Genomic DNA, 57,671 nt, shown 5'->3' on the forward strand with positions numbered 1-57,671 from the left:
CCTCTCTTTGAAAAGTTGAATAAAATGCACTTTCTATTCAACCTTTCTAGAAATATAATGAAACGGAAAGGAGGCAATAAGAATGAAGCATGATTCTATGCACCAAGGGCATAAAGAGCATAATAAACGGGTAGCGGAGTTTCACAAAAAACACGCTGCTCAAGTAGCTAATGGAGAAAACGGAACCGGTTGGTTAGCCAAGCTCGAAACCTCTTTTTTTCATAAAGTACTTGTTCCTCTTAAAATTGTGAAATAACATCTTTTTTTCTGCTTCTGCTCTTTGAGGAGCAGTTTTTTTGATTTTATATAAATACTTTATGATTCAGTATGTGTCAACTCTGCGATAAATCTTTATGAACTAAAGGGGCAGGTTAGTTCATAAAGGAAGTCTATATTAGCCTTAATTTCAAAGTTAAACTGTTATGATTATAAAATTGACTTTATGACTAAGAAATAAATACTGACTATTATAATTGAAGGTATCCTAAAATGTGTACCTTATTCAACTACTTCTTCTTATAGACCCGCATAAAATAATATACTGCAAGGGAAGTTAATCCAACATTCGTATATATATAAAATATACCGGCATACCATATATTTTTTTCAGCAAGTGGGTCGAAAATATAATGTAAAAAATGATTTATTGCCACATACAATATGCAAACATACCAGAATACCTGCTCTTTTCCTGAAATGAATTTTTTAACAAGTTGAAGAATAACAAACCAAAGCACGAGTATACATAATGTGCCAATAAAATTGAAGGGATAAGGTACAAAATAAAAAATGTATCCACTATAAAAAAACCCAATAAGGGATAACAAAAGCATTAATAGTGATTTTCTGGATTCTTTTCGTGTAATAAAAATATATAAACCGACTAAAATACCAACACAAGAATAAATGTAGTGAAATAAATTTCCCAATTCAAAACCTCAAATTCAGCAACGGATTTTTTCCAATAAATAGCGACATTCTTATCCTATTATAGGTTAAACTGCTCGGAAATAAAGGCCTTTCAACAATCACTTTACTGTTGAGATATCTCTACGATGTTTAACAAAACCTAAAATATGTTCCCAATTCAGATAATTGTCGAGGTTTTGTAGCCATACCATTAAATCGTTGCATCCACCCTTTCAACTGCTTTACATTTTAAAAAAATAATTTCTAATATTTTAGGCTGGTGAAGTAGTGCTACTGAAGTTTAGCGCTGCAAACAGGCAGGTTAGTTAAGAAGGTAATATTTGGGTTGATATGGATATAAGTAGAAAAGATAATTTTTGGAGAGGATATGAGGGATGTAACGGAATGGTTATTGGGGTTAAGAACCATGGAGGCTTATTCAGAGTGTCAAGGCATTAATATTGGCGATGATTTATTTTACTACGTTTTTAATGTTATTATTGATATATGCCAAGTTAGCAGTACACTAATAAAGTAATAAGGTTTAGTTCAGTAAAATAAGGTATATTATATTTGTTGAATAGATTCTCTTTACAGACAAGAAAAGTAGGTGAATAAAGTGGGAAAATATCAATTGGATTACAAAAGTCAGGTAGCTGTGACAAAGTTTCATGAAAAACAGAAGCCTGCCAAATTTGATAAAAAGCAACAAATTGAAAAAATACGTGCGGAGTATTTGAAAAAGAAGCAAAAACAAACAGATCAATAATAGGAATGAAAACATAGGAAGACTAAAATCTCCCTATGTTTTTTTATTTTTTTAAGTATTATTTGATCATTCATTTCCAAGTACAAGATTGGAGCTCATACAATCAATGATTCGTGTTGCGTCAGGAATCCGATAAGAAAAGCCCAATTTAAAGAAATTGGGCTTTTCAGAATGTGGACAAATTCTATTGTCTTGGCAGCCAATATGGCCGAGTAAATTCATTGATAAAAATGAGGAAATGTGATAAATTTATATAGTTACTGCACGAATTTATTTTTTTGTATATATTATCCCTTATTTTAATTATACAACATAAAATCCTATCCGGTCAACCACTTTTTTTAAAGGGAACGGGCGGACAGTGTAATGGGTTGATCAGTTGAAGAATTTTTGTAATTTGATCCGTCTTGGTATAGAGCGAAAAATGGGAGGGAAAGAAATGAAACCATATGTACTGGAGTTTCGGGAAATCGATAAAACGCAGCTTTTGCTCACTGGGGGAAAAGGGGCGAATTTAGGGGAACTATTGAAGATTGATGGAATTCAAGTGCCAGAAGGGTTTTGTGTTACGACCGAAGCTTATCAAAAAGCCCTCGAACAAAACGAAGCTTTCTCCGCCTTGTTGGATCGACTAGCAATGCTAAAAGTAGGGGATCGAGGTCAAATTGGTGAAATCAGCAGGGAAATCCGACAAGTCATTATGGATAGGGAGATTCCTTCCGATGTTGTGGAAGCTGTTGCTCACCATCTCTCCCGGTTTGGCGATGAACATACGTATGCAGTGCGTTCCAGTGCAACTGCTGAAGATTTGCCACACGCCTCTTTTGCCGGTCAACAAGATACCTATCTAAATATCATCGGCGTCGATTCGATCTTACAGCATATAAGTAAATGCTGGGCCTCCTTGTTTACGGATCGTGCTGTGATTTATCGAATCCAAAACGGATTTGAGCATCACTTGGTTCATTTATCCGTTATCGTTCAAAGAATGGTTTTTCCACAGGCTTCAGGGGTTTTATTTACCGCGGACCCGATTACTTTTAACCGAAAGCTGCTATCGATCAATGCCAGTTTTGGACTTGGAGAAGCACTGGTCTCTGGCACGGTCTCTCCCGATTGTTATAAAGTCCAGGAAGGGAAAATCGTGGATAAGAGGATAGAAACCAAGAAATGGGAGGTCTTTGGACGAAAAGAAGGCGGAACGGAGACACGGCAGATCGATCCTGATCAGCAAAAGGCCCAAACGCTCACTGAACAGCAAATGTTACAACTGGCACGCATCGGCAGACGGATCGAAGCTTATTTTGGCTGTCCGCAAGATATCGAATGGTGTTTGGTTGATGATACATTTTATATGGTTCAGAGTCGGCCAATCACTACATTGTACCCGATTCCTGAAGCGAATGATCAAGACAATCACGTCTATGTCTCTGTCGGTCATCAACAAATGATGACAGATGCCATGAAACCGCTCGGATTGTCTTTTTTCCTGTTAACGACAATGGCACCCATGCATAAAGCTGGTGGTAGGTTATTTGTGGATATCACACGTAATTTGGCTTCGCCTGACAGCAGGAAAATGTTATTGGATGCCATGGGGCAACATGATCTGCTCATGAAAGACGCGCTTATGACCATAATCGAGCGAGGAGATTTCATAAAAACTTCACCAAAAGCTAAGCAAGAACAGAGTTCCGGTAAAAGCAATAAAAGTGTACCGCCTGCTAATTCTAGGGCACCAATCGAAAACGATCCGACAATCGTTTCTGAATTGATTAAGAGTAGTCAAACATCGATAGAAGAGTTGAAACAAAACATCGAAACCGAAAGAGGGTCGGATTTATTTGATTTCATTCTGGAAGATATCCAGATACTGAAGAAGATTTTGTTTGACCCAACAAGTACAGCTGTGTTTATGTCTGCTATGGATGCTTCAGCTTGGATCAATGAAAATATGAAGGAGTGGTTAGGTGAAATAAACGCAGCCGACACCCTTTCCCAATCTGTACCAAACAATATTACTTCGGAAATGGGTCTGGCGCTATTGGAGGTCGCAGATGTGATTCGGCCTTATCCGGAAGTCATTGATTATTTACAACATGTAAAAAATGATACCTTTTTGGAAGAACTGGTCAAGTTTGATGGTGGACAGGAAACACAAGATGCCATCCGTGATTATCTCAGCAAATATGGAATGCGATGTACGGGAGAAATCGATATGACTAAAACTCGCTGGAGCGAAAAACCAACGACACTTGTCCCCGTGATTCTTGGCAATATCAGAAACTTTGAGCCTAATGCCAGCAATCGGAAATTTGAGCAAGGAAGACAGGAAGCCTTGAAAAAAGAACAAGCGTTATTGGATCGATTGAAGCAATTACCCGATGGCGAACAAAAAGCCAAGGAAACAAAACGAATGATCGACCTAATCCGGAATTTTAGCGGGTATCGCGAATATCCGAAATACGGCATGATTAGTCGCTACTTCGTCTATAAGCAGGCCATGCTGAAAGAAGCCGAGCAACTCGTACGAGCGGGCGTCATTCATGATAAGGAGGATATATACTATCTAACTTTTGAAGAACTTCACGAAGTCGTACGCACAAATGAACTGGATTACCAGATCATCAGCAAACGGAAAGATGAGTACAGATTATATGAAAAACTAACTCCGCCGCGTGTTATCACGTCTGATGGCGAAATCATTACCGGTGAGTACAAACGAGATAAACTCACAGCCGAAGCTATTGCAGGTCTGCCGGTTTCTTCCGGAGTCATAGAGGGCAGGGCACGCGTGATCTTAAACATGGAGAATGCAAATCTGGAGGATGGAGATATACTGGTTACAACCTTCACCGATCCTAGCTGGACACCATTGTTTGTATCCATAAAAGGTCTTGTCACCGAAGTTGGCGGACTGATGACCCATGGCGCAGTCATCGCACGTGAATATGGCTTGCCAGCCGTTGTCGGTGTTGAAAAGGCCACCAAGCTGATAAAAGATGGGCAACGCATTCGAGTGAATGGAACAGAAGGTTATATAGAAATACTCTAATTCATCATGTTGATGAATAACGATATTCATGTCTTTGAAAAGGGGTTGGGAATTTAAAAATTCCGAACCCCTTTTTGAGATTCTGCCTTATCGATTACATGTATTTCAATAATTTATATGCCAAAATAGCTAAGTATAACTTTATGCCATTATCATAATGGTCTAGGTCCAATCCGGTTTTTTTCTGTATCTGATCTAGCCTATATTTCAGTGTATGGCGATGAATATATAGCTCACTTGCCGTTTTTTTGATGCTTTGATTGAAAAAAAGATAAGCTTCAAGTGTTGTAATGAGGTCTACCCCTTTTGCATCAAATAGATTTCCAAGATATTTTTGGTGAAATTCCTCTAAATCCACCCCTGATTCTTTCATTTCCATCAGTAATTGATATACCCCAAAATCATTGTAATGGGCGATCGATTTTGGTTTAAATAGAACTTGGGAAAAACGTGCGGCTTGCTCGGATTCAGCAGCACGTTTATGTAATTCATGAATGTTGGCAGCTGTTATACCAATCCCTATGGCTATCGGTTCATTTAACGATGTTGAATTCCAACTATTTAAGAGGCTCTCCGCTAAGCCTATACTATTCGATCCAGGTTTTGCTTCCGCCATAATCATCACACTATCGGATTTCGTCCGCATAAGGTAGGGGATTTTCGACTTTCCCATAGTGTGTTGAATCATTTCGGTTAATTGATTGTATTTTTCATCAAGGTTCTCCTCATTCAATGATGGAAAATAAATGAATAAGATACTTTGTGGGTTTGAAAGGTCTACGCCTAATTTACGTCCTCTCTCGATCATATCTTGATTATTGGGGATTATGGGATTCAATATTTCATCAAGGAAGTCACTGGTAAGCCGCAATTGGGTCTCCTCTATTGCTCTTCTTCGCAAAAATTCAATGGCATATACAGTCGTCGCATGCTCGATTGCGATTGAATCCAATTCTTCCGATAACCTTTTTTCCTTTATGATGAGTACATTTCCGTAGGTATGTTTATTGGCGATAATAGGTTGACTGATCATTTTGTAGTTATCCATTTGTTTTTCATATAGATTTGTTAAATTGTCGATATCAATAAAGTCATGTTTTAGGCAGGAGCTTATTATTTCATCTTGTGCCATAAGGATGATACTTGCATCCAGTATGTCATGAAGGGTTTTCGTAATCGGATCGAATCCGTGCCCTTCCAATACAAGCCGTGTAAACTCCTTATGGATACGCAGCGAATACTCCAATGTTTGGCTTTGTTTGTTCACAATTTGTACGAGTAGTTCTTTTGTGATCATCGAAAAATTTATGTCTTGAGGAATTTCAATTAAGGGCAGGGCAAATTCGTCGGCGATGGCGATAAATGATTTTGGAATTTCCTTTAGATAAAAACCGGTATATATGGCTATTCCAGATAGTTTTCCGCTGGATAAAAGCTTTTCGAATACCTTGCGTTTCTCCGTATTTTCTCCTAATCCGAATCCTGTTGTAATCAAAAACTCTCCATCTTGTAAACGATGGATATCTTCAATTACCTCCACAATGGTTACCCATTTGAGCCAATTTTGTAAGCCCTTTTTGCCAGCCATTAATTTGGTTTGTTGCATAATCGGCAGTTGCAACGCTTCATACATTCGAATCGCCATAGATAGCCCCCCAGTGAGTAAACATCGATTAGTCTATCATCCATTATACACAGTGTACAATGGAACCCCGATTTTTTCATCCGTTTGTCAAATTGTGGTTTGTCGGAAAATTTAATAAAGTTTTAGTATACTCTTATAATCCGAGGGAGCTGTAAAGGATGAAGGAACGAGATTATTTAATTAAACCGATATTAGGTAAGCGATATCCAATGGCAGCATCGGCAAAAGGCATATATATATATGATCAGGATGGAAAGAAATATATCGATGGGTCTTCGGGAGCTGTAACAGTAAGTATAGGACACGGTGTACAGGAGGTTATCAACGAAACTCTTGCACAGGCAGAAAAGATTTCATTTTCCTATCGATCGCAATTTACCAATGAACCAGCTGAAAAACTAGCGGAAAAATTGAGTCAATTGGCTCCTGGAGATCTTAATTGGTCATTCTTTGTCAATAGCGGTTCGGAAGCGACCGAGACAGCAATGAAGATTGCGATCCAATATTGGCAAGAAAAGGGGAAACTGAAAAAAGACCGCATTATATCCAGATGGTCGAGCTATCACGGAATTACAATGGGAGCATTATCCATGTCAGGGCATGTGCTGAGAAGACAGAGATTTTCATCGTTGTTAGCTGCTTATCCTTCCGTATCTGCCCCATACACGTATCGTCGGCCGGAGCACGTAACGGAAGAGGAGTGGGGTTTTCTTTGTGCACAAGAACTAGAAACGGAGATTAGGCGCATTGGGGCAGAACGTGTTGCTGCATTTATTGCCGAGCCGATTATAGGCGCTTCTGGTGGGGCCATCACGCCACCAGCTAATTATTATCAGAAAATCAAAGAAATTTGTGAGCGTTATGACGTCCTATTTATCGCAGATGAGGTAATGACCGGAATTGGCCGTACCGGGAAAATGTTTGCCATCGAGCATTGGAATGTTACGCCGGACCTTATGACCCTAGGAAAAGGAATGAGTTCAGGGTATACCCCCATGGCAGCCACCCTAGTCAGCGATAAAGTCATGGAACCCATATTGAACGGATCCAAGACCATTATGGGAGGCCATACTTATAGTGCCAATCCGCAATCTGCAGCAGTTGCCCTAAAAGTCATTGAATACGTGGAGAAACATCAATTGGTAGAAAAAGCAGAAGAACAAGGTAACTATCTGATGAGTAAATTGAAAGCGCTCCTATCGTCGTATGAAATGATTGGGGACATAAGGGGAAAGGGTCTTTTGATTGGAATGGAGTTTGTCGCAAACCGGGAGAATAAAAACCCTTATCCACCTGAATCAGATGTAACGAACCGGGTAATTGAACATGCTTTTGATAAAGGGTTACTTGTTTATCCAGCTTCAGGAGCCATTAATGGGAAAGGGGATGCCATTATCATTTCGCCACCCTTGGTTATTACAAAAGGTGAAGTGGATCGTTTAGTAGATATTTTAGAAGAGGCCATTTCCGAGGTGCAATGTGAACTCCGTCTGGAGGGGAAGGCAGATCCTACTGTCCAATTTTAAACAAGGATGAGCCAGGATGGAGCCTTTTCGATATACGACGTGGGCGGCCATCCTGAGGAGTTTATAGAAAAAAAACGCCCGGAGAAGTAGCTGGTGCAGCACTTCTGCGGGATTTAAGTTAAGGAGGATACATGATGTCTATTCAAAATCTGCCTTTTTTCACTCGAATCGAGACGGGGGAAAGTTTTACGATGGAACTCTATCTTGATCATGCAAATCAACGATTGCGCATTGATGATTATCGGGGAAATATCAAAACAGTGATAACTCGATCACTCGTCATCACTCAGGAGCATGGCTTTACAAAATTGATCCTTAAAGCCAGACAAGAAGATTTATCTGCGACATTGGCTCGTGGGTTTGTGCTCGAAGGAATATTGAGGAAGTATTTTAATGGGAATGATGCTTATTGCATGGCCTTGTATTTTACTGATGAAAGGCGGACAAGTGACGATTGGATGAGGGAAGACAAAATTATCCAGGATGTCATCGATATTCCTAGAGTGATAGAAAAGCGGCAACTGCCTGAAGATTATTCCCTTCGATTTGCTGAAGTCGAAGATGCACATGAGCTGGCTAAGTTATATGGTGAAATTTTTGAAACCTATCCAACACCAATGAATGATGCGGGCTATATCAAAAAAGTGATGGAGGAAGGTACGATCTTTAGTGTTATCCAATATGAAGGATCGATTGTCAGTGCTGCCTCCGCGGAAGTATGTGAAATGTATCATAATGCTGAAATGACAGACTGTGCTACGATTCCTCATCATCGGAAACATGGTTTTATGAAGGTGCTTATCTCGTCATTGGAGCAAGAACTTATCAGGAAAAATATTTATTGTTCCTACTCTTTGGCACGGTCTTTGTCGATGGGGATGAACGCCGTCTTTCACCAGCTTGGGTATGAATATGGAGGAAGATTAACGAAGAATTGCAATATTTGGGATAAGTATGAGGACATGAATATCTGGGGGAAAGATTTATCTTCAGGTGATGGAGACTTTAAATAGGCATATGTTTCAGATGAAGAAACTGGAAGCTTCAGTTGAGAGGTAGGAGGAACCACATATGAAGCAGGTCATTTCTAAAAAAAACAAAATTGTGACTCTGGAAGAAGCAATCGAGTATATAAAGGATGGATGTACGCTCATGTATGGCGGGTTTGGGGGAGTGGGGACGCCGCCAACGCTCATACAGGGCATCCTGGACAAGGGGGTCAAGGATTTAACTTTGATTGGCAATGATACAGGATTCCCCGATATCGGAATTGGCAGGCTAGTAACCCTTGAAAGGGCCAAAAAGGTCATCGCCTCTCATATCGGATCTAATCCTAATGCCGGTCGGCTCATGACGGAAGGGAAGCTGCAGGTGGAATTTTCCCCGCAAGGGACATTAGCTGAAAGGGTTCGTGCCGGGGGAGTGGGCTTGGGTGGGATATTTGTTGATGTCGGGATTGGAACGATAGCCGAAGAAGGCAAGGACAAAATTGTCATCGATGGCAAGGAGTACTTGACCGAAACCGCTTTGACCTCGGAAGTGAGCATCGTCTATGCCAAAAAGGCTGATCCGTTGGGGAATTTGGTATATGACAAAAGTGCCCGAAACTTCAATCCGCTGGTAGCGATGGCAGGAGCCCTTACGATAGCCGAGGTAGAAGAGATCGTTCCGGCCGGCGAATTGGATCCGGAATGTATTGCCACGCCAGGCATTTATGTAGATATGGTGATTCCAACAAAAGGGGTGAATTGGAAATGGGCATGGGAGTAGATGTACGGAATCGCATCGCGAAACGCGCTGCCAAGGAAATCCATGACGGATTGATCGTTAATTTAGGGATTGGCATCCCTACCTTAGTGGCCGATCATTTACCAAAAGATATCCATGTTCTGTTTCATGCCGAAAACGGTGTTCTTGGAACAGGCCCCAGTCCAAATCAGGGGGAAGAGGATCCTGCTCTCTGTAACGCAGGAGGGGTACCGATCACGACTGTAATGGGGGCTTCTTACTTTGATAGTGCTGCGGCATTTGGCATGATTCGCCGAGGGTACATCGACATTACCATCCTCGGGGCATTGGAAGTTAGTGAAACGGGGGATTTGGCGAATTGGATTGTCCCAGGCAAACGGGTACCGGGGATGGGCGGAGCAATGGAGCTTGCCCAAAAAGCGAAAAAGGTGATTGTCTTGATGAATCATGTGAACAAACAGGGTGAATCGAAAATTTTAAAGAAATGCACACTGCCTTTAACAGCAAGACAAAGTGTAGATATGATCATTACCGAAATGGCTGTCATTGAAGTGACAGAAGAGGGATTGGCATTGAAGGAAGTCATGGCGCCTTATACAGTGGCCGATGTGATTGCGAATACAGAGGCAACGCTGAAAATCGGGGCTGCTGTCAACAGCATCGAATAGGCAAGAGGCGTGCAGGATTGACAGTCACATTGATGCATGGAATATAGACTTCACAGTTTAAGTACGGAATGGTCACGCTATGTATGGCTGGTGAAATGGGAGTTTCAGTGATCTATGAGAATATGCGCATATAAGGAGGATGAAAGTGGCGAATTTTAAAAAACGAATCAACCAATGGATCAAGGATCATCGGGAAGAAGGAACGGACTTATTGCAAAGATTGGTGCAAGCCCCGAGTACCCAAGGAAATGAAGCGGGGGCGCAGGCCATCGTTGCCCAAAAAATACGGGAAATGGGCCTGCAGGTCGATATTTGGGAGCCTGACGGCGGGGAACTGAAAAAACATCCCTATTTCTATTCTCCCCGCAGCGAATTTTCCAATAGCCAAAATGTGGTAGGGATTATGAAGGGGACCGGAGGAGGCCGTTCCATCATCCTGAACGGACACATCGACGTGGTTCCGGATGGTGATCGAAATCAGTGGGATGACGATCCATATAGCGGAGCCATTAAGGATGGGAAAATGTTTGGACGTGGCGTAACAGATATGAAGGGGGGCAATGTATCCCTTATCCTTGCCATCCAGGCATTAAAGGAAAATGGCATCCAGTTAAAAGGAGATGTCATATTTCAAAGTGTGATTGAAGAAGAAAGCGGTGGTGCCGGAACGTTGGCAGCCGTCCTGAGGGGATACAAAGCCGATGCTGCTCTTATCCCTGAACCAACGAATATGAGGATCTTCCCTAAACAGCAGGGGTCGATGTGGTTCCGGGTTCTAGTAAAAGGTCGCTCGGCTCACGGCGGAACAAGGTATGAAGGCGTTAGTGCCATTGAAAAGAGCATGACCGTAATAAATCACATTCGTGCTCTGGAAGAAAAGCGAAATGCACGTATCAGTGATCCGCTCTATCGGAACACGCCCATCCCGATACCAATCAATTTAGGGGTCATTGAAGGCGGTAATTGGCCATCCTCCGTTCCTGATCTCGTGAAAATGGAAGGTAGAATGGGTGTTGCGCCAGAGGAAACGATGGAGCAAGCGAAAAACGAAATGGCCGAGTGGCTATTAAAGATCAAGGAAGTAGATGAATGGTTCAAGAATCACCCGCCCGTTTTAGAATGGTTCGGGGCACGCTGGGTCCCAGGGGCAATTGATGTGGAACATGAACTCATGAATACACTCGTCAATCAATTTAGGGAAGTTGCTGGACAAGAGCCGGTCATTGAAGCCTCTCCATGGGGGACTGATGGAGGATTGCTGACTCATGTCGGTGAAACGCCTTCCATCGTTTTTGGTCCTGGCGTAACGGAGGTCGCTCATTATCCCAATGAATACATCTTACTGGACCATGTATTCACGACGGCGGAAATCATTGCCCTCGCTTTAATTCAATGGTGTGGAATGGAACCATTGCAGGATGAGCATTATGCGGTCCTGGCAAGTAACGAAGACAAATGAAGCGTAATTTGATATCTATTGAAATGAACGCTTAAAACAATTCATTTTGATTTTTGCCAGTAAAGTGAAGCGGCAATTGGGGTAGGAACCTTGCTATTGAACGGACAAGGTTCTTGCCTTCAGTCAGTAAGGGTAAATACATCTCTAGCAATATTTCTTAAAGCTTTGGGCAGTAGTTTTTAGTGTAGTGCTAACTTACGGTCCATGATGAGATAAATAGAATTTTTTAGATTATGGCAAACTTCACCCCTTGGTGAGCTTGCTTTTTTTTGTGCCCAAACGGCCGATTTCAATAAAAACATGGTACCAATCGTGCAGTCACCCCTTATGAGGAACCTCCTATCCACTTCCTTGCTTTGACCGAAGAAAATGATAACAATCCATTCAGCGTCTCCTCATCTATGCAAATACCTCATTAAATCAAAGGAGGTAATTAGATTGTATTTTTTTACAATTTTATCCCGGCTCGTTACAAATTCCCATTATTGATAAACATTATTTAGGATAACTTCATTTATTGTGGATAACTTAGAAATGAAATCTTAAAAGAAAGGATACATATATGAAAATAAAATGGGTTTTATTGGCTATTCTTTCTACCTTAGTTAATGTGCTTTTTGGATGTGAACGATTAGCGGTTTTAGATCCTAAAGGACCTCAGGCCCAAACGCAAGCCAATGTGATATGGCTATCCATTGCGATCATGGCGGTTATCGTCATTATTGTTTGTGCTTTTTTAGTTTATGTGTTAGCGAAATACCGTGACGCTAAACTGCCTAAAGAGTATGAACCACCTTACATTGAAGGGAACCATGTCGTTGAATCGATAATTGTTGGGGTGCCGATATTAATCGTCATTTTCTTCTCCGTTGTTTCCGTCATTTCCAACAATAAAGTGGAAGCCACTCCGGAAGAGTACAAAGGTCAAGATCCATTGGTGATTTACGCTTCGACATCTGACTGGAAGTGGCATTTCAGTTATCCAGAAAACGATATCGAGACCGTGAACTATTTGTATATCCCGACAAATCGACCACTCGAATTCAAACTCTATTCATTCGGGCCTATCACGAGTTTCTGGGTTCCGCAACTTGGCGGACAAAAATATGCCATGTCCAACATGGTGACCACCTTGCATTTGGCAGCGGACGAATCAGGGGAAATGATGGGACGAAATGCGAACTTCAGCGGGAAGGGATTCGCTCAGAATATGTTCCATGTCGAAGCGGTGTCTCAAGATAAGTTTGATGAATGGGTCAAGGAAGTAAAAGCAACTGCAAAACCCATCACGGAAGAAAAATTCAATCAATTATTAAAACCGGGTTACGCAGGGCAGTTGACCTTTACTGGAACTCACTTGGGCTTCTCACCAGCACCGGAGGGTGAAAATGCTGGACATCATCATGGCTCTAGTAATTCTGATGCGAATTCAAAAGGCGACCATATGGAACATGATCATAAAACAAATGATGGTAATGAAAAGTCAGAACACAATCATGAATGATTTCCTGGTCCCTCTCATGAAAAATATGGTTAGAAAGGAAACATAACAGTATGGGGTTCTTCACTAGATTTCTTATACCTAATCCTAGTCCAGTCATCTACACATCAATGGTAGCCATTGGTGTTACTGTTCTCTTGATCATTTTTGGTTTAACCCACTTTAAGAAATGGTTTTATTTATGGAGTGGCTGGCTGACGACGGTCGATCATAAAAGAATAGGCATCATGTATTTGATCGCTGCTTTGCTGATGTTATTCCGTGGTGGGGTAGATGCCGTGATGATGCGTGCGCAACTTGCCATACCGGATAACAAATTATTGGATTCACAGCACTATAATGAAATTTTTTCTACACACGGGGTCGTGATGATTCTCTTTATGGCGATGCCATACATCATGGCCTTGATGAATTTCGTCGTGCCATTACAAATTGGAGCCCGGGATGTAGCATTCCCGCGTCTGAATGCGATAAGCTTCTGGTTATTTTTTATGGGGGCAATGCTATTCAACATCTCATTTGTAATCGGCGGCTCCCCCGATGCGGGGTGGTCATCTTATTTCCCGCTTGCAGGCAATGAGTTCAGTCCGCATGTTGGAACGAATTATTATATGATTGCCATTCAAATTGCCGGAATTGGGACGTTAATGACGGGGATCAACTTTTTGACGACCATCCTTAAAATGAGGGCACCCGGCATGACATTAATGAGATTGCCGATGTTTACTTGGTCTTCTTTAGTCACAAGCGTCATCATCATTTTCGCCTTCCCTGTATTAACAGTGGCGCTGATCATGGGGACGATGGACCGACTATTCGCCACCAAGTTTTTCACGATGACCGACGGCGGAATGGATATGCTTTGGGCTAACTTGTTCTGGGTTTGGGGACATCCTGAAGTATACATCCTGATCTTGCCGGCATTTGGTCTATTCAGTGAGATTATCCCAACTTTTTCACGTCGTAACCTTTATGGGTATCGATCAATGGTGGCTTCGATGGTGTTTATCTCGATCTATTCATTTTTCGTTTGGACGCACCATTTCTTTACAATGGGGCAAGCAGCCTATGTCAATAGCATTTTCTCGATCACGACGATGGTGATTGCCATTCCGACTGGGATCAAGATATTCAACTGGTTGCTCACGATGTGGAGAGGTAGAATCAGATTTACCGTACCGATGCTTTATTCGATCGGCTTCATCCCGCTTTTCACGATCGGTGGTGTTACCGGGGTCATGCTGGCGATGTCAGCCGCGGATTACCAATATCATAATACGATGTTTTTAGTGGCTCACTTCCACAATGTCATCATTCCGGGAGTAGTATTCGCCGTGCTTGGTGCCGCCACTTACTACTGGCCGAAAATGTTCGGTTTCTTGCTGAATGAGAGGCTGGGGAAATGGGCATTCTGGTTTTTGACCATCGGTTTTTGCTTGGCATTCTTCCCGATGTATATCACGGGGTTGGATGGTCAAGCACGCCGGATATACACATACTCTGAATCGACTGGTTTCGGACCATGGAATATGGTTACGTTTATCGGTACAGTACTTATGGCCATCAGCTTCTTTTTAATCGTTTATACGGTTTACTATAGCATTCGCCATGCGCCAAAGGATGTCGGTGATGATCCGTGGGATGCACGTTCCCTTGAATGGGCCACTCATAATCCAGTCCCGGAATATAACTTTGCGATCATTCCGCAAGTCAACTCAAGGGAAGCGTTTTGGGATGCCAAATATAAAGGTGTTGAATTATTCAAGGGTGACTATGAAAAAATCCATATGCCAAATAACAGCGGCGGACCGTTCATCCTATCCTGTATCTTCTTTGTCTTTGGATTTTCGTTAATATTCAGCATCTGGTTTCTTGCGATCATTGGGTTAATCGGCATCTTTGTTTGCATGGCCCTTCGTTCATTCGAAATAGATCATGGCCATTACATTTCTGTAGAAGAAATTAAAGAGACGGAAGCAAAATACGGGGGTGTCAATAAATGAAGATCGATCACTCGCAGCCTCTTGAATATAGCACGGAACAAAATCGGCTGAATATTTTAGGCTTCTGGATTTTCCTAGGTGCCGAAATCATGCTTTTTGCAACACTCTTCGCCTCTTATTTTACATTGGTGGATCGTACCGGTAACGGCCCGGCTGGAGCGAAAATTTTTGAAATCACTCCAGTCCTTGCTGAAACATTCCTGCTCTTGACAAGCAGTTTTGTCATCGGTCTTGGCATTCACGCCATGCGTCTTGGCCACAAGAAAGCCATGTTGACTTTCTTCGTAATCACTCTCCTTCTTGGACTAGGGTTCCTGGGGTTTGAAATCACGGAGTTCATTACTTATTATCACGAAGGAGCTACGCTGCAAACCAGTGCCTTCACATCGGTGCTCTTTACAACATTAGGGACACATGGAGCGCATGTCACATTAGGACTTTTCTGGGGTTCATTTATTATCCTGCAAGTGAAAAAACGCGGATTGACACCGGAAACAGCCAATAAATCCTTCATTTTCTCTCTTTACTGGCATTTCTTGGACATCGTTTGGATTTTCATCTTCACGTTTATCTACATGAAAGGAATGACCTGAACATGAAGGAATTATTCCCGGCTAAACAAGTATGGGGTTTTGTATTTTCATTGCTCTTGACGTTTGTCGCTCTTTTGGTTTACTTCTTCAATATGTCTAAAGCGATGGGAATGACGATCTTTATATTGACAGCATTCATCCAAGCAGCTGTTCAACTAGTGGTGTTCATGCATGCTCGTGAAACGGATGATAGCAAATCGATTTTCATGACTTTGTATTGCGCTATATTCCTGGCTATCATCACTGTCGTCGGTACAATCCTATGTATGATCTGGGGTTGGACTTATTGATAGGAAACGGAAGGCGTTCGCACTGCATGTATCAGCACTGGCTACCTCGTCGGATACAAGAGGGAACGCATGCAGGTATGCAAAGCTCAGGAAAAGGTCGGAAGTTAAAAGATCAATGAAATAGGATGTGTTACCTCATTTACCAGGAGCTGATCAGCAGCTCCTTTTCTTATGGAACTAACGGGGCAGGAACGATGCATTAGTTAGGCTCTTTTTGTTTTTCGAACGAAACGATTTAAGCGGACTCCTGGAAATCGACTACCCGATCACTTGATGCATAGCAACAAAGCCATGCAAAAACAGCCATCAGTTATTAACCGCATGAAATCGGCATATGTTAACTGAAAGGAGTGAAATGAAAATGCAAAGTCCACCAAATAATGCTTATCGTGAGATATTGCCGCCTGGGCATTATGCGTATTCAAGCGGTTTTCCTACCATGATGAAAAATTTATCGCCGACATATACGATACCTACCGAACCTGTTTTTTTAGATCATTTACTTATGAATTTAGAAAAGACCATTGTCGTCGCCACGACTATGGGGGCATTAGAAGGGAAATTGACAGGAGTTGCCATTGACCACATTCAACTCACTATCGGAAATATAAATTACCATATTCGTCATCAACATATTGTCTACTACACTGGTAAGCCTTAACCGCGTCTTAGGACGCTTTTTTACGTTCGGAATGTACGTAGTCTTTTATGCATTAACAGTCAATACATACCGTTCATCGTGCTGATCGAAATTAGCAGCGGGACAGCTGGGGAAGTGGAATAAACTCATTGAAACCTCCGAGGTAAACGAGCATGATGAAGCTTTCGATAGTCCCCCCTTTTTATCCCGGATTACACATAGGTTCAAGAAGGTATCAGTGAATCTTTTGGCGAAAATATAAAGAGCTGACATTCAATGATGAGTGGAAAAAAAACGACTACTGATCACTTTAGGGGGAAATATAGTGAAACAAACATTACTGATCATCGATGCCCAACAGGATTTAATAGAAGGCAATAAAGAAGAACAAGGCGTCTACGAGAAAGAAAAGCTTGTTAATAACCTGAATGCTGTAATTGAAAAAGCGATAAATGAGGGAATTTCCGTCGTTTTTATAAGAGATATAGATGTTTCAAATGGAGAAGGACCTGGATTTCAGATACACAGGGATATTAGGGTGCCAGCAACTGCCATCATATTCGATAAAGCTGCCACAAATTGCTTTTATGGCACGCCCTTACACCAACATTTAAGTGAAAACGATGTAAACCATATTGTAATGATGGGATGTAAAACGGAACATTGCATTGATTCAGCTGTCAGAACAGCAACAATCAATCATTTTGACGTAACATTAGTTGGTGATGGACATTCTACGTCAGATTCCAAAAACCTAACTGCAAAGCAAATAATCCTTCATCATAATGAAATCCTTCACGGGCACTATAATGTAGACAATTTTTCCATTGAGAGAAATGCTGATGAAGAATTATTCAACCCTCTTCACGATCATTACCGAGAAGCATCATCTCCAACTAATGTGTGAGTAGCTGAGGACCTGAGCTGTCATCTGGCAGCTTTTTTTTATGGAATTGAAACGGCAGGAAAGTTGAGGGGTGCTTTTTAAGCTTGGGCGATATTGCGTAAGACTGGAACCAATGCCCATTTCAAACGTAAGTCATGTTAAAGACTCAAAGTTGGGAGGCATAAGTATGAAGCAGCTTTATATAAAGCAGAAGGTATTCAGTCTTAGCGGGAAATTCACAGTAAAGGATCAGCAGGAGAAGGATATTTATTACGTGGAGGGAAGTTTTATGCAAGTTCCAAAGACTTTCTCCATCATGAATACAGCAAGAGAGGAAGTCGCACTCATTACGAAAAAGGTGTTCAGCTTTTTACCAAAGTTTTTCGTTGAGGTGAATGGCCGGGAGGTAATGACGATAAAGAAGGAATTTTCCTTCTTAAAAGCACGATATACAATAGAAGCGGCAGGCATTGAAGTACAGGGCAGTTGGTGGGATATGGATTTTCAAGTTTTACAGCACGGCAAAACCGTAGGTAAAGTCGGTAAGGAGTGGTTCACATGGGGCGATAGCTACAAGGTTCAAATCATGGATGAAGAGATGGAAACCATTATGATCGCACTCGTTGTAGCAATAGATTGTGTGAAGGCAGATCAAGCAGCTGCTTCATCGGCAGCATCGAATTAAAGAAGGGCTGTCAGCTATAAACGGTATCATGAATTACCAAGGTTTTATCCACGTTCTGCAACTACCGGGCGCAAATTGAATAAGGTTCGCTTTTCTAATGAAACGAACAGGATGAAGGAGGAGCTGTCTTAGTCTTAGGGCAGCTTCTAATTTAGGCTCTTTTTGTAAAACGTGTTGTTTTAAAAACAAAACGTTTCAAGGGAAATCAACGGAGCTTGGGAGAAACGGACCTGTTATAACTGGCGAATATTAGATGAGGCAGACTGGTTAATCCCGTACACTTGGATGACTCCTTTAATAAAAGGGAATAAATTTTTTTACCCACCATATCTTTTTTAGGAGGAAAACCGTTAGTAAAGTGAAAGGTTTTTTTACACTCTATTAAAGTGAATGGAGGAAAACTATGAAGGTCCTAATATTAGGGGGTACTCGTTTTTTAGGAAAAGCATTGGTAAAAGAAGCATTGAAAAGAGGTCACGAAATTACATTATTTAATCGCGGTACCAATAAAGAGGTGTTTCCTGAGGTGGAGCAGTTAACTGGTGATAGAGACGGTGATGTTTCGCTTCTGGAAAACCGGAAATGGGATGTTGTCATCGATACCTGCGGATTAGCTCCGCATCAAATCAAAAAAATCGCGGCTGTGCTTGGGGATAACGTCGAACATTATACATATATCTCAAGCATCTCTCTTTATAAGGATTGGATTCCCCTCCATATTACGGAAGACTATCATTTACAGCCGATGCCGCCTGTTGATAAGTTGAAAGACGTTGAGGAAGGGCGAATTTCTCATGAGTATTACGGTGCGTTGAAGGTACTTTGTGAAGCAGAAGCAGAAACGCATTGGCCAGGGCGTGTGTTGCATTTAAGAGCGGGGCTGCTTGTCGGACCGTTTGACTATACGGATCGGCTCTCGTACTGGGTTCAGCGTGTGGCCCAAGGCGGAAAAGTATTGGTGCCGGGGCGTTCAGATCGTCCTGTTCAATTGATTGACGTAAAGGATGTAGCAACATGGGTATTCAATATGGCAGAAAGCAGAAAAAAAGGCACGTTCAATGTAACAGGTCCCAATGATAAATTGACAATGAAAGAGCTATTGAACACCTGTAAAGCCGTCACCAACAGCGATACCGAATTGGTGTGGGCAGAAGAACAATTCATATTAGAGCACAAAATAAAGCCGTGGACGGAAATGCCTTTTTGGATTCCTGAACACTTCCCGTTAGAAGGAGAAACAGAACCGTGGAAAGGATCTTTTTCCATCAATATCGCAAAATCCATTAACGCTGGTCTTACCTTCCGTCCTCTTGAAGATACTATTTATGATGTGTATCAATGGGAGCAAACGAGACAGGATACAGAACGAAAAACAGGGATATCACGAGAAAAAGAACAAGAACTGCTAGCGGCTTGGTTCCAAAAAGAAAAAAAGGAAACATTGTGATGGGGGGATGACCACCATGCCCATCTAATAGTGGATTATTAGCTGAGAATCGGAGCTGTCTTAGGGCAGCTTTTTCTGTTGGGAGGAACGGGGCAGGTTAATTGCATAAGGTTTAGATATTACCACAAACTTAAGTGAATAACACTTTCAGGGTTAATTTCAGTGATTAAAAAAATGAAAGTAAATACTGGTAATATAAAGAATACACTTCATCATACATCTGACAATATTGTTAGGAAAATAAAATCAACATTGTCTATTAATTGGCATTATTGATACATATCGCATACAGGAATATGAGGTCGAACAATTATTAGAGTGGTTTAAGACTGTAAAGTTTAATGAATCACTTATAATCGAAAGGTTGATTGAAGCAGCTGCAGACGTAACGGGGCCGACGGTCTTCCTTTTATTCAAATTATTTCTGTGTTTATTAAAAAGAATGGAGTATGTTTGACAATCATAAATATACTATGTAAAAATAAAGTAAAAACGTTTACATTGCTGAGGTTGGGATTATATGAAGGTTACGATTAAAGATGTAGCTCGGGAAGCTAATGTATCAATAGCTACAGTTTCTCGAGTAATAAATGGAAAAGATAAGGTGAAAAAAGAAACGAAATTAAAAATTGAAAAAGTAATTGAAGTACTTAATTTTCGGCCAGATCAAGCTGCAAGATCGATGATTATGAAAGAAACCAAGACAATTGGCTTGATCATTCCTGTGCTCGCTAACGAGTATTGGGCTGCTTTGTCAGAGGCTATTCAAGAAGCTTTATGGGAAAAAGGCTACACACTGATTATGGGTTCAGATAATATGAATCCAGATAAACAGCAAGCATTTTTTGAAGTATTTGTTGAAAGAAAAGTAGATGGAATCATTATGGGACATAATCTTTCCACTATAACAGAAAAACATATTGAGGATTTAAGGAAAAATGGTACACCAGTCGTTTCTTTATTTCCTAATTCTTCAAATATAAGTTGCGTTACGAGTGATAATTTGCAGGGGGCTATGATTGCTGTTCAACATCTTATTAAATTAGGGCATAAAAAAATTGCCTATATAGGCGCCGCATCTACTTCGGTTGAAAGAGAACTGGGATATAAAAACACTTTAATGATGAGCAATATTAAAATAGACGAATCAATCATAATAAAATCAGATGAATTGCTGCGCAATTTCAGTCAGTATGGCTATAATTCTGCCAAGCGGTTAATTGAGGGGAACAACGATTTCACTGCCGTTTTTTGTGCAAATGATTTAATAGCCATTGGAGCGATAAAGGCATTCTACGAAGCTGGGTTGAAAATCCCCGAAAATATTGCCGTTGTTGGCATCGACAATATTAGCATGGCAAGTCTGTACCAACCTTCATTGACTACTGTAGAGCAACCAATTAAAGAAATGGGGAAAACGGCAGTAGAACTCTTGTTACAATTAAAAGGTGATAACTCTCAATCTACAGGAAAGAAAATTACGTTTCCTATGAAATTAATTGTAAGGGAAAGCTGTGGAGCGAAGAATTCAATGATTAAACCATAAATAATTCTTATTCTAGTTCCATAAAAAATCAGCATCAAAGCTATTTGTGAACTTAGATGGTTAGGGCAGACTTATAAGTCTGCCCTATTTTTTTGTTTACAATATTTTAAGGGATAAAAAAATCTTAAAAAAATGTCAGCCTTTTCCCGTTTGATGTAGCATTTGTCTAAAAATATTGACTATTCCTTTATAAACATGATATAAAATAATGTAAACGTTTATATTATTTATTTTAACTATTAAATGATTATTTAGGCTGATTTTTCAGGGATATACGCTGATAAGTCTAAAATATTACCTATTTAAACGCTTATAGTTAATTGTGAATAACAATAATTGTGTAAACGTTTATATTATTGAAAATTTAAAAAACAATTGAATGAGGAGATGTTACGGATGTCCCTGCAAATTGGATTACAATTATTTTCAGCGAAAAAAAGTTTTATGAATAATCGCCTACCGACTTTAAAAAAGATAGCTGAAATTGGTTATCAGCATATTGAAGTTCCTGTAGATTTTTCAGGAGAAGACATTTTTGGAATGGGAGAACTAAAAGCATCAGATTTGAAAGACATGACAAAACAGGCTGGTTTAAATATTATAGCTACTCATGTCTTAGTTACGGACGAGTCTCAATGGGAACAAGTAATTAATTATAATAAAGAAATTGGTTGTGAAAAAGTAATTATTCCTCTTGTATTTTTTAAAGATTATGAAGCTGCAAAAACATTTAGTGAAACTTTAAACCGTTATGGAAAGCAGTTGAAAGAACATGGAATGAAACTCTATTATCACAATCATTTTCATGAGTATCAACGCTTTAATGGTGAATATGTATTAGATATCCTATTAGAAAATACAGATCCTGATCTAGTAGGAATTGAATTGGATACGTATTGGGCTTTACGGGCTGGCATTGATGTTAATGCTTATCTTAAAAAGTTAGGTAGTCGTTGTGAATTTATTCATCAAAAAGACTTGCCGGCTTCTGTTGAACAAGCTAACATTTTTGAAATGATTAATGAAAAGAGCGAAATTACATTAGAAAAGTTACAATCATTTGTTGTCGCTGAAAACTTCACGGAAACAGGGGAAGGTGTAATGGATATTGCGACTATCATCCGTACAGCAAAAAGTTCAACAAATACTCAATATATCATTGTAGAACAAGATGCAACGTTCAGAGATGAATTGGAAAGTATCGAGATTAGTTATAAAAATTTATCTGCATTGATGGAAAATGTATTGGAGGATACAGTATGAATAAACTAAGAGTCGGAATTATTGGATGTGGAGCGATTGCTGTACAAAAACATTTACCTGCTCTAAAAAAATTAAGTGATAAAGTGGAAGTAGTTGCATTTTGTGATGGAAGCGAGCAGAATGCACGTTTTGTAGCAGAAAGTTTCAACAAGAACGCAAAGGTTTATACAGATTATCATGAACTCGTGAAAGATAAAGAAATTGATGTTGTTCATATCTGTACACCTAATCTGTTTCATGCACCCATGGCTATAGCGGCGCTTAATGAAGGTAAACACGTGATGTGTGAGAAACCAATGGCTATTAATTCGCAAGAAGCAAAGAAAATGTTGGATGTAGCAAATCGCACGGGAAAGAAATTAACGATTGCTTATCAAAACCGCTATCGGAAAGATTCCTTATTACTGAAAGAAGCGTGTGAAAAAGGGGATTTAGGTGACATTTATGTAGCTAAAGCTCATGCAGTTCGTCGTCGCGGTGTTCCAACTTGGGGTGTATTCATGAATAAAGAACTTCAAGGTGGAGGTCCATTAATTGATATTGGTACGCATGCCTTAGATCTAACACTTTGGTGCATGAATAACTATGAAGTAGAGTCGGTTACAGGTGTCACTCATAACAAATTAAGACATCAAAATCAAGCAAATCCATTTGGTCCGTGGGATCCTGAAACATTTGATGTAGAAGAATCGGCATTTGCCTTCATTAAAATGAAGAATGGAGCAACGATTTATTTAGAAGCAGCGTGGGCGCTTAATACATTAGATGAGCGTGAAGCAATGACTACATTATCTGGAACAAAAGGCGGCGCAGAGATGCGTAGAAATAGGGAAACCGATACAGATGAACTAGTATTTAATGGTGAAATGTACGGAAACCTTGTTGAAACCAAATTACAGAATGCAGCTGGTATTGCGTATATCTCCCCCGAAAAAGAAACAGAAGCAGATCGTGAAATCGGTCAGTGGATTAATGCTATTTTAGAAGATAAGGATCCAGTAGTAACCCCTGAGCAAGCTTATATGGTAACAAGAATATTAGAAGCAATCTATGAATCAGCTGAAACAGGAAAAACAGTAGAATTTAAGAAAGAAGATAAAAGAACGTTTACAACGGTATAAAATAAAAACGTTTACACTATATTTGAAGAAAATTTAAGATTTAATATTATTTTATAAATACATTCACTATAAATAAAGATTTAATGTTTTATTTACTTAATGAAAACGTTTTTACTTTTTAAAAAAATACAGCTAGACAGACGAAAAGGGGACCAGAAATGAAATTAGGAGTGTTTAGTGTTTTATTTTCTGATAAGTCTTTTGAACAAATGTTGGATGAGGTCCAACGTGCCGGATTGGATACAGTAGAGATTGGGACAGGAGGTTATCCAGGGAATGGACACTGTCCACTTGATGACCTTTTAAAAAGTGAACAAAAAAGAAACGAATATATGCATGCAATTCACTCCCGCGGGCTGCAGGTAAGTGCATTAAGTTGTCATGGAAATCCTCTTTCCCCTGATAAAAATTTTTCAACCCAATCGCATGAGGCTTTTGAAAAGACAGTAAGATTAGCATCATTACTAGAAATTCCAGTAGTGAACTGTTTTTCTGGAACACCCGGAGATCATGAAGATGCTAAATTTCCGAACTGGCCGGTAGTCCCATGGCCAACTGAATATCATGATATTTTGCAATGGCAATGGGAAGAAAAGTTAGTTCCGTATTGGAAAAAATGGGGAGCATTCGCTCAAGATTTGAATGTGAAAATTGGAATAGAACTACATGGTGGTTTTCTTGTTCACTCACCCTATACGTTATTAAAGCTACGTGAGTTGACATGTGACGCAATAGGGGCGAACCTAGATCCCAGTCATCTATGGTGGCAAGGAATTGATCCGGTAGCTGCCATTAAGATTTTAGGAAAAGAACAAGCCATTCATCATTTCCATGCCAAAGATATTTCTTTAGATCAAGACAATATTAATATGTATGGATTAACCGATATGCAACCCTATACAGAATTACAGACAAGAGCATGGACGTTCCGTTCGGTGGGATGTGGACATGGATTAGAAGAATGGTCAAATATTTTAAGTGCCTTAAGACTATATGGATATGACTATACAGTAAGTATTGAACATGAGGATGGATTAATGTCTGTAGAAGAAGGCTTTATGCGGGCAGTCGATAATTTAAAATCGATTAATATTCGCCAGCAAGCAAGTGTGATGTGGTGGGCATAACAAATCCTCCTGCCTCATTTAACTTAACAAGAAGACAAGAGAGGAAGATACAAGATGAATAAAGTATTGAACGTTGGAATTGTTGGAACAGGGGAAGTAGCACAAACAGTCCATTTACCAATTTTAGCAGCAATGCCGGACAAATTCCGTATTGCTGCACTATGTGACATTTCAAAAGAATCGTTAGCTTACAATGGGAAAAAATATGAAGTGGGAAATTTATATACGGAAGCTAAAGATCTGGTGAAACAGCAAGATCTAGACGTGGTATTTGTCCTGAATAGTGATGAATACCATGCAGAAGTTGCGGTAGATGCAGCGAACGAAGGAAAACACGTGTTAATTGAAAAACCTATGGCGCTAACAATGGCTGATGCAGATGCTGTTATTGAAGCTAAAAACAGAAATAATGTCAAAATTATGGTTGGCTATATGAGACGATATGCTCCTGCTTTCGAAGCAGCCGTTAAGGAAATTGGCGGTTTAGAAAAGGTTGTCTATGCGCGAGTACGCGACATTATCGGTCCAAATGCATTCTTTGTTAATCAGTCAGGTACAAATCCACAGAGATTTACAGATTTTCCTGAAGCAGCAGGTATTGATAAGCAAGAACGTGCAAAAAAACTGATTACCGAAGCAATTGGTGAAGTGGATGAAAAAACCGCTGGCATCTATCGATTACTAGGTGGACTTGGTAGTCATGATCTTTCAGTCATGCGTGAAGCTTTAGGAATGCCTAAAGGTGTAGTGGGCGCTAGCGCAAAAGGATTATTTTTAAATGCATTGTTTGAATATGAAAATTTTAATGTAACCTATGAAACAGGAATTGACGGGCAAGGAAGGTTCGATGCCCACTTGGAGGTATATGGTGAAACAAAGTCTGTACGTGTAGAATATGATACGCCTTATATTAAAAGTTTACCCATTAAATTAATCGTAAATGAAACCCTTGGTGATGAATTTAAAGAAACGGTCATTCGTCCAACTTATAAAGATCCTTATACGATTGAATTAGAAACGTTATATCATGCACTGACAGGCGATGGTGATATTAAAACTACTCCTGAGGATTATAAAAAAGATTTATTGATTTTTCAGATGATCATGGATGCTTTGCAAACAAGTAAAGTAGCTGTACATTAACTGTTGATGTCAATAGAGATCAGTGAGCTAATCTCTATTGAACCAACTTTTTTACAGATTGAAATGAAAACGCTTAATTCATGTCTAAGTAAAATCAAAATGGGTAGGGAGTGATTAAGAATGAGTGATGTAAACTTAAACATTGTGACAGAAAAACAAAATATATTAAATAAGATAGGAATACCATCCAAACTAATTTGGGGATATATAGGCATTATCATATTCATGATTGGAGATGGGTTAGAACAAGGATGGATTTCCCCTTATGTAATTGAGAAAGGGCTCTCGATAGAAAGTGCTTCTATGATGATTTCTGTATATGGAATAGGTACAGCGATTTCAGCATGGTTATCAGGCGTCTTTGTGCAAATATTGGGACCTAAGAGAACCATGCTGATTGGCTTTTGTTTGTTTGTAATCGGTTCCATCTTATTTATTGGTTTAGGTGTCATCCCATTAAATTATCCTCTAATGCTAACCTTTTATATTATAAGAGGGTTCGGGTATCCATTATTTGCTTATGGCTTCTTAGTTTGGATTACTTATCGTTCTCCTCAAGCTAAACTAGCAGCTGCCGTAGGATGGTTCTGGTTTGTGTTCTCACTTGGAATGAGTGTAATTGGCCCCTTTTACTCTAGTTTAGTGATTCCAAAGATTGGCCATATTAACACCTTATGGACTAGTTTAATTTTCGTGACGCTGGGTGGGATTTTGGCGCTGGTTGTCAATAGAGATACGTTAGAGATAAAAAAAGTAAGCAGTGGTAACATACAAGCAGAGTTTCTAAAAGGAATTACCATTATGTTTAATAACCCAAAAGTTACACTTTGTGGAGTTATAAAAGCGATTAATGGTCTTACTTTAGTGGGATTTGCCGTGTTCTTACCGACATACCTTGAAAAGTATGGTTTTTCTACGAGTGAATGGCTTAAATTATATGGTTCTTTATTTACTGTAGCTATTATTTTCAACCTAATTATTGGAGCATTGAGTGATAAAATCGGTTGGAGAACAACGATTGCCTGGATAGGTGGTGTAGGTAGTGCGGTCGGAACATTAACCGTTTATTACACACCACAACTGTTCGGACATAATTATTTCATGATGTTACTTGCCATGGGTTTGTGTGGAGCAACAGTGGCTGGGTATGTTCCCCTCACAGCTGTTGTCACTTCATTAGCGCCACAAGATAAAGGAGCAGCTATGTCGGTTCTAAACTTAGGTGGAGGATTAGGTGGGTTTATAGCACCTGCTATTGTTGGAATCTTTATTGGTCCTTTAGGTGTAGGTGGAGTCATGTGGATTTTCGCCATTTTATTCTTAGTCGGTGCTTTTATGACTAAGTTTCTAACACTTCCAGTTGAACAAGAAAAAATGGAGGAGGGGAATAAACACGTTATTGGTATATGAATCCCTTGATCGAAGAAAAATTTCAAGCTTAGGGTATTGTACCGAATAATTTACAGTGCTTTTATTTTTCGATAAAATTAAGGTACAATTAATACGTATATAGGTTATTGATGATAAAAGATAATGAGGTAGGTAAAAAATGATAGCAAAAACAGAAGAAGATTTTAATGGTTTGAAGGAAATCGGTAAAATTATTGCCTCCATCAGAGATGAATTGGTACAAAGAACAATTCCTGGCATTACGACCAAAGAACTTGATGATATAGCTGGAGAACTTTTGGAAAAAGCAGGTGCAGTTTCAGCTCCAAAAGGTGAATATGATTTTCCTGGCTATACGTGCATCAGTGTTAATGATGAAGTGGCACATGGTATTCCTGGTCAACGGGTTATTCAGGAAGGGGATCTTGTGAATATAGATGTATCTGCTTCAAAGAACGGTTATTTCGCAGATACAGGAATCTCATTTGTAGCAGGAGAAGGAGAAGAGGTATTAACGAAATTATGCGAAGTTGCTAAAATGGCATTTGAAGCAGGTCTTAAGAAAGCAAAACCCGGTGCCAAAAAAAGCAGAATCGGAAAAGCAGTATTCGAAACAGCGAGACAGCATGGATTCACTGTGATCAAAAACCTTACAGGACATGGTGTTGGACGCAAAATACACGAAGCGCCTGCCCATATTTGTAATTATTATGATCCATGGGATAATGAAATATTAAAGGAAGGGATGGTTATCGCATTCGAACCATTTATCTCGACCTCTGAAGAAGAAGTATTTCAAAAAGAAGACGATTGGACCTATGCAACAGAAAAAAGCTATGTGGCTCAAATCGAACATACGATTATCCTTACTAAAAATGGTCCCATTATTGTCACCCTTTAATCCAAGCATGGACGGAAAAGACTCGTAAACATATAAGTAGCTCGCTTACCGTGTTGCAAACTTAAATGGAGTACCATAACGCGCATCTAATAAAAGCATAAACCCACGTAATAAAGGAGCTGCTTATGGCAGCTCCTTTCCTTATGTAGCTAACGGGGCAGGAATGGTTCATCAAGCATATTGTCTTCGTACAGTTCGCTAAAGATTTATCTATCCTGAATACCATTCACCTAGCCAGATCATTAAGATGAATAGCAACCATCAAAAAGACAGTTGCATGAAGTGAAAGTATGACAAAAAACAAAAAGTATAGGAGATAGCTCCTTACATTATGAACTGAAGTGGTCGTTGGATAAAAAAATAGTACGAGTTAGATTAATGAATGCCTCTAAAGGGGGAGTCATTCTTTTATCCTTATGCCAGGCAATTTGGGTGAAAAGGGAAGATTCGGCACCCTTCCATGGCAGTTCCTTCATTCTACCTTCTTTAATATCTTTTTTGACTACCATCTCCGGTAATAATGCTACTCCTAGACCTGCTATTACACATTGTTTGATTGCCTCGATACTGCTAAATTCTATTTTATCCAGAGGGTATACTCCCGCTGATTGAAGGAATTCTTCGAACATGATCCTATAAGAACATCCCATTTCCGTAAGCAAAAGAGTCTCGTCCTTAAGGTCATCCAGTGAGAGAAATGTTTTGGAATGGTTTGATGCGGTGACCATCCTGAATTCCTCTTTGATTAGTTGCTCCACTCGTAATGAACCCTCAGGCTTACTTATATCCATAATAAAAGCAATATCCAATAAACCCTCCATAAGGTGTTTTCTCGCCAATTCGTCAGAAATGGCAGGCTTAAACACGAGCTTAACCTTGGGAAAGGCTGCCTTGAACTCTTTAAGAATGGGAGGTAAGCGATAGGTACACTGGCTCTCCTGGGCACCTATGATTAAGGTTCCAGTTGGCTCTTCTTCGACGTTCACAGCCATAATCGCTTCGTTACTTAATCTTATCATCTTTTCTGTATATAACTTAAAATGGTGACCAGCCTCTGTTAAGATCAATCGTTTTCCTAGACGTTCAAATAAGGGTTTGCCAATTTCATCTTCAAGAGCTTTAATTTGGGCAGTTACACTTGATTGTGCAAAATTCAAGATTTTCGCAGTCTGGGTAAAGTTCAAATTTTCTGCGGCATGTTTAAAAGTAATCAATTGTTTGATATCCATGTTTACGCCTCTTTGTAATCATTTTTTTCGATTGAATCAATCGAAATAATTAGCTTTATCGATTATTAAATTAACTATAAGATATACGTAATAAAGAAACAACAAAAAAAGAACTGGGGATAGTTGAAGGGAGAAATCATAAATGAACATAGCAGTTATCTATGGCGGGACCCGTCCCGATGGCAATACGGAGATTTTGACAGAATACTTAATTGAAGGAATCACTACAGAAAAGTTTTACTTAAAAGACTATAACATCAAACCAATCATGGACATGCGTCATTCAAAGGATGGATTTCAGGACAGAAGTGATGAGTATAATTCCATAATCGAACGGATCCTGCCATGTGACATACTAATATTCGCTACTCCAATTTATTGGTATAGCATGTCAGGGACAATGAAAAACTTCATCGATCGATGGTCACAAACTTTACGGGACCCAAAGTATCCTGATTTCAAGAACCGGATGGCTTCCAAAAAAGCATTTGTGATTGCGGTTGGAGGAGACGAACCTACCATTAAAGGCCTGCCTATGATTCAGCAGTTTAATCACATATTCGATTTTATGGGAATTGAATTTGCGGGATATATTCTTGGAAATGGAAACAAGCCTGAGGAAGTAATCCAAGACAAAAATGCATTTTCCGCAGCTGCGCAAATTCGAAATACATTAACTGAAAGCAGCTGAAATTAAACAAAAAATCGGTTACTCGAAAGGTTAAAACTGATTATGACACAAAAACAGGCAAATTTACTATTAGTCACTGTTTCTATGGGGTGGGGGACATCTTATGTCTTTATGAAACTATGTGCTGACACGATCTCTCCATTCACAACTGTAGCGCTGCGATTTGGAATCGCATTTATCGTGATGGTGGCGATATTCTTCAAAAAATTGATCCATACAAATATTGCCATGTTGAAATATAGTGCCATTGTTGGAGCTTTACTGTGTGGGATCTTCATTACCCTTATGTATGGAATGAAAACGACAACCGCTTCTACAGCAGGTTTTTTGACAAGTTCAACGGTTATTCTGGTACCTATCTTGCGGACATTCCTCATACGAAAATTGCCTCATAAAAACATCATTTATGGAGTGATCATCGTTTCCGTTGGTTTAGCTCTACTTATTATTAAAGATGATTTAACTTTTTCGATGGGGTCGCTATATTGCTTGGTCGCCGCATTGCTATATGCGATATATATCATCTTAATAAACAGCTTTGTCCGTCAGGTTGATGCCCTGCTGCTTGGAATCTGCCAACTCGGATTTGCTTGCTTTTATGCAATCATCGGAAATTTCATTTTTGAAACGCCAGCTTTACCAAACGAAGTTATGGATTGGTTAGCGATTCTCGGTCTAGCACTCATTTGCACTGCTTATGGCTTTGTTATGCAGCCAATTGCCCAAAAGTACACATCACCTGAAAGTACTGGTTTTCTTTTTTCACTGGAACCGATTTTTTCAGCTGTATTTGCATTTGTTTTTCTGTATGAAAATATGGGAATGCAAGGTTATCTTGGTGCTTTGCTCATTTTAGCGGGTGTATTCTTGGCAAACTCCACATCTCAAAAACACCCTTTAATTGAAGAGGCGAAAGTTTAAAGCATTCTTATCTACTGCACGACCTTGAGGATTTTACAACGTACAATGCGGGTAAAAAGAATGATAAAAAGGGAAAAATCTCAAAGAGTATTTAAATAATCAGCTGAAAAATAAACTATCGACCATTCAGGTTGGGTCATAACGGGAAAATTTCTCAAATGGGCGGCAGGGCATGGGTTTTGCCGTTCGTAAAAAGACATGTTCAAGAACAAGAAAAAAGCCCTTCATAGAAGAAAAAAGGGCTTTTTTTTTGTCTTTACTGTTAGATAAGAACTCATTGTGGCAACTTATTCACTCGTATTTTTTTAAAACGATGGCTGCATTATGACCTCCAAAGCCAAATGAATTGGATAGACCAGTACGTATTTCCACTTTACGCGCAACACCTGGTACATAATCCAAATCGCATAATGAATCAGGATTTTCTAAGTTGATGGTTGGAGGAATGATTCCTTCCTTTAAACTTTTGGCCAAAGCAATTGCTTCCACGCCTCCAGCTGCTCCTAGCATGTGACCAAGCATGGATTTATTAGCCGTTATTGGGATCTGGTACGCGGTTGATTCAAATAGTTTTTTTATGGCCAGTGTCTCAGAGCGATCGCCCACTTCTGTACTTGTTGCATGGGCGCTGATAACATCAATCTCTTCAGGAGAAATTTTTGCATTTTTCAATGCCATTTTCATGGCAAGATAGGCTCCTTTACCTTCTGGGTGTGTAGCTACCATATGATAGGCATCAGAACTGGCACCATACCCAATCACCTCTGCATGAATGTTTGCATTTCTACGTAAAGCGTGAGACAAAGATTCCAAAATTAAAATTCCTGCTCCTTCTGACATGATAAATCCATCGCGATTTACATCAAAAGGACGGCTGGCTTTAGTTGGATCATCGTTTCTCGTTGATAAGGCTGTAGCATTACCAAAGCTAGCCAAAGATAAATCTGTAATAGCTGCTTCTGCTCCTCCTGCAAAAACGGCATCTGCTTCCCCATAGCGAATAAGTCTGAATGCTTCACCAATAGCGGTATTTCCAATTGCACAAGCGGAAACAGGTGACATGGTAGGTCCCATTGCGTTCCATCTTATACTAATTTGAGCTGCAGCTGCATTTGAAATCATGGCTGGCACCAAGGTTGGACTAACCCGTCTTGGACCTTTCGTCCGCAGAGTATCCACATTCTCGATAAATGTTTCGATGCCCCCTATCCCCGAACCAACATATACGCCAAGTCTTTCAAGATTGATCTCATCCATATTTAAATTGGAATCAGTCCAAGCTTGTTCAGCGGCTGCCAAAGCAAATTGAGAAAAGCGGTCCAGACGGCGGGCTTCATTTTTTCCTAAAGTGTCATCTGCATTGAAATCACGAACGATTCCGGCAATTTTTGCTTTATGATTGCTGACGTCAATTGTATCAATAGAGGAAATTCCCGACTTCCCTTCGGTCAGATTTCCCCAAAATTTTTCTACGTTGTTTCCAAGGGGAGAGACTACGCCCATTCCGGTAATAACGACTCTTTCCATTTTTCATCACTCCAAATGAATAGTATACCTGTATTATACTTCGTCGTTATCCTATTACAAGTGAGTGTTTATCCTGGTATAATGACTACTAGGTTAAACGCTATGATGGAGGTTATAGAAATGGATGATAAAAACAGACTTGACGCATTGTCTTCATTTTTAAAAACGAAGCGATCCCAAATAAAGCCAGAATCTATCGGTATACCTGCTGGTACACGGAGAAGAACACCTGGCTTACGAAGAGAAGAAGTTGCACATTTGGCGGGAGTTAGTACCACTTGGTATACGTGGCTGGAGCAAGGCCGGGATATAAAGGTCTCCACAAGCGTATTGGATTGTATATCTACAGCTCTGCAATTAAATAATGATGAACGAGCGTATCTATATGATTTAGCTTTAGAAGTGAAATCACCCATTATTGATCGAAAGAAGGATCAGCCAAAACTGAGCCCTTCCTTGGAAAGAATTTTAGCCGAGCTGATGTACTGTCCTACTATCATTACCGATCGACATTGTCATATTGTAGGCTGGAACAATGCTGCAGCTCATGTATTTTTAGATTTTGAACAACTTCCAGATGACCAACGAAATTTGATCCGCCTAATCTTTACAAGAAAAGAATTAAAAACATTAGCTGTGAATTGGGAGCATTTCGTTAAGGGGTTTCTTTCCATTTTCCGTGCCTATTATGGTCACTACTTAGGAGATGAATGGTATAACCTATTTATTAAAGAAATGAGCGATTCTCACCCAGAATTTCAATCTTTATGGCAAGAAAGTCAAGTGAGCAAAGCTCCGGAAATGATGATTGAATTTAGACATGCCAAAGCCGGTAAGATGCTGTTCAATTTAACTTCCCTTCAAGTCCAGGGGGACATGGACTTAAGGTGCAGTATCTATACACCAGCAGATGGAACAGCTACTGAAGATAAATTAAAACGATTAATGAAGAAAATCTCCATTGAAGGTTCATAAACGAGTTACTGTGGTGAAAAATCTAAACTAAGCCTTTTTTTCTAAGCAAAAGGTACGGAACGTATAATCGGCACTGTCTTTACGGCAGCTGTTTCCTATGGAACTAACACGACAGGATCGGTACATGTAGTGCAGTGCGATCGTTCTATGAATAAAGTTCTTTTACATTCACCATACTAAAATAAATTACTTGTGAAGGAGTGACCTGTTTGTTCGATGTGTATCCTATTCTAGCCACACTCTTAGTTGTCTTATTTTTTTTGACCGAAGGATATATTTTCTACAGGTTTATTAAAACTCCTGGCACCGGTCTTTTTTGGGCTTTAGCCACCTATGGAGCAATAGGTATATATGCCGCTGTCTTTATGATGATTTTTAATCTTACTGATTAGTCGATTTACTATATAAGGATTCGGTGAACAAAAACCTGGAGTGAACCTACTTCAGGCTTTTTTCTTTTTTGGGAAAGCTGCATGAAGTAGTGGATAATGAAAAAACTTTTCCTGAAAAAGTGAATCTTTGGATAGATGTTAATATAAAAAAATTCGATTAATATTATATGTAGAAGAATTTTCCAAGTAAGAATAAGGGAGGAGGATTAATCATGAAAAAGTTTAGAATGAGTGTCGTGGTATTGGCGGCTGCGTTGTTGTTCCCTTCTGCTACATTTGCAAGCGGCTGGGATTACTTAGGAGAACAATCTCTTTTTTCTAATGGTGCTGAGAGTGATCAGTTTGCTTCTACTGGTGGTGATTATAAGATTTGCCGGGATTCTTACGTGGGCCCAGCTGGTAAGTTAAAAGTTGAATTATGGGAGTATGATCCTGACAGTTATAATGATTATGTAGGGGTAAGATATTTAGATCGAGGCGAATGTGGTATTTTCCGTGGTATTGGCAGCTTTGTTGATGGAGGAAATGAAGCAGAATTTTTTGCGAAATCAAGGACCAACAGTGATATGCATTTAATCTTTTATGATTAATTCACTAACTGAAGGAATGCGTAAACACATGAATATTCCTGTTACTATATTAGGTGTTTTAGGCTGAAGTATTTTCACTTCAGCCTTTTTTTATGCAGAAAATCATTCAATATATAAACCTTTTACATCGTCCAGAATTAAAAATTAAGAAAGACTGCAGAAGTTAGGAAAGCTGCACTAACGGGGCAGGATAATTGAACAAGGTGATATACTGTTGAAGACAATATATCACTATATATGTGGGGAATGATAGGCGCCTATAACGAAAAATAAAAAAACTATGCGTAATTTTGTCATAAGGATCCCTCAATCCACTAGGGAAGAGGGGAAGAGGATTCTTGTTAAATTATTTCATGCAATTGAAGTAACGGGTGCATCAGCTGTAGATCATAGCTCTCTTTTCGGCCATATAATTGAATGGAAATCATATCGGATACTGGTTGATTCGGTTAAAATTGGCATGGGGTTTAGGCGGTTTTGTTTCACCTACAATATCAAGTTTTGTAATATAATCAGTGGATAGTTTTTTTTTAGCAAGGAGGAACATAATTTGATTACAGAAGGAAATGTAGCAAAAAAGGAGCAACCAGAAGAAATGGCTCAACAAAACATCCCTCATTATCTAATGAAAATGAGGGGAAAAGGAAAGAGTCCTCTGAAAGTAAATACGAAGGATGTTATAACTGGATTTTTGGGTGGGGCTATTACTATTTTTATTCTTGGATTATTGACACGCTTTACTTACACTCCATTGTTAATAGCTTCATTTGGTGCAAGTTGTGTATTAGCCTTCGGGCTTTGGAATTCCCCTTTATCACAACCTAGAAATATCATAGGCGGACACTTCATTTCAACTTTCATAGGATTACTTGTTTATCATCTAATTGGAAACGAACCATGGTCTCTGGCATTGGGAGTGGGATTAGCTATCAGTTTGATGATGTTAACCAAAACAACCCATCCACCCGCTGGGGCAGACCCAATCATTGTAATACTTGGCTCTTATACATGGGATTATTTATTTACGACAGTATTAACTGGATCCATTATTATTGTGCTGATGGCATTATTAATCAATAATTTACGAAGTAATAGAAAATATCCTGTTTTTTGGATATAAAAATATAGAATTAAAGAATAAACCACCGTTTTTCTCCATTTGTATTTTTAAAAAATAATCTGTAAAGATAAAATTCCCCACAGGTTACAGGTTTCGTAATTCATCCTTAGCGTATGAATTACGATTCTTGAAATAGTTTCACTTCTCTTCTTCACTGAAAATACCAGGACATTCGGATTCATAAGTATGCAACCCATTGTCTTCTTCAAAATACTGAGGGGTGGTTTTATTGAGCAAGTCATCTCTGCCCGTTGCTTCACTTTATCTCTACTCTTCATTGATAACATCCCATTCCACACTGTTTGTATCGGCTCTGCGATAAGTCTGATAGAACTAACGGGTACGTTAGCGCCTATGTAAAGTAAAAATACCACCAAGCTGAGTGCACTGGTGGTGTTTCCTGCTGCAAAACTAATATACGATCAGTTGCATTTCATCACTCGGGTTTAGTTGAATTGGTATTTAATCCTATTTTTTTTCTTTGTTTCAAGAACTCTTCATACTCTTTTTCATGCTTTGTCGAAACAGCAAGATTAGATAGCGCATGGTGAAATTGCTGGTGGTCCAGTTTAAATAAAAAAAGGTTCTCGAATCCACTTGCAGTAAGCACTCCAAACTCCCAAATGGCTTTATAGTCACGTGGATTAAGGGATTTAGCCATTAAAGCTAACACTTTTAAAATTTCAGTTGCCACAATTACATTTTCTTTAGCATAATGTCTGATATAACCAAAACCATGATAAAGATAATGATTAAAATCCCTTTCCTGTAAAATCACGCGCAGATTATTATTTTCATCTATTAAGTAATTAGAAAAATTGGATTTGCGTGAAATGGAAGCAAGTACCTCACCAATTTGATAGATTGCATTTGTAGCTGTTTTGGGATCATAATTACCTATGGACCTAATCGCAACTTCTACCAGTTTGTTTATACTGAATTCAATATCTTGAACTTCAGATTGCCTCCTTTTGATACTAAAAAGCGAAAGATACTTTAGTTCATCTATTTCCTTCGCGTTTTTTTTCCAATAGGATAAGATAGGCGTTGATTCAAAAACATAACTTCCAATTGTATATTCCAACCGAATAACGATGCCATCTTTTTGAGCTTCATTAACCATAGTAATATAATCCACGAGTTGAATATAACCAGATTTCCTTGCAGTAATAGTAAATTCCTTACTCTCGGATATTTGGCCCGTAATAGTACTTATATCTTTTACTTTATATGGATCTATTTCATCTTCTAACGTACTTTTTACAATGCTTAACGCTTCTTTTTTCATGTCATAAGTCATTTGGTTAACCTGCAGCCAATTGACCGCATGATGAATGAAAAAGACAAACGTTCCTATAGATAATGCGGCTATTATCGTGGCTAAAACAGGTACTGCAAAATAATATTGTGCAAGATCCTTATTTAGGAATAGATAACATAATAGCATGTAGAAAAAACTTGCTGTAAAAATCCCAAGCACACGTTGGGTGGCTTTACTTGCAATGAAATTTTTCAACATGCGTGGCGAAAACTGTCCGGAAAATGTCGTGAAAACGACCAGAACCAAGTTAAATGTAAACGTAGTTAATGTCAAAGTGGCTGCTGTAAGCGTACCGACAATGGCTTGAGTAAGACTATAATCCACCGCATAAATAGTGATCATATTTTTTCCTAACTCATATTGATAGTCTGCCGTTAATGCAGCACCTACTAATAGAAAGGAGATGAATACATATATAACAGGCGTATACCATAAATTAGATTGAATAATATGAGATAATTCCCTATTTGACATCGTTCTAAATTTCTTTATCTTATCAAAAGAATTAATTTTACCCAAATTCATATATCTCCTTTCATAAAAAAATCAAAAGCATGGAGCTAATTTTCCAACAAGTTCAAAGGAACACTATCTATGTATTACCTAATCCTCCCCATCTTTAAACAGTTTATTCCAAAATGACATTGAAACGTAATCAACCTGAAAATCCGGATTCAATACATCGCTTATTTATTGAATAAAATGGATCATCGAGACGGATATTTTTGATTCCTTCTTCATGAACTATCGGGGCAGGATAGTTGAAGAACAAATATGGGTTTTTATGGTAATATAAACCTAATTATTTTTATTAAGGAGATATTATGAATAGGATACCGTTTTATAGTTTCTGGTTTGCTAAGACAAGCATAGCCCTAGCTGATGTCATTTACATTATGGTAATTACCACATTTATATATCAAAAAACTGAGTCTGCATTAATGGCTTCATTATTTCCTTTATTCAAAGCCTTGGCTAATTTAATTGCTGGCCTTACATCACCATTACTTTATAAAAAGTTCACTTTCTCTAAATTACTTGTGAGTCTTCAAGGTTTGAAGGCTATAATACTTACTTTCTTACTTCTGGGTTTCTTGCCTATAACTAATCATATTTATGTTCTGTTATTATTTATTTTAGTTATATCTTTTATGGAAGGATGGGGAAACCCGTTACTTAATTCTGTTACACCTAAAATTGTACCGAAAGGAAATCTTGTGAAAGCTAACAGTTCTTTATCTATTACAACACAATCTGTTCAAATAGCTGGGTATAGCTTTACAGGTTTTGCTGTCATAAATTGGGGACATAATTCAACTTTGGCTTTTAATGTAGTATTGCTTTGGGTTTCTGTATTGGCTTTATATATTACATCAAAATATTTTATGGATAACGTTGAAGTTCAAATAGAAAATAAGTCTAAATGGACACTAATGAATGAAGGATGGGGTATTTTATGGCGTAATCAAACTCTTAGACTGGTTACATTAATGGATGTTATTGAGGGAATGGCAGGTTCCATTTGGATAGGAGCAATAACATTGGTGTATGTAAAAGAAGCCTTAAACCAAGGGGAACAATGGTGGGGGTTTATTAATGCAAGTTATTATATCGGTTCTATTTTTGGGGGTATAATCACCTTGTTCATAGCTAAAACCATACAGAAGCACTTAATTTTTAGTATGGCGATCGGTTCGTTATTATTTAGTATTTTCACGTTAATATATGGGCTGACGAGTAACCCTATACTGGCTCTTCTGCTTTGTGTTGCAATGGGTCCAGCCTACCAAATAAGAGATGTAGCTCAACAAACTGCATTTCAAATAAATATTCAAGCCAAACATTTACCAAAGGTGTATGCATCCCAAGGTATCCTTTTATCAACTGTTACAGGTTTATCCATTTTTCTAATGGGCTTCATTGCTGACTTTGTTGGAGTACGAGCTGTATATATATTCGGTTCAATCCTAATCTTTATTTCAGCTATATTATCTTTTACTTTAGTTAAGGCAAACAAAAAGAAATTTTCTACTGTTGATTTTAAATCATAAAAAAATGAAGATATTGTTCAACTAACGGGTGCTTTAGCTTAGGATCGGAGCTGTCTTTAAGGCAGCTTCTTCTTTATGGAACTAAAGGCGCAGGATTGTTCCATACGGACGGCTTTTCTTAATGAACATATGGCAGCCTTCTTAAACGTATGATTCTTACATCTGATCGTCTTCCTTTTGTTCACAAGTGTATAAGGGATGATGCTGGAAGTCAAAACACATCCCCTTTTCTTTTCTAATAGTAAAAATCCTAATTCGTTTATTCAATAGCGTATAACCTATTCCAAATTCAACAATTTATATGCATTCGTTTTGAACATTTTTTGCTTCACTGCATCTGATACTATACCCGTTTGTTCAAGTTGTTCAGCCAAACTAATCACAAATTTGGTTGGTGTGTACGGTGTGTCGGAAGCGTACAGCAGCTTATCCTGGTCGACTAAGTCAAGCAAGGCTGGCAGTTGTTGGGGAAGAACGATACCCGCGACGTCGAAATATTGCGAGCGCATGACAGCCATAATATCCACTTGTTCATCGGTCAAATCTGGATTCAACACTTGCGCCAGTTTCACACGACTTGCAATAATGGGGAGGACTGCGCCAGCATGTGGAATAATGAATTTAATATGGGGATAGCGGACGAAAATCCCATTTTGCAACATGTTTAATACAGTGCGTGTCGTATCAAAGAAAAATTCCATAATTGGAGTTGGAATTTGACCCGCAATTTTTGTGTCATACTTACCAGGCTCATTGGGATGCAATGCGACAATGGCATGATGTTCATTCAATGATTCCATAATGGGGTCAAGAAGCGGGTCACCCAGGTATACCCCACGGGAGTTGGTGGGTAATGTAAAACCGGTCGCATGTTGTTCGGTTAGAGCTAGCTCGATCGTCGCTAAACTAGCTTCAATATGCGGAAGCGGTAGAGAAGCCAAAAAGCCGATCTGTTTGGGGTATTTTCGCTGCTGTTCAGCCGCATAGTTATTGACCTCTGCGGCTAACTCGATCGTACTGTTCATTTCTCCCGTATTAATGTGTGGTGACGAAATTGAAATCACCGAATAATCTATGTTTGTTTTATCCATAGTTTCCAGCGTCAAATCAATTGAATATTCTGGAGTTTTTACTCCATCCCCCATATCATTGAATTGCGTTTTTAAAAAATGCTTATACCCGGGAGAAAGATAATGAGCATGGAAATCAATTTTAGAATAGTTCATCTATTTCATCCCTTTCTACGTTAAACAAATACTTCTTTTACAGTTTGAGCAAATTCCTGGGGCTTTTGTGCATAGCCTAAATGAGCGCCAGCAATGGAGTGAATAGGTAAATCAAGCTTCTCGGACAAGTCTCTGACAACATCTTGAGGGAATGAACCCACTGAATCCGTACCATTAAATAAGATGATTTTTTCTTTTTGCTCTGCCATTTTGTTTAAATCAATTTTACGACTGGTGTATTGGAGAATTTCATATTTGAACCAATCGGCCATTCCTTTAACAACGGGGTTATCTATATTTTCAAGCGAAACAGCTGGTTTAGCCATCATTTTGGCATCCATAGGAGCGATATGCAGAGCTTCGCCGAATAGTTTCATGGCTGCCGCCATTCCCTCTGTCTGGAAAGTTTCAACTATTTTTTCATTCATGGCTGCCCAATCTGTTGAATCAGCCAAAAATGTGTTGATCGGCGGTTCGTGGAAAGCGACTTTTTTTACAATCTCAGGATAGTCCTGCAAGGTTTCCATAGCGACAATTGCACCGGAACTGCTGCCCAAAATATATATCGGTTCATCAGTAAGGTGTTTTGCTAATGCAGCTACATCATTAGCGTCGGTTTCAAGACGGTAAGTGCTGTGTGGATTCTGGGCATCTTTCGGCAATGGTGTAGTTAATTCACTCTGTCCATAGCCGCGGCGGTCATAAGTTACAACCGTATACTGTTCTTGTAAAAAACCAGCTGTTTTGGCATAAATATCTCCAGTGCCATTAGCTCCTGGAATCAAGATGATAACAGGACCTTGACCAATTTTTTCATAATATAAATTGGCACCATTAACCTGTAGAATACTCATTGCAAATCGCTCCTTTAAAAATATATTTAAAACTCCTTGCTAACTCATGTCACCAACTATATACTCATGGTATGAGTTAGTCAAGCGACAAACATAAAGAAGGATGGAATTATGACAAAGCGAATTAGTTTATCAAGAGAAATTGTGCTAGAAGAAGGTTTGAAAATCAGTAGCGAAATGGGATTTAATAAACTGACCTATAATGGGTTAGCCCGTTCATTATCCATTCAGCCGCAATCGATGTATCGATATGTAAGTAATCTGGAGGATTTAAAAAGTGGAGTTGTAGCCATCTACCTAAAAGGCTTGGTCGAATTGATTTACCATGAATTATTAGCGTACTCAGGTAAAGACGCGTTACGTAAATTCGCGTTCTGCGTGATTTCATATTCACAATCCAGACTCACATTTCCAGATATGGTTGGCGGACTTGCTGAATTCAGTGATACCGATGCAGTTTCACAGCAAATGGAAAAGCTGCATAACATATTAGTTGAAATTATTAAACCCATTACAAAAGATGAATCAATGATTGAGCAAAATGTACAAATGTTTCTTAGTTACGTACTTGGACATTTGCAACTCATGAATAATGGAATTGCACCGAAAAAAGTAAATATTCAACAAAACTTTGAAGAGAACATCGAACGATTATTTTCATTATTTTAAAAGGAGAAAAAGTCAGGTAAATCGGCACAAACCCCCAAATCCGAGGGCTGCTTACGGCTATTAGGAAATATTAATAATTCAGCCGTAAAGATGATTAATTTAGGAATCTCCCTAGAGGTTCCTTTTTTAGTATCTTATACATAGTTTTCTGATAATTAATGGTAAAATAGAGATATTTCAAACTGGGGTGATTGTAAATGAGAATAATTCAATTAGTCCATTAAGAAAAAGGTGCCCTAAAAGACAGCTCAAGTATTCTTTATGCTGGATCCTTGATATTATTGGTCATCATTAAACCAAATTAAAAAAGGAGGATATGAATTGGAAAATTATCTATTATTTTTAATGATGTCTTTTTTACTTATTATAATGCCAGGTCCAAATGCAGGAGTTCTTATTCAAAACACAATCTCTCTTGGTAAAAAAGGCGGGGTCAAGACCGTTTTTGGGTCATTCTCTGGGCTAATCCTCCATATCTTGGCAGCAGTATTTGGGTTGTCAGCAATCATCCTTCAATCGGCTTATGTCTTTTCAATATTCAAGTATGCTGGTGCCGTATATTTAATCTACCTTGGTGTTAAATCTTTACTTTCCTTACGGAAGCCGAGCGAACTTAAAGTAGAAGGTCAAAAATCACAAATTAAAAGTAACTCAAAAAGAAACAGTTGCTTTTTCCAAGGTTTTATAACCTGCGTCTCCAACCCAAAAGTCGCCGTGTTTTTCTTTACATTCTTACCCCAATTTGTTAAACCAGGAGAAGGCCATTTTACTCAATTATTAGTGATGGGATGCTCCTATGCATTTTTAAACCTTATATGGTATCTAACTTGTGTTTACTTAATAAATTACCTGAAATATTGGATAAGAAAACCTTCTGTACAAAAAGTTTTACAAGGAGCCACTGGCTTTGTTTTATTAGTCTTTGGTTTTAAACTTGCTTTTGAAAAACAACCCTAAAATTATGGGCACTTTGCTTAATATATGTATTATCTAACAGATTTCCCGTACAGTTTATTAACTCTACGATAAGCCTTAATGAACTAGCGGATGCGTTAGCTGCAGATCGGAGCTGTCTTGATGACAGGTTTTTCTTTATGTAACTTATAGGGCGGGGTCTTTCCTCACATTCAAATAAATAATCCAAATAGAAATTAATTGAGAAATCGCCTTTTCCATGTTAAGCTGCAGGTCAGTTTTGTGGTGGAATATGAGTTTGTGAAGAATTGTACTTAGACTAACGAGTGCGTTAGCTGAAGGAGCTGTCTTGAAGGCAGCTTTTTTTATGGAACTAACGGGGCAGGTGTGATGAAGAAGGATTTTTTTTTTACATATCGTATTTACTTAGTAAGTATAAAAGGAGTGTGTAGAATATGAATCAATACCTGATAGGAATTCATGAAGGTGAGTTATCGAATCCTCAGCTAAGTGAATTAATGGAATATAACTCCAAAATATCAAAAAACTCAATAACCACGATATCAATTTCTTCCCCAGAAAATCTGACGTTAATGGTAGGGGTAGAAGAGTCTCAATTATCAACTGGACTTACTGACCAATATTACTTACTGACTAATGAATTAAAAAAACGGAATCAATATCAGGATAAGTTTTATTTCGTTTATGATTATAGGAATAGAAAGATAGTAAAAAACCCTACGGTAAGATGTTTTCCTTTAATAAAATTAACAATTAGTGGTACTAAGTTACAAAATCTAATTCAAACTGTTAAGGATATAAAACAAGAAGATGTATTTGCAGGCTTCAAAATGAACTTAGTAGAACCGGATTTACTTGTCGTTGAAGTTCTTCTTTCCTCTCCAATGTTAGAAATGATGAATAAGGGTGAAAAAATACCTAAATCCTCACAATGCGATAAACATTATTTATATTTAAGCGAATTAACAGAGTTACTTTCTGATCCTAGGTTATGTAACTCTGTTCAAACTAAGGCTATAACAGATTAGAGTCATTTAAAACAAAGATTGTGGAGAGTGTTCATATGATTTGGTCATTATTATCTTTAGCGGGTTTACTACTTATTGTTTTGGCTATCTTTTATTTTGTTAATGTAGCAAAAACATATAAAAATAAAACATTTAGTACCATTTCATTTGTATTTGATTTCATTTTTTCATTAGGAAGTGGCGTAATTTTGTTAGGATTCCTTCTAATAATCATCGGAATGGCTATGGCAGGTGGCTCCTAATAATTTTTGTTTTTTTCGCGTCATATTTTATCATACAGTTTCTGCTGCAAGCTTTATAGATCTAACGTATAACGAAAGGAATGTATATATTGTTTTTCTTATATGCAATTTTATTTTTCATTTTTGGATATAGCTTTATATTAACATTTATAAAAGCAATAAAAGACGAAGCATCCCAGCATCTTGCTGCAATCCTTTTTCTTGTATGGGCTTCATTAGCAATAATCGTTACTGTGAATTTAATAACATTGTAAGAACTGTTCTTATTCATCAATCAGGGAGTTGCTTCGGCAGCTCTTTTCTTATGGAACAAAAGGGGCAGGACCGTTGAAAAAGTGAAACTGAAAACGATTTATAACTAAAGGGGGAGTTTATGGTGAGATATGTGAGTTTTATAACTGCCAGCATAATGTTTTTGCTTATAGTTGGTTGTGCCGATATAGAGACTGATTCAAAAAAATTTGTTCCTTCTGATACTGATATTGTGAATAGGAATAATGGAGATATTGAAAATGAATCTAGGTTAAAAGAATTTATCAAAAATACAGAAACAGGGGATAAGGATAGTATTCGTGTGGTGGCTTACACGAAGGAAGGCGACCCAATCCTAACTGAATTAACATATAACCGAGAGCAGCTTGAAGTTACTGAGGATACCACTAGAGATGAATACGGCAGTGGAGAAATTAACACATTTGAATGCGAGAAAATTGTAGTTGAAGAAAATAAATACTCAATCATTGGTTGCCAAGGTGACAAAACACCTTATTACTTAGCAGAAGGAAATTAATGTGATATTTGATCGTGTAATTCTCAACGACCCTTTATCATGCCATGATTCTAAATCATCCTTAATCAACTAACCGGGCAGATTAGTTCACGAGCGCTGTTTGATCTTTATTCGACAATTGGGTCATATTAATGAATAAACCTCCCGAAAGTGTGAAGCTATACACTTAAATTAAATGTTAGTTCAAATAATAAAAACGTTCCTGCTGGCTACAGAAACGCACTCTTTAACTAAAAAAATAACACGGCAGCGGTTCAATATGAATATTAAAAAAACCTTAGTGAAGGAAGACTAACAATTATTATCAATATTAATTATATGCTAAGATTATTGTAAAATTAACTTTTGCTTAAGGACGATTAAATGACACTTTTATATCAATCACTAGGATTTGGGGTTTTATTTGGATTATTTATGTTATTTGTGAATTATGATAAGCCAAATAAACTTTTGATCTTTCTTAAATACTTTTTAATAGGTACAGGCGGACACTACGTATATGAATGGATTTTGGGGTGAAGTTCCCCTTTTCCAAAAGAACGTAAATTATCAGGTGCGTTAGCTGAAGATCGGAGCTGTCTTTAAGGCGGCTTTTTCTTTATGTAACTTATGGGGCAGGTTTGCTCAGCAAGCGCAGTGTATACGTACTGTGTGGTAAAAATCTTGAATAAACATATATCACTTGAACAAGTTACTAATAAAAAAGAGGTATTACCTTTGAAAAAAACATTAGTTTTATTTTTATAGATTAATTGGGGCAGTTTACAGCTTTTTTTATGGAGCTAAAGGGTCACGTTAGTTAGTAAGGAATGCTATAATAGCCCATATTTCAAAACGATTTTAAGGAGTTAAGCTCTTATGATTATAAAAATTGTTTTTGGTAACGATTTTATTCAGTACATTTCTTGTTCAACAAAAGTAGGCAGGAAGATGACCAGTATTCAGGAGGGCTTTCTAAATTGGATTTTTGACGAGGAAAAGAATACAGAATATTGGGCTTTAGAAAATGGGAAAAGAGCTTACCCTAATTATGATGCAAAAGCAATTGTTGAATGGTTAAACAATGTAAGATTTAAGCGAGGAAAAGCGAAAGCTAAATTAATCACAAATCCTCAACTATGTGTTAAAAAGAAATTATATTTTTAGAGTGTTCCTAAATGTTTAATGTTGAAACCATAAGATTGTAAAAAAGGTACTTAAACTAACAGGTGCGTTTCTGATTAACGATTAATCAACTTTAAAGAGCCTTACTACAAAAAATGTAGCAAGGCTTTTGTGTATTTGGATTAAAAATAAATAACGTTATGATCACTTTACAGGTTCTTTAGGTAAAACAAGATTTTCTACTTTCATTATGGCTCAAATAGGAATAATATATAGGTATTAATACTTGAATAATCTTAAAATTATGAAAATGATACTAATTTTAGGTCCAAAGGTTTAATTCGATATAAGAACGTGGTAAATATATTCAAGAAAAGTATCGAATAATAGTATATGAAATAACAATTTTATTGTTATCTAGTCTTTTCTAATTGAGTCTGTTCAATATCAGGTGAGAAGGAGTGGATGATAATAAATTGCTTAAATAGGTTAGATGATGAATTATTGATTGAAACTTACCTCGCGGCTATCAAACTTAAAGATAGTAAAGACTTTGTGGAATTACTTAAAAACGAGATATGTAGGCGTGGATTGTATGATAATAAATTATTTCGAAAAAATGTAAACTGAAGCTGTGATGCCTTGAAGCCATTCTGTACAGGAATGGCTTTTTGCGTTCTGTTAAAGGAGGTATCACCAACCTGGTGACAGAGCCAGGTTGGGACAATACAGGTAGGGACCAAGCTGTGCAGCTAGGAAAAAATGGTTTGCTTTTTAATGAGCTATCGGCGCAGGTTAGCTGAACTGCAATTATGGGCGATAATTCTTACAGCCATTTCATAAATTCTACCATGTTGTATGGAAACTTATGTTACTTTATTAATGGAGGTGACATTTATGAAAAATAAACCAATCTATGTGGAAATTCCAATTCAGGCAACGATAGACGAAGTATGGCGGATGACGCAAAAGCCTGAACTACATGAACAATGGGATTTGCGTTTTTCTTCTATTACCTATTTACCGAAAAAATCAGAAGATGATCCGCAATCCTTTTTATATGAAACGAAATTGGGTCGTTATGTTAAAGTCGCTGGCTGGGGTAAAAGCGTCGGTGCGCATAATAAGAAGGATGGTTCAAAAACTTCTTCTCTTCACTTTGGTACCGATCAAAAAATTTCGCCAATTCGTGAAGGGAAAGGATATTGGCAATATATACCGAAAGATAACGGAATCACATTTCTGACCCAATATGATTATGATGTACGCTATGGTTTGCTTGGACGGCTTTTAGACTTCTTTTTTCGGCCAATCATGGGGTGGGCAACTGCTCTAAGCTTTGATGTGCTAAAACGCTGGATTGAAAAGGGGGAATCACCACGATCTCAATATGTCCGTTTCATTATTAACGCTATAGTAACCATGCTTTTTGTCTTTATTTGGCTTTATCATGGGCTCATCCCGAAGATGATTGCCAAGCATCCTGAGGAAGTATCGATGCTATCCAGTTTAACATCCTTGGATGGGACTGCTGCTGTGAAGGGTGTAGAAATAATAGGCGTTCTCGAGATTTTATTTGCAGTGGTTTGGCTGCTTTATCGTAAGAAAAGACACTTACTTATTGTGCAGATCATTATTTTTCCGTTACTAACCATTAGTGCCTTGATCGCTAATCCTTCATTAGCGTCGCATCCGTTTACCCCTCTTACATTTAATGCTAGTCTGTGGGTCCTTTCCATCATTAGCTTCTTACTAGCAACTGATTTGCCATCGGCAACAAGTTGCAGGCGGACGAGAAAGGGAGAATCATCATGACAATCTACCAAGACCTCTTAGGTGAGGATTTTCAAAGACTTCATCCTAAGCTTCAAGAGCGTTATGCCTTGCCAATTGGTAAACCGTTCAATGGGGGCGGAACGATGTCAAAGATTGAAACGGGGGCAGGCTGGCTAAAACCTTTTTTGAAATTAGCGGCACGCTGGAAATTTCTTTTTCCCGAAAATGGGAAGGATGTGCCGTTTTCCATCAAAAATACCTGTAGTTCATTGCCGACAGGTGAGGCACAAATACATTGGGAGCGTACTTTTTATTTTGAAGAGATCACTCGGCATTTTAATGCGCTTATGACGGTCGATACGAAACGTGGAGTTGTAAAGGATTATTTAGGGGAGCCGAGCTTATTTTATTCGGATTTAACATTTGCGGTTACACCTGAAGGGCGCATTCACATTCACTCTGGTACACAACGTATCGTTATAGGTAATCTGGAGCTTCCAATTCCTCGGTTATTGGAAGGAGTCGTGACTGTTGAGGAAGGGTACGATGATGTCCGAGAAGTATTTACGATTCAAGTCGATATAAGAAACCGAATCGTAGGAAGGTTGATGGCTTATGCAGGCGAATTTAAGATGCAGGCTCTTTAGTCCAATCACCATTGCAGGTGTTTTCTTTTTCATAGCAAGCAGCATGTTGGCATCTGAATCGTATTTGTTAATGCTGACAGCTGCACAGTTAATTTTCGTGCCACTTATGCTCCAGCTGCTATTAGAACCAAAGAGGAAATATATTATGTTCAATTGGATGGCCATGCTCTCCATTTTTTTACTGCAAGTCGTCCCATCAAGCACAGGACAGATGGTACTCGCTTTCATTTATATGACTTTTACCTTTTTTGTGGCGTGTAATGGCCTAAAGCGTTTTTTTCAGCGTGGCTTTACAAACTGGGCAGAAATATCCATTGATATCGGGATGATGTATTTATTTGTAGGCGGACTATGGTTCTTTGCTTATATAACGGGAATGGATACAGGTTTCAATCCACTGATCACGTGGTTAACGGCTATTCATTTTCATTACTCTGCCTTTTTATTGCCCATATCCCTTGGTTTTTTTGGACGCTTACACGAGTCAACCTGGTATCGTGTAATTGTGCCGATTATTTTAGCAGGTCCCTTGCTCGTCGCCATTGGCATTTCCTTATCGCCGTTACTGGAAATCATCTCTGTGTTGCTATACATATTTGCCATTTACACATTAATCGTACTGGCATACCAAACACGTTTCCTTTCACGCTTGCAGGCGATATTGATACGGCTATCATTCAGTGCACTAGGCATCACAATCTTATTTTCATTGCTTTATGCGACATATAATTCGTTTGGAATTTGGCTGGTTAGTATTGATTTCATGCTAAAATTCCATGGCTTGTTTAACTGTTTAATTTTTGGCATGTTAGGCGTACTCGGCTGGGTGCTTGTGCCTCCTAAAACGAAACAGGATGTCTGGAATTTCCCGGTGAGCCAAATTCGAGGTGCGTTAAAAGGAGCAGGCAAGCCACACCCGGGTCTAGTGGCTGATCTAAGTGAGTTTGTTGATATAAAAACTTTACCAAAAACAATCGTCCATTTTTATGAGAACACAGATAAGTATCGGTTATTTGCGTCTGTAAAATGGGCAACTTGGTTTAAACCGTTTGCGGTGTGTTATAAATTGATAAGTACAAAACTACAGCAATTGAACTTGCCCATCTCAAGTAACCGTACTGAAATGACATATCAAATACGCACTGTTGATCAAACGCTCGATGGGAGGGAAAACCCACGCGCATGGATTCGCCAGGTGAAGGGGAATACCGTATTTGTGGCCATTTATTCTCAGCATGAAACGAAGGGCAGGACGTATATGAATATAGCACTTCCGCTTCCCTATTCGTCAATGATTGGCATTTTACAGCTTGACGCTACCGATGGCTCTCTCATTCTTTCGAGCGAGGGAGACAGTGACGCCGGTATTTATTTAGCAGCGGGCAAAGCGCTTTTCAAGCTTCCGTTATCCGAACACTTTTTCATTAATGAAACAATGGCAGGCGTGCTCACAGCACAACACAAAATGCGAATCTTTGGCATTCCCTTCTTACATATCGATTACACCATTGATCAAAAATGATGGAGGATTGTATAAGATCTACTATATTTTTTAAAGTAGCTCTATCTATTTAGAGGCACTTTTTTATTCATTAAATGAGAAGAGGATATTAGTTAAACGATACAAAACCAATAAATAAAATAATTAAGTGGGTACTTCTTTATGGGCTGATGCCTATCTAAAGAGACAGAGTAATTGAATAATTCAATGTGAAAGGGTTGTTTTTGTGGGGTTAACTTCGATTATAATTGGACTTTTTGGAGCTATATTAGTTATTATCTTCGTTTTTCCATTACTAATGATTAGAAGATATGGGAAAGGTTCATCTCCTTATAAGTGGTCTTATTGTATATTCGGGCTTTTAATTATCAATTGGATACTATACATTACAGGTTTTTATACATTGCTTCCTGATAATGTTGCAGACTTAATTTTTATCCCAATATGGTTTATTGTTTGTGCTTTAGGTGCCTTATTTACAATATTTGAGTTTAAGAACAACAAAGCCTTTGCGGTTCCCCTTGCTGGTTTTACTTTTATTAGTTTTGTTTTCGCTTTATTCATAATTGGTATATCACAGATGTAACGATGAAGTAAGTGTTCAACAAGAGGGCGCGATTCTTTAATAAGAATCGCTTTTCTTAATGAACTAAAGGGGCAGGTTAGCTCAACAAGAAAATGTTAGAACAGGGAGTTGAAAGGTGGTTGATGTTGAGTGTATGTATTCCCAGAAGAAAACGACTTTCTTTCGTTATTTGAGTGCGAACCTATATTATTTGATACCACTGCGAAAGATTTACCATTTTATTATAATAAAGCAACATATCAATTTTCTAATGGGGAGGAAGACTTTATTGTTACACTTTCTCCATCTTACGGTGAAGTAAAAATACAAGTAACCCAACCGACTTCAAGTTAATTGTTATCACTTTTGGATTTAAAACGAGTTGATAAATTTGAGATTACAGCAGACAAAAAGGAACTTTCAAGTGTACTTTTAACAGTTCTGAATGAGGATTCCCTACAAACAATAGAAGTTGATTTTAAGCCGAAATTCAAACTGATTTTTAGAGAACATGATAGGCGGTAAAAACACAGTCTTGTTAAACTAACGGGTGCGTTAGCTGATTAAGGAATACAAAAATGAGCAATCTTTATTAACAATGAATAATCCAATTAAATAATAGAAGGGCATGTTTTGATCAATCTTTTATCAAAACATGCCCTTCTTCTTTTTCTTTTATCAGGATCAAGCCTTGTTTCAAAGCTGCACCAAACTCGAAAATCCGAAGGAATTGCGCCTTCTAAAATTTAAGGGTGTTTCTAGCTACAGTTAATCCTGCAAATTAAATTGAATATAATCAAGGTTGTAGGAACCTGGGCTTGTGACCTTGACTGTAAATAGGTGAGTACCTTTCTTTAGGTACCGGTACTCCAAATTCTGAAGCTGGAATGCACGTTTGTGAGTTGTACTTTTCAGCTCGGTCTCCCCGCTTGTTTTGCCAGCCCAATCCAAGGTGATGGCACCAGCCGGGGTAGATGCTGCAGAAACTCTGCCGGAGATCTTATATGTTCCTGACTTCTTAATGTTCACTTCGTATTTCGCCCACTCACCTTCCATGTTATGGCTTACAGCAATGGCCCCATCGATTTCGCAAACATCGAGTGAATCTTGGTCGGCTGTATTGCAGCGGTTGGCGTCCTGATCAAAATACCCGGTACCTTGCCCACCGCCAAGATGCTCCTCAGCCTGAACCCGAACTGTACGGTTCCCGGTATCGTACTGCCATTGTCGCATATTGCCTCCATGCCGCCAGTAATCGATCGCTTCAATATTGTCAGTCTGTATCATATTCACTCCAAGCTTTGTTACTGCCTTCCATCCCATATTTACATCTCTTAGTGAAGCCTCATCCGTGTATTTTGCAGCAAGGCCATACCACATTACATTTGCTAAGACCCTGCTACTTTTCTTGATTTGTTTCAGCTTTTCTGGCTGAATCTGCAAATCTGCAAGATCTGCAAAAACAATTTCATAAGCGACCGGCTGACGCCCCGGGAACGTTCCTATAGAGTTGACGTTGTTATCAAGGATAATGTGCATATATAGGATTTCTGGATCTTTCTCCATAAATTTGGCTGCTTCTTCAACATTTAGACTGCCCTTAAACAGACCGTGATCTACTGTGTCGGTTTTAACGAGAACCTTGTACATTTCATCCCGTATCTCCCAGCCCTTGTCCAGGTTTACAATTGCCCGGTCCTTTGCTACAAGCATGACCTCTTCAAGCGTTGGAATTTTGTGCTTGGTGAGTGCTGCCGTTTTACCTCCGAGACCTTCCTTGAGGCGAAGTTTCTTAATTTGAGCCAGTGTGAAGTCAGAAACCTTTCCTTTGCCATTGGTAGTACGATCAACGGTCGTATCGTGCATTAATACAGGTACACCATCAGCGGTTAGCTGGACATCTATTTCCACAATATCGGTGCCGTCTTTAATGGCCTCATTGACTGCTGCAAGCGAGTTCTCTGGATATTCACGCCATTGGCCCCGATGAGCCAGGATCATGAGTGGCGCATTTTTACCATGATTGAGCAGCTCTGCGTGAATCTGTTCAAAGGATTTATGCTCTTGGACAGCAATCGGTTTAGAGGCCTTTGCTCCTGCTTCCTGTACCGGCATTAAGGCAGACGCTATGAACCCTAATAAAAATAACTTTTTTAGCTTCAGCATTGTTAAGGCTCCTTTCTACTTTTAATCAATGAAAGATTGGAATAATATTTTCAACCTCCCAACATCGTTACTGAACCTTTCCGTTTTTACAGTTTCATTATACTTTCACTCTGCAATTAAATATCATGATTATACAAGTTTTTACAAGTATTTACATAGGTTTTACAAAGTTATCAATCGCTATCCTTGCTGGACAAGTCAAAGGATTTCGGAAAACCGCGAGATGCTGTAAACACTATTGAATTTCTTTCAGAAGGGGGATGTAAAGGTACATTAAATGAAAAACGCTTTTGTTCTGGAAGCTTTTTGTCGTAATACATTTCAAGGATAGATATCAGTTTGTGAAGGGGGGACTTAGACTAAAGGGGCAGAATAGCTGTAGAAGAACTATGAACCAAATTTTGTAATATCCCATGATGTAGGATAGAATTAATATATTAAAACAAGATTATTTTTGGAGGGAAACCATGAAAGAAAGTACAAAAAAAGAAGTTTATTCTTGGGTAAAATCAATTGTTTTTGCATTCATCTTCGTTTTTATTTGTAGACAGCTTCTTTTTACACCTACAACTGTATTGGGAGCATCCATGTCGCCTACCTTTCATGACCAAGATAGAGTGGTTGTAAGTAAAACGACTGAAATACAACGATCTGATGTGATTGTATTCCATGCACCAGATGTTGATGGTAAAGACTATATTAAGAGGGTAATAGGTCTTCCTGGAGATAGTATTGATATGAAAGATGATGTGCTCTATATTAATGGAAAAGCCGTAGAGGAACCGTATTTAAATGCAAATAAAGAAGATAATCCTTTTAATAAACTGACAGAGGACTTTTCATTGCAAGAAAAAACTGGAGAGTCCCAAGTTCCTAAAAACATGTTATTTGTGATGGGGGATAATCGTTTAAATAGTAAGGATAGCAGGATTTTCGGATTTATTTCCTACGACTCGATTGTTGGAGAAGTGAAATTTCGATTTTATCCATTACAAGAAATCGGCATACCTAAATAGTTGCCAAGGCAATCTTTCATAATGAACTATCGGGTGCTTTACTTCATTACCAGGAGCTGATCAGCAGCTCCTTTTCTTATGGAACTATCGGGTGCGTTAGCTGAAGATCGGAGCTGTCATTAAGGCAGCTCTTTTATTATGGAACTAAAGGGGCAGGTTAGTTAAATGATTAAGTTATAATAAAGAGTGACTATTCTGATAGGAGTTTAATGATGTTTAAAATAAGTACATTTCTAGAAACTAATGAAGGTGACGAGAGTTATGTATCCTTAGATGATTCTTTAAAATTAAGAGGAATTTTTGAGCATCGGAAATTTACTCCTGAGCACATTCAAATGCGTATAACAATTAAGTATAACAATCAGATCGTGGTAGGAGTCGATGTTCCCAGTGGGTTAGATTTATGGTTCGATTATATGGTTGCTATTGAGCAATATTTAGAGAGTAAGAACATTGAAAGATTTTATGGTATCGATCCATATCTTATGAAGTTAGTTTCAATAAACAACAATTTAGTGGATTTCTCTATTGTGGGTGATTGGGAACCTGTTGAGGTTATTGCACAAGCAGTATTGCCTGAAAAAGAGTTTTTAAAATCCATTTTAGATGGAGCAGAACACTTTTGGGGGACCTTGATTAAATATAAGGTGTTTGAGGAAAAAGAGCTAAGGAAGACAACATCTAAAGAAGAACCAAAACTCATGATTGAAGAAATTGAAAAATTGAGGGAGAAGGTAAAAATCTTGTTCAACTAAAGGGACAGGTTAGTTCAACAAGGAATTTCCATTTTCTAAACAAATGAAAAGGTTCTATCATTCGATGAAACTAAAAAGAAATTACAACGTAACAATATTAGACGTAAAAGGAGGGATACAGATGGCACATTGTACTAACTGTAACTACAAATGGAAAACTAAAGAAATTTGGTCGCTCGGATTTTCAAAGAAAGGGAAAAACTGTCCTAACTGCGGAAATAAACAATATATTTCATCCAAAACTCAACGAATATTTACTTTAGGTTATTTAAGTCTTGTATTTATTGTGTTTTTTCCGTTTTTTATTAAATTGAGTGATAATGATGAGCCTTTATGGTAGATTTTAAAAAAGATAAAGGCTATTTACATAGGATAGTAAATGCTTACCTATTCTTAATTGTCACTTGATCTGGTCTGGTACTAATAGAGTAGCATCAGTTTACTTTTATAATAAACTAACGGGTGCGTTAGCTAAAAAAAGGATTGTTCAACAATCTGGCCATTTTATTGAAAACAGGTCTTGTTTAAAATGAGTGTATTTGAAATAATTGGAATCTGATAAAAGAAAAAGTTTTTTGGTAGGTGATGATTCGTTCGTGGAGAGTGTTTTCGTAAAGTTAATTTTATTGGTATCTATTTTTGGACTTTTTCTCTTTTTCATTAATAAAGTTTTGAGAAAATGGCTTAATGTTGAAAAGAAAGAATTGTTTTCCTATGGCCATGTAAATGATAAACATAAAAAAATTGATTGGACAATTAGAATCATTTTTATTGTCTTTTCGTTTATCGGTTTTTTAACTAACGTCAAACGTGAACCTTTAGAGCATATTTGGTTTTTGGAAACGCATATGCTTTTGTTTGTTTTTATAATTGCATCTGAAACAACTAGAGTGATTATGGAGAAGAAATATGCAGAAAACAGAAATGATTATATTTTTTCAACTATTCAATTAGTGATAATATCAATATTTTTACTTTTAATGTTTACGACTGATTTTTTTGGATTGTTGAAATGGTAAAAAATCTATCTTCAGCAATCGGGCGCGATTCTTATACATAGTTTTTGTCGGGAATGGACAACTAATATATATATTATGTAAAAATAGAATACAGATATTGTTTGGAGGGATTATTATGACAGTAGAAAAAAGTTTAAGGGTTTGTGAAAAGGGACATAAGTATTACAAAAGTAGTGACTGTCCAAGTTGTCCTACATGTGATAAAGAGAATAAGCCTAAAAGTGGCTTCCTCTCGAAACTCAGTTCACCTGCAAGAAATGCATTGGTTCACGAAGGGATCGACACGTTGAAAGAACTATCAAAGCACACGGAAAAAGAAATTTTAAAAATTCACGGTATTGGCCCAGCTTCCTTACCAACTTTGAGAACTTCATTAGAAGAAGAAGGGTTAGCATTTAAGGAATAAAGAATTATGACGTACATTACTTGACTAACATGTGCGTTAGGTGAAGATAGGAGCTGTCTATAAGGCAGCTTTTTCTTATGGAACTAACGGGGCAGGTTAGTTGAAGAGTGCTGTTTGATCTTAATTCAGCAATTGGGCCATTTTGTGGGAAGATCAGCAGAAACTTTTGAGATCTTAATCAAAATAGTAATTAATCTATCGAAGTTGTAAAATAAAGGTAAGAATAGTTCTGGGGGGATTTATATCAATTATAACGCTATTAATCTAAGCGAGAAACTGTCCAAATTCAGTGAACACTGGTCGCCCAAAGTCATTGGTGAAATGAATGACTATCAGTTTAAGTTAGTTAAGATTCTGGGGGATTTTGTATGGCACGATCATAAAGACACCGATGAGGCATTCATCGTAATAGACGGAGAGATGTCCATCGCATTCCGCGATGGAGAGGTTAAACTTTCCAAAGGAGAAATGTATGTGATACCAAAAGGTGTGGAGCATAAGCCTTATGCTGAAAAGGAATGCCATATAATGCTGGTAGAGCCTAAAGGTGTAGTCAACACTGGTGAAACTAATTTTAAACTAACTGCTGAAAATAATATATGGATTTAAACCAATAATTCAGTTACTTTCTTTGGATCAACATATAAAAGGAAGTTGCAAATTTTCCGCAATCGGGCACGATTCTTTTATAAGAATCGCTTTTCTTAATGAACTAACGGGTGCGTTAGCTGAAGATTGGAGCTGTCTTTAAGGCAGCTTTTTCTTATGCAACTAAAGGGGCAGTATGGTTGAACAATAATTAATACGATAACCTAATCTTTTAGAAAGCGAAATAATGGAACAAGTAATGAAAGAAATTCCGTCTAGAGGAATACTCTTTAACTGAAGCGAATCTATTGTAAGGTAACCAATAAAATCAGCCTAGGATTAAATTGGAGGGAATAGAAAATGGATGTAAAGACACTTTTGTTACAACAATGGGCAAGCTGTTTGGATGAAGAAGACTGGTTTCCACCACTTGAAAAAGTGCTAGAGGACATCACTTTGGAACAGGCAATTTGGAAACCGGCTGATGGGGCAATGATGAATTCCATTTGGGAATTAGTTTGTCATTTGCTATTCTTTGAAAAGAGATATCTGATGCGATTTCTTGGTGAAACAGCGAATGAACCACAGGCAGAAAATAATGACTCTACATTTCAATTACCAACTGAGACGTTAGAAAATTGGAAGGAAACAAAACAAGAATACTTTTATGTTCATCGAGAACTTGGAAAAATACTAGCAAAATCAGAACATGAAGATTTATATAGACAGATTCCAGGTGATAATCCCTTAGTGCTTGAACTGAAGAGTTTAGCCATGCATAACGCATATCATATTGGGCAAATTGTATTCCTTAGTAAAATGCAAGGTGCTTGGGCAGCGAAACGCAGCTTTTAAACAGGCTTCATTAGCTTTACAGTTATTCCATGATAAGGGGAATTTAATGGAATAAGAATAAGAACGGGAACGTCCAAATCGGACGTTCCCATATTTTATACCTGGAAAACAACAATACTATTAACAAAGTCTAAGATAAAAAAAGATTGTGAAGATTCTCACTTAAACTAACGGGTGCGTTAGTTTAGTAAGACAAATTATAAGATTTAAAATTGTTGGTGGTACCCCTTTACGTTGTATATCCGAATTTTCCTGACCCGATCTCTTTTATATTAATAAAGGTTTTTTTAAACAAAAATGTTAATTAATTTGATATAATTCCTCGTATCTTACCTGATTTGGGAGGTTTAAATTATGGGACTTTTAATTGTTTATGCAATAGGATTATTAATGGGT

The 57,671-nt window shown here is 38.2% G+C and carries 55 protein-coding genes (1 of these 55 running past the window's edge); 48 read left to right on the forward strand and 7 right to left on the reverse strand.

Features of this window, described 5'->3' with window-relative positions:
• The first annotated feature begins 82 nt into the window (after nt 1–82).
• The 3 genes from CVN76_RS31410 to ppsA all read left to right on the forward strand — a co-directional run bounded on the left by CVN76_RS31410 (nt 83) and on the right by ppsA (nt 4,733).
• Nucleotides 83–256, forward strand: coding sequence for a hypothetical protein (locus CVN76_RS31410; protein ID WP_198512525.1), 174 nt, complete (start codon nt 83–85; stop codon nt 254–256).
• Between the two features lie 1,272 nt (nt 257–1,528).
• Nucleotides 1,529–1,678, forward strand: a complete 150-nt coding sequence (locus tag CVN76_RS31415) for a hypothetical protein (RefSeq protein ID WP_061141013.1) — start codon at nt 1,529–1,531, stop codon at nt 1,676–1,678.
• Between the two features lie 439 nt (nt 1,679–2,117).
• Nucleotides 2,118–4,733 carry a phosphoenolpyruvate synthase gene (ppsA, locus tag CVN76_RS08790; protein WP_100530946.1) on the forward strand — a complete coding sequence of 872 codons (2,616 nt, stop codon included), beginning with the start codon at nt 2,118–2,120 and terminating at the stop codon, nt 4,731–4,733.
• Between the two features lie 94 nt (nt 4,734–4,827).
• Here ppsA and CVN76_RS08795 read toward each other — a convergent pair whose 3' ends face one another.
• Nucleotides 4,828–6,378, reverse strand: coding sequence for a PucR family transcriptional regulator (locus CVN76_RS08795; RefSeq protein ID WP_100530947.1), 1,551 nt, complete (start codon nt 6,376–6,378; stop codon nt 4,828–4,830).
• Nucleotides 6,379–6,536: 158 nt separating this feature from the next.
• Between CVN76_RS08795 and CVN76_RS08800 the strand changes: the two genes are divergently transcribed.
• The 20 genes from CVN76_RS08800 to map all read left to right on the forward strand — a co-directional run bounded on the left by CVN76_RS08800 (nt 6,537) and on the right by map (nt 28,315).
• Nucleotides 6,537–7,904 carry an aspartate aminotransferase family protein gene (locus tag CVN76_RS08800; protein ID WP_100530948.1) on the forward strand — a complete coding sequence of 456 codons (1,368 nt, stop codon included), beginning with the start codon at nt 6,537–6,539 and terminating at the stop codon, nt 7,902–7,904.
• A gap of 134 nt (nt 7,905–8,038) precedes the next feature.
• Nucleotides 8,039–8,917: a putative beta-lysine N-acetyltransferase gene (ablB, locus tag CVN76_RS08805; protein WP_100530949.1), complete on the forward strand. Its 879-nt coding sequence runs from the start codon at nt 8,039–8,041 to the stop codon at nt 8,915–8,917.
• 58 nt (nt 8,918–8,975) lie between these two features.
• A complete protein-coding gene (locus CVN76_RS08810; RefSeq protein WP_100530950.1) occupies nt 8,976–9,674 on the forward strand; it encodes a CoA transferase subunit A in 699 nt (232 codons plus the stop codon).
• A complete protein-coding gene (locus CVN76_RS08815; protein WP_100530951.1) occupies nt 9,659–10,321 on the forward strand; it encodes a 3-oxoacid CoA-transferase subunit B in 663 nt (220 codons plus the stop codon). Before CVN76_RS08810 ends, CVN76_RS08815 begins: the two co-directional genes overlap by 16 nt.
• 139 nt (nt 10,322–10,460) lie before the next feature.
• On the forward strand, nt 10,461–11,780 hold the full coding sequence (locus tag CVN76_RS08825; protein WP_442857563.1) for a peptidase: 1,320 nt from the start codon (nt 10,461–10,463) through the stop codon (nt 11,778–11,780).
• 562 nt (nt 11,781–12,342) lie between these two features.
• Nucleotides 12,343–13,284 (forward strand): cytochrome aa3 quinol oxidase subunit II, encoded by a 942-nt coding sequence (gene qoxA / locus CVN76_RS08830; protein ID WP_100530953.1) that lies wholly within the window; start codon nt 12,343–12,345, stop codon nt 13,282–13,284.
• A 50-nt stretch (nt 13,285–13,334) separates the two neighbouring features.
• On the forward strand, nt 13,335–15,284 hold the full coding sequence (gene qoxB / locus CVN76_RS08835) for a cytochrome aa3 quinol oxidase subunit I (protein ID WP_100530954.1): 1,950 nt from the start codon (nt 13,335–13,337) through the stop codon (nt 15,282–15,284).
• Nucleotides 15,281–15,877 (forward strand): cytochrome aa3 quinol oxidase subunit III, encoded by a 597-nt coding sequence (qoxC, locus tag CVN76_RS08840; protein WP_100530955.1) that lies wholly within the window; start codon nt 15,281–15,283, stop codon nt 15,875–15,877. Before qoxB ends, qoxC begins: the two co-directional genes overlap by 4 nt.
• A gap of 2 nt (nt 15,878–15,879) precedes the next feature.
• Nucleotides 15,880–16,167 (forward strand): cytochrome aa3 quinol oxidase subunit IV, encoded by a 288-nt coding sequence (gene qoxD, locus CVN76_RS08845; protein ID WP_061141003.1) that lies wholly within the window; start codon nt 15,880–15,882, stop codon nt 16,165–16,167.
• Between the two features lie 361 nt (nt 16,168–16,528).
• Nucleotides 16,529–16,828: a DUF2642 domain-containing protein gene (locus CVN76_RS08850; RefSeq protein ID WP_157805608.1), complete on the forward strand. Its 300-nt coding sequence runs from the start codon at nt 16,529–16,531 to the stop codon at nt 16,826–16,828.
• Between the two features lie 304 nt (nt 16,829–17,132).
• Nucleotides 17,133–17,714, forward strand: a complete 582-nt coding sequence (locus CVN76_RS08855) for an isochorismatase family protein (RefSeq protein ID WP_100530957.1) — start codon at nt 17,133–17,135, stop codon at nt 17,712–17,714.
• A 166-nt stretch (nt 17,715–17,880) separates the two neighbouring features.
• Entirely contained in the window at nt 17,881–18,378 is a 498-nt protein-coding gene (locus CVN76_RS08860) for an LURP-one-related/scramblase family protein (protein WP_061141000.1), read from the forward strand.
• Between the two features lie 403 nt (nt 18,379–18,781).
• The gene (locus CVN76_RS08865; protein ID WP_100530958.1) at nt 18,782–19,825 is read left to right on the forward strand and encodes an SDR family oxidoreductase; all 1,044 of its coding nucleotides are present in this window, start codon (nt 18,782–18,784) and stop codon (nt 19,823–19,825) included.
• Nucleotides 19,826–20,345: 520 nt separating this feature from the next.
• Nucleotides 20,346–21,371 carry a LacI family DNA-binding transcriptional regulator gene (locus CVN76_RS08870; protein WP_100530959.1) on the forward strand — a complete coding sequence of 342 codons (1,026 nt, stop codon included), beginning with the start codon at nt 20,346–20,348 and terminating at the stop codon, nt 21,369–21,371.
• 396 nt (nt 21,372–21,767) lie between these two features.
• A complete protein-coding gene (locus tag CVN76_RS08875) occupies nt 21,768–22,634 on the forward strand; it encodes a sugar phosphate isomerase/epimerase family protein (RefSeq protein ID WP_157805609.1) in 867 nt (288 codons plus the stop codon).
• The gene (locus tag CVN76_RS08880; protein WP_100530961.1) at nt 22,631–23,755 is read left to right on the forward strand and encodes a Gfo/Idh/MocA family protein; all 1,125 of its coding nucleotides are present in this window, start codon (nt 22,631–22,633) and stop codon (nt 23,753–23,755) included. The genes CVN76_RS08875 and CVN76_RS08880 overlap by 4 nt, the downstream gene beginning before the upstream one ends.
• A gap of 158 nt (nt 23,756–23,913) precedes the next feature.
• Entirely contained in the window at nt 23,914–24,882 is a 969-nt protein-coding gene (locus tag CVN76_RS08885; protein WP_100530962.1) for a sugar phosphate isomerase/epimerase family protein, read from the forward strand.
• 54 nt (nt 24,883–24,936) lie between these two features.
• A complete protein-coding gene (locus CVN76_RS08890) occupies nt 24,937–26,025 on the forward strand; it encodes a Gfo/Idh/MocA family oxidoreductase (RefSeq protein WP_100530963.1) in 1,089 nt (362 codons plus the stop codon).
• Nucleotides 26,026–26,145: 120 nt separating this feature from the next.
• The gene (locus CVN76_RS08895) at nt 26,146–27,435 is read left to right on the forward strand and encodes an MFS transporter (RefSeq protein ID WP_100530964.1); all 1,290 of its coding nucleotides are present in this window, start codon (nt 26,146–26,148) and stop codon (nt 27,433–27,435) included.
• Nucleotides 27,436–27,574: 139 nt separating this feature from the next.
• The gene (gene map, locus CVN76_RS08900; RefSeq protein WP_100530965.1) at nt 27,575–28,315 is read left to right on the forward strand and encodes a type I methionyl aminopeptidase; all 741 of its coding nucleotides are present in this window, start codon (nt 27,575–27,577) and stop codon (nt 28,313–28,315) included.
• 329 nt (nt 28,316–28,644) lie between these two features.
• Here the strand turns inward: map and CVN76_RS08905 are convergent, their stop codons facing one another.
• Entirely contained in the window at nt 28,645–29,544 is a 900-nt protein-coding gene (locus CVN76_RS08905) for a LysR family transcriptional regulator (protein ID WP_100530966.1), read from the reverse strand.
• 142 nt (nt 29,545–29,686) lie between these two features.
• On the opposite strand from CVN76_RS08905, the gene CVN76_RS08910 reads away from it, so the two are divergent.
• Both CVN76_RS08910 and CVN76_RS08915 read left to right on the forward strand, forming a co-directional pair.
• Entirely contained in the window at nt 29,687–30,235 is a 549-nt protein-coding gene (locus CVN76_RS08910; RefSeq protein WP_100530967.1) for a flavodoxin family protein, read from the forward strand.
• Between the two features lie 42 nt (nt 30,236–30,277).
• Nucleotides 30,278–31,156 (forward strand): DMT family transporter, encoded by an 879-nt coding sequence (locus tag CVN76_RS08915; protein ID WP_100530968.1) that lies wholly within the window; start codon nt 30,278–30,280, stop codon nt 31,154–31,156.
• Between the two features lie 291 nt (nt 31,157–31,447).
• Here the strand turns inward: CVN76_RS08915 and fabF are convergent, their stop codons facing one another.
• The gene (gene fabF, locus CVN76_RS08920) at nt 31,448–32,683 is read right to left on the reverse strand and encodes a beta-ketoacyl-ACP synthase II (RefSeq protein WP_100530969.1); all 1,236 of its coding nucleotides are present in this window, start codon (nt 32,681–32,683) and stop codon (nt 31,448–31,450) included.
• A 120-nt stretch (nt 32,684–32,803) separates the two neighbouring features.
• Here fabF and CVN76_RS08925 point away from each other — a divergent pair, with 120 nt between their 5' ends.
• The 3 genes from CVN76_RS08925 (at nt 32,804) to CVN76_RS08940 (ending at nt 35,760) form a co-directional block, all read left to right on the forward strand.
• Nucleotides 32,804–33,658, forward strand: a complete 855-nt coding sequence (locus CVN76_RS08925) for a helix-turn-helix transcriptional regulator (protein WP_100530970.1) — start codon at nt 32,804–32,806, stop codon at nt 33,656–33,658.
• A gap of 604 nt (nt 33,659–34,262) precedes the next feature.
• Nucleotides 34,263–34,640 (forward strand): hypothetical protein, encoded by a 378-nt coding sequence (locus CVN76_RS08935; protein WP_100530971.1) that lies wholly within the window; start codon nt 34,263–34,265, stop codon nt 34,638–34,640.
• Between the two features lie 595 nt (nt 34,641–35,235).
• Nucleotides 35,236–35,760 (forward strand): HPP family protein, encoded by a 525-nt coding sequence (locus CVN76_RS08940; RefSeq protein WP_100531041.1) that lies wholly within the window; start codon nt 35,236–35,238, stop codon nt 35,758–35,760.
• A 436-nt stretch (nt 35,761–36,196) separates the two neighbouring features.
• On the opposite strand, the gene CVN76_RS08950 is transcribed toward CVN76_RS08940, so the two are convergent.
• Nucleotides 36,197–37,600, reverse strand: a complete 1,404-nt coding sequence (locus tag CVN76_RS08950) for a DUF2254 domain-containing protein (protein WP_232732145.1) — start codon at nt 37,598–37,600, stop codon at nt 36,197–36,199.
• Between the two features lie 305 nt (nt 37,601–37,905).
• Between CVN76_RS08950 and CVN76_RS08955 the strand changes: the two genes are divergently transcribed.
• The gene (locus tag CVN76_RS08955) at nt 37,906–39,132 is read left to right on the forward strand and encodes an MFS transporter (protein WP_100530973.1); all 1,227 of its coding nucleotides are present in this window, start codon (nt 37,906–37,908) and stop codon (nt 39,130–39,132) included.
• A gap of 278 nt (nt 39,133–39,410) precedes the next feature.
• Here CVN76_RS08955 and CVN76_RS08960 read toward each other — a convergent pair whose 3' ends face one another.
• Both CVN76_RS08960 and CVN76_RS08965 read right to left on the reverse strand, forming a co-directional pair.
• Complete coding sequence (locus CVN76_RS08960; protein WP_100530974.1) at nt 39,411–40,358, reverse strand: amidohydrolase family protein; 948 nt, start codon at nt 40,356–40,358, stop codon at nt 39,411–39,413.
• A gap of 20 nt (nt 40,359–40,378) precedes the next feature.
• Nucleotides 40,379–41,212: an alpha/beta fold hydrolase gene (locus CVN76_RS08965; RefSeq protein WP_100530975.1), complete on the reverse strand. Its 834-nt coding sequence runs from the start codon at nt 41,210–41,212 to the stop codon at nt 40,379–40,381.
• A 111-nt stretch (nt 41,213–41,323) separates the two neighbouring features.
• Here CVN76_RS08965 and CVN76_RS08970 point away from each other — a divergent pair, with 111 nt between their 5' ends.
• The 12 genes from CVN76_RS08970 (at nt 41,324) to CVN76_RS09025 (ending at nt 50,824) form a co-directional block, all read left to right on the forward strand.
• Nucleotides 41,324–41,881 (forward strand): TetR/AcrR family transcriptional regulator, encoded by a 558-nt coding sequence (locus CVN76_RS08970; protein ID WP_100530976.1) that lies wholly within the window; start codon nt 41,324–41,326, stop codon nt 41,879–41,881.
• A gap of 321 nt (nt 41,882–42,202) precedes the next feature.
• The gene (locus CVN76_RS08975; protein ID WP_100530977.1) at nt 42,203–42,838 is read left to right on the forward strand and encodes a LysE family translocator; all 636 of its coding nucleotides are present in this window, start codon (nt 42,203–42,205) and stop codon (nt 42,836–42,838) included.
• A gap of 413 nt (nt 42,839–43,251) precedes the next feature.
• Nucleotides 43,252–43,845: a hypothetical protein gene (locus tag CVN76_RS08980; RefSeq protein WP_100530978.1), complete on the forward strand. Its 594-nt coding sequence runs from the start codon at nt 43,252–43,254 to the stop codon at nt 43,843–43,845.
• Nucleotides 43,846–43,880: 35 nt separating this feature from the next.
• Nucleotides 43,881–44,087, forward strand: coding sequence for a hypothetical protein (locus tag CVN76_RS08985; protein WP_100530979.1), 207 nt, complete (start codon nt 43,881–43,883; stop codon nt 44,085–44,087).
• Nucleotides 44,088–44,460: 373 nt separating this feature from the next.
• A complete protein-coding gene (locus CVN76_RS08990; RefSeq protein ID WP_100530980.1) occupies nt 44,461–44,877 on the forward strand; it encodes a DUF4362 domain-containing protein in 417 nt (138 codons plus the stop codon).
• Between the two features lie 858 nt (nt 44,878–45,735).
• A complete protein-coding gene (locus CVN76_RS08995) occupies nt 45,736–46,023 on the forward strand; it encodes a hypothetical protein (RefSeq protein ID WP_100530981.1) in 288 nt (95 codons plus the stop codon).
• 423 nt (nt 46,024–46,446) lie between these two features.
• Nucleotides 46,447–46,611 (forward strand): sporulation histidine kinase inhibitor Sda, encoded by a 165-nt coding sequence (sda, locus tag CVN76_RS09000; protein ID WP_100530982.1) that lies wholly within the window; start codon nt 46,447–46,449, stop codon nt 46,609–46,611.
• A 267-nt stretch (nt 46,612–46,878) separates the two neighbouring features.
• A complete protein-coding gene (locus CVN76_RS09005) occupies nt 46,879–47,796 on the forward strand; it encodes a DoxX-like family protein (protein ID WP_100530983.1) in 918 nt (305 codons plus the stop codon).
• A complete protein-coding gene (locus CVN76_RS09010; RefSeq protein ID WP_100530984.1) occupies nt 47,793–48,404 on the forward strand; it encodes a DUF4166 domain-containing protein in 612 nt (203 codons plus the stop codon). The genes CVN76_RS09005 and CVN76_RS09010 overlap by 4 nt, the downstream gene beginning before the upstream one ends.
• Entirely contained in the window at nt 48,373–49,926 is a 1,554-nt protein-coding gene (locus CVN76_RS09015) for a YndJ family protein (protein WP_100530985.1), read from the forward strand. Before CVN76_RS09010 ends, CVN76_RS09015 begins: the two co-directional genes overlap by 32 nt.
• A gap of 205 nt (nt 49,927–50,131) precedes the next feature.
• Entirely contained in the window at nt 50,132–50,491 is a 360-nt protein-coding gene (locus CVN76_RS09020) for a hypothetical protein (RefSeq protein WP_100530986.1), read from the forward strand.
• A 129-nt stretch (nt 50,492–50,620) separates the two neighbouring features.
• Nucleotides 50,621–50,824 (forward strand): hypothetical protein, encoded by a 204-nt coding sequence (locus CVN76_RS09025; RefSeq protein ID WP_100530987.1) that lies wholly within the window; start codon nt 50,621–50,623, stop codon nt 50,822–50,824.
• Nucleotides 50,825–51,238: 414 nt separating this feature from the next.
• On the opposite strand, the gene CVN76_RS09030 is transcribed toward CVN76_RS09025, so the two are convergent.
• Entirely contained in the window at nt 51,239–52,636 is a 1,398-nt protein-coding gene (locus CVN76_RS09030; RefSeq protein WP_100530988.1) for a glycerophosphodiester phosphodiesterase family protein, read from the reverse strand.
• A gap of 467 nt (nt 52,637–53,103) precedes the next feature.
• Here CVN76_RS09030 and lepB point away from each other — a divergent pair, with 467 nt between their 5' ends.
• The 7 genes from lepB to CVN76_RS09070 form a co-directional block, all read left to right on the forward strand.
• Nucleotides 53,104–53,652 carry a signal peptidase I gene (lepB, locus tag CVN76_RS09035; RefSeq protein ID WP_100530989.1) on the forward strand — a complete coding sequence of 183 codons (549 nt, stop codon included), beginning with the start codon at nt 53,104–53,106 and terminating at the stop codon, nt 53,650–53,652.
• A gap of 212 nt (nt 53,653–53,864) precedes the next feature.
• Nucleotides 53,865–54,407 (forward strand): hypothetical protein, encoded by a 543-nt coding sequence (locus tag CVN76_RS09040; RefSeq protein ID WP_100530990.1) that lies wholly within the window; start codon nt 53,865–53,867, stop codon nt 54,405–54,407.
• A 596-nt stretch (nt 54,408–55,003) separates the two neighbouring features.
• Nucleotides 55,004–55,426, forward strand: a complete 423-nt coding sequence (locus CVN76_RS09050; protein ID WP_100531043.1) for a DUF4181 domain-containing protein — start codon at nt 55,004–55,006, stop codon at nt 55,424–55,426.
• 115 nt (nt 55,427–55,541) lie between these two features.
• A complete protein-coding gene (locus tag CVN76_RS09055) occupies nt 55,542–55,832 on the forward strand; it encodes an RNA polymerase alpha subunit C-terminal domain-containing protein (protein WP_100530992.1) in 291 nt (96 codons plus the stop codon).
• A gap of 243 nt (nt 55,833–56,075) precedes the next feature.
• Complete coding sequence (locus CVN76_RS09060) at nt 56,076–56,441, forward strand: cupin domain-containing protein (protein WP_034304537.1); 366 nt, start codon at nt 56,076–56,078, stop codon at nt 56,439–56,441.
• A 339-nt stretch (nt 56,442–56,780) separates the two neighbouring features.
• A complete protein-coding gene (locus tag CVN76_RS09065) occupies nt 56,781–57,275 on the forward strand; it encodes a DinB family protein (protein WP_061140974.1) in 495 nt (164 codons plus the stop codon).
• Nucleotides 57,276–57,629: 354 nt separating this feature from the next.
• A protein-coding gene (locus CVN76_RS09070; protein ID WP_100530993.1) for a hypothetical protein crosses the window boundary here: on the forward strand, nt 57,630–57,671 show its beginning. It continues 618 nt past the right edge of the window; the window shows 42 of its 660 coding nt (coding positions 1–42); it begins with the start codon at nt 57,630–57,632; its stop codon lies beyond the right edge, outside the window.

The sequence above is a fragment of the Bacillus sp. mrc49 genome, assembly GCF_002803435.1.

Coding starts and splice junctions, on each gene's coding strand:
- CVN76_RS31410 (WP_198512525.1), top strand. CDS start 83: ATGAAGCATGATTCTATGCACCAAGGGCATAAAGAGCATAATAAACGG.
- ppsA (WP_100530946.1), top strand. CDS start 2,118: ATGAAACCATATGTACTGGAGTTTCGGGAAATCGATAAAACGCAGCTT.
- CVN76_RS08795 (WP_100530947.1), bottom strand. CDS start 6,378: ATGGCGATTCGAATGTATGAAGCGTTGCAACTGCCGATTATGCAACAA.
- CVN76_RS08800 (WP_100530948.1), top strand. CDS start 6,537: ATGAAGGAACGAGATTATTTAATTAAACCGATATTAGGTAAGCGATAT.
- ablB (WP_100530949.1), top strand. CDS start 8,039: ATGTCTATTCAAAATCTGCCTTTTTTCACTCGAATCGAGACGGGGGAA.
- CVN76_RS08810 (WP_100530950.1), top strand. CDS start 8,976: ATGAAGCAGGTCATTTCTAAAAAAAACAAAATTGTGACTCTGGAAGAA.
- CVN76_RS08815 (WP_100530951.1), top strand. CDS start 9,659: ATGGGCATGGGAGTAGATGTACGGAATCGCATCGCGAAACGCGCTGCC.
- CVN76_RS08825 (WP_442857563.1), top strand. CDS start 10,461: ATGAAAGTGGCGAATTTTAAAAAACGAATCAACCAATGGATCAAGGAT.
- qoxA (WP_100530953.1), top strand. CDS start 12,343: ATGAAAATAAAATGGGTTTTATTGGCTATTCTTTCTACCTTAGTTAAT.
- qoxB (WP_100530954.1), top strand. CDS start 13,335: ATGGGGTTCTTCACTAGATTTCTTATACCTAATCCTAGTCCAGTCATC.
- qoxC (WP_100530955.1), top strand. CDS start 15,281: ATGAAGATCGATCACTCGCAGCCTCTTGAATATAGCACGGAACAAAAT.
- qoxD (WP_061141003.1), top strand. CDS start 15,880: ATGAAGGAATTATTCCCGGCTAAACAAGTATGGGGTTTTGTATTTTCA.
- CVN76_RS08850 (WP_157805608.1), top strand. CDS start 16,529: ATGCAAAGTCCACCAAATAATGCTTATCGTGAGATATTGCCGCCTGGG.
- CVN76_RS08860 (WP_061141000.1), top strand. CDS start 17,881: ATGAAGCAGCTTTATATAAAGCAGAAGGTATTCAGTCTTAGCGGGAAA.
- CVN76_RS08865 (WP_100530958.1), top strand. CDS start 18,782: ATGAAGGTCCTAATATTAGGGGGTACTCGTTTTTTAGGAAAAGCATTG.
- CVN76_RS08870 (WP_100530959.1), top strand. CDS start 20,346: ATGAAGGTTACGATTAAAGATGTAGCTCGGGAAGCTAATGTATCAATA.
- CVN76_RS08875 (WP_157805609.1), top strand. CDS start 21,768: ATGTCCCTGCAAATTGGATTACAATTATTTTCAGCGAAAAAAAGTTTT.
- CVN76_RS08880 (WP_100530961.1), top strand. CDS start 22,631: ATGAATAAACTAAGAGTCGGAATTATTGGATGTGGAGCGATTGCTGTA.
- CVN76_RS08885 (WP_100530962.1), top strand. CDS start 23,914: ATGAAATTAGGAGTGTTTAGTGTTTTATTTTCTGATAAGTCTTTTGAA.
- CVN76_RS08890 (WP_100530963.1), top strand. CDS start 24,937: ATGAATAAAGTATTGAACGTTGGAATTGTTGGAACAGGGGAAGTAGCA.
- CVN76_RS08895 (WP_100530964.1), top strand. CDS start 26,146: ATGAGTGATGTAAACTTAAACATTGTGACAGAAAAACAAAATATATTA.
- map (WP_100530965.1), top strand. CDS start 27,575: ATGATAGCAAAAACAGAAGAAGATTTTAATGGTTTGAAGGAAATCGGT.
- CVN76_RS08905 (WP_100530966.1), bottom strand. CDS start 29,544: ATGGATATCAAACAATTGATTACTTTTAAACATGCCGCAGAAAATTTG.
- CVN76_RS08910 (WP_100530967.1), top strand. CDS start 29,687: ATGAACATAGCAGTTATCTATGGCGGGACCCGTCCCGATGGCAATACG.
- CVN76_RS08915 (WP_100530968.1), top strand. CDS start 30,278: ATGACACAAAAACAGGCAAATTTACTATTAGTCACTGTTTCTATGGGG.
- fabF (WP_100530969.1), bottom strand. CDS start 32,683: ATGGAAAGAGTCGTTATTACCGGAATGGGCGTAGTCTCTCCCCTTGGA.
- CVN76_RS08925 (WP_100530970.1), top strand. CDS start 32,804: ATGGATGATAAAAACAGACTTGACGCATTGTCTTCATTTTTAAAAACG.
- CVN76_RS08935 (WP_100530971.1), top strand. CDS start 34,263: ATGAAAAAGTTTAGAATGAGTGTCGTGGTATTGGCGGCTGCGTTGTTG.
- CVN76_RS08940 (WP_100531041.1), top strand. CDS start 35,236: ATGGCTCAACAAAACATCCCTCATTATCTAATGAAAATGAGGGGAAAA.
- CVN76_RS08955 (WP_100530973.1), top strand. CDS start 37,906: ATGAATAGGATACCGTTTTATAGTTTCTGGTTTGCTAAGACAAGCATA.
- CVN76_RS08960 (WP_100530974.1), bottom strand. CDS start 40,358: ATGAACTATTCTAAAATTGATTTCCATGCTCATTATCTTTCTCCCGGG.
- CVN76_RS08965 (WP_100530975.1), bottom strand. CDS start 41,212: ATGAGTATTCTACAGGTTAATGGTGCCAATTTATATTATGAAAAAATT.
- CVN76_RS08970 (WP_100530976.1), top strand. CDS start 41,324: ATGACAAAGCGAATTAGTTTATCAAGAGAAATTGTGCTAGAAGAAGGT.
- CVN76_RS08980 (WP_100530978.1), top strand. CDS start 43,252: ATGAATCAATACCTGATAGGAATTCATGAAGGTGAGTTATCGAATCCT.
- CVN76_RS08985 (WP_100530979.1), top strand. CDS start 43,881: ATGATTTGGTCATTATTATCTTTAGCGGGTTTACTACTTATTGTTTTG.
- CVN76_RS08990 (WP_100530980.1), top strand. CDS start 44,461: ATGGTGAGATATGTGAGTTTTATAACTGCCAGCATAATGTTTTTGCTT.
- CVN76_RS08995 (WP_100530981.1), top strand. CDS start 45,736: ATGATTATAAAAATTGTTTTTGGTAACGATTTTATTCAGTACATTTCT.
- sda (WP_100530982.1), top strand. CDS start 46,447: ATGATAATAAATTGCTTAAATAGGTTAGATGATGAATTATTGATTGAA.
- CVN76_RS09005 (WP_100530983.1), top strand. CDS start 46,879: ATGAAAAATAAACCAATCTATGTGGAAATTCCAATTCAGGCAACGATA.
- CVN76_RS09010 (WP_100530984.1), top strand. CDS start 47,793: ATGACAATCTACCAAGACCTCTTAGGTGAGGATTTTCAAAGACTTCAT.
- CVN76_RS09015 (WP_100530985.1), top strand. CDS start 48,373: ATGCAGGCGAATTTAAGATGCAGGCTCTTTAGTCCAATCACCATTGCA.
- CVN76_RS09030 (WP_100530988.1), bottom strand. CDS start 52,636: ATGCTGAAGCTAAAAAAGTTATTTTTATTAGGGTTCATAGCGTCTGCC.
- lepB (WP_100530989.1), top strand. CDS start 53,104: ATGAAAGAAAGTACAAAAAAAGAAGTTTATTCTTGGGTAAAATCAATT.
- CVN76_RS09040 (WP_100530990.1), top strand. CDS start 53,865: ATGTTTAAAATAAGTACATTTCTAGAAACTAATGAAGGTGACGAGAGT.
- CVN76_RS09055 (WP_100530992.1), top strand. CDS start 55,542: ATGACAGTAGAAAAAAGTTTAAGGGTTTGTGAAAAGGGACATAAGTAT.
- CVN76_RS09065 (WP_061140974.1), top strand. CDS start 56,781: ATGGATGTAAAGACACTTTTGTTACAACAATGGGCAAGCTGTTTGGAT.